Origin of the sequence: Streptomyces sp. NPDC020801 (assembly GCF_044334385.1) — a bacterium.
In the GTDB taxonomy this organism is placed as follows: Bacteria; Actinomycetota; Actinomycetes; order Streptomycetales; family Streptomycetaceae; genus Streptomyces.
The window spans coordinates 1-57,671 of sequence record NZ_JBIRST010000036.1; the positions used below are offsets into that span (position 1 = coordinate 1).

General features: G+C 71.8%; 40 protein-coding genes and 4 pseudogenes. 20 read left to right on the forward strand and 24 right to left on the reverse strand.

Translation table 11 applies throughout. The annotated features are described in order from the left end of the window. The 3 genes from ACH4UM_RS38975 to ACH4UM_RS38985 form a co-directional block, all read left to right on the forward strand. Positions 1 to 2,891, forward strand: a 2,891-nt coding sequence (locus ACH4UM_RS38975) for a discoidin domain-containing protein (protein ID WP_398190546.1), incomplete at its 5' end; no start/stop codon positions are given. A 748-nt stretch (positions 2,892 to 3,639) separates the two neighbouring features. Continuing rightward, positions 3,640 to 3,993 (forward strand): M64 family metallopeptidase, encoded by a 354-nt coding sequence (locus ACH4UM_RS38980; protein WP_398190549.1) that lies wholly within the window; start codon positions 3,640 to 3,642, stop codon positions 3,991 to 3,993. Continuing rightward, a complete protein-coding gene (locus tag ACH4UM_RS38985; protein WP_398190551.1) occupies positions 3,990 to 6,899 on the forward strand; it encodes an AfsR/SARP family transcriptional regulator in 2,910 nt (969 codons plus the stop codon). Before ACH4UM_RS38980 ends, ACH4UM_RS38985 begins: the two co-directional genes overlap by 4 nt. Before the next feature lie 1,542 nt (positions 6,900 to 8,441). Here ACH4UM_RS38985 and ACH4UM_RS38990 read toward each other — a convergent pair. Beyond that, positions 8,442 to 8,840, reverse strand: a complete 399-nt coding sequence (locus tag ACH4UM_RS38990) for a DUF4913 domain-containing protein (RefSeq protein WP_398190553.1) — start codon at positions 8,838 to 8,840, stop codon at positions 8,442 to 8,444. 121 nt (positions 8,841 to 8,961) lie between these two features. Here ACH4UM_RS38990 and ACH4UM_RS38995 point away from each other — a divergent pair, with 121 nt between their 5' ends. Beyond that, complete coding sequence (locus tag ACH4UM_RS38995) at positions 8,962 to 9,159, forward strand: hypothetical protein (RefSeq protein WP_398190556.1); 198 nt, start codon at positions 8,962 to 8,964, stop codon at positions 9,157 to 9,159. A gap of 23 nt (positions 9,160 to 9,182) precedes the next feature. Beyond that, the gene (locus tag ACH4UM_RS39000) at positions 9,183 to 9,575 is read left to right on the forward strand and encodes a hypothetical protein (protein ID WP_398190559.1); all 393 of its coding nucleotides are present in this window, start codon (positions 9,183 to 9,185) and stop codon (positions 9,573 to 9,575) included. Positions 9,576 to 10,062: 487 nt separating this feature from the next. Here ACH4UM_RS39000 and ACH4UM_RS39005 read toward each other — a convergent pair whose 3' ends face one another. The 8 genes from ACH4UM_RS39005 to ACH4UM_RS39040 form a co-directional block, all read right to left on the reverse strand. Next, complete coding sequence (locus tag ACH4UM_RS39005; protein ID WP_398190562.1) at positions 10,063 to 11,856, reverse strand: type IV secretory system conjugative DNA transfer family protein; 1,794 nt, start codon at positions 11,854 to 11,856, stop codon at positions 10,063 to 10,065. Next, entirely contained in the window at positions 11,853 to 13,328 is a 1,476-nt protein-coding gene (locus tag ACH4UM_RS39010; protein ID WP_398190660.1) for an ATP/GTP-binding protein, read from the reverse strand. Before ACH4UM_RS39010 ends, ACH4UM_RS39005 begins: the two co-directional genes overlap by 4 nt. Before the next feature lie 260 nt (positions 13,329 to 13,588). Further along, positions 13,589 to 15,082 (reverse strand): SCO6880 family protein, encoded by a 1,494-nt coding sequence (locus ACH4UM_RS39015; RefSeq protein ID WP_398190565.1) that lies wholly within the window; start codon positions 15,080 to 15,082, stop codon positions 13,589 to 13,591. A 163-nt stretch (positions 15,083 to 15,245) separates the two neighbouring features. Next, positions 15,246 to 16,544 (reverse strand): hypothetical protein, encoded by a 1,299-nt coding sequence (locus tag ACH4UM_RS39020; RefSeq protein WP_398190568.1) that lies wholly within the window; start codon positions 16,542 to 16,544, stop codon positions 15,246 to 15,248. Between the two features lie 2 nt (positions 16,545 to 16,546). Then, entirely contained in the window at positions 16,547 to 17,305 is a 759-nt protein-coding gene (locus ACH4UM_RS39025; RefSeq protein WP_398190571.1) for a hypothetical protein, read from the reverse strand. Positions 17,306 to 17,322: 17 nt separating this feature from the next. Then, on the reverse strand, positions 17,323 to 17,634 hold the full coding sequence (locus ACH4UM_RS39030) for a hypothetical protein (RefSeq protein WP_398190574.1): 312 nt from the start codon (positions 17,632 to 17,634) through the stop codon (positions 17,323 to 17,325). Between the two features lie 84 nt (positions 17,635 to 17,718). Further along, positions 17,719 to 17,988 (reverse strand): hypothetical protein, encoded by a 270-nt coding sequence (locus ACH4UM_RS39035; RefSeq protein ID WP_398190577.1) that lies wholly within the window; start codon positions 17,986 to 17,988, stop codon positions 17,719 to 17,721. Beyond that, positions 17,985 to 18,347, reverse strand: a complete 363-nt coding sequence (locus tag ACH4UM_RS39040; RefSeq protein WP_398190580.1) for a hypothetical protein — start codon at positions 18,345 to 18,347, stop codon at positions 17,985 to 17,987. The genes ACH4UM_RS39035 and ACH4UM_RS39040 overlap by 4 nt, the downstream gene beginning before the upstream one ends. Before the next feature lie 427 nt (positions 18,348 to 18,774). Here ACH4UM_RS39040 and ACH4UM_RS39045 point away from each other — a divergent pair, with 427 nt between their 5' ends. The 4 genes from ACH4UM_RS39045 to ACH4UM_RS39060 all read left to right on the forward strand — a co-directional run bounded on the left by ACH4UM_RS39045 (position 18,775) and on the right by ACH4UM_RS39060 (position 21,685). Then, positions 18,775 to 19,569 carry a lytic transglycosylase domain-containing protein gene (locus ACH4UM_RS39045; protein ID WP_398190583.1) on the forward strand — a complete coding sequence of 265 codons (795 nt, stop codon included), beginning with the start codon at positions 18,775 to 18,777 and terminating at the stop codon, positions 19,567 to 19,569. Between the two features lie 44 nt (positions 19,570 to 19,613). Further along, positions 19,614 to 20,387: a hypothetical protein gene (locus tag ACH4UM_RS39050; RefSeq protein WP_398190586.1), complete on the forward strand. Its 774-nt coding sequence runs from the start codon at positions 19,614 to 19,616 to the stop codon at positions 20,385 to 20,387. A gap of 183 nt (positions 20,388 to 20,570) precedes the next feature. Next, positions 20,571 to 21,116 (forward strand): sigma-70 family RNA polymerase sigma factor, encoded by a 546-nt coding sequence (locus ACH4UM_RS39055; protein ID WP_398190589.1) that lies wholly within the window; start codon positions 20,571 to 20,573, stop codon positions 21,114 to 21,116. A 107-nt stretch (positions 21,117 to 21,223) separates the two neighbouring features. Beyond that, complete coding sequence (locus tag ACH4UM_RS39060; protein ID WP_398190592.1) at positions 21,224 to 21,685, forward strand: hypothetical protein; 462 nt, start codon at positions 21,224 to 21,226, stop codon at positions 21,683 to 21,685. Here the strand turns inward: ACH4UM_RS39060 and ACH4UM_RS39065 are convergent. Continuing rightward, positions 21,673 to 24,990 carry a S8 family peptidase gene (locus ACH4UM_RS39065; RefSeq protein ID WP_398190594.1) on the reverse strand — a complete coding sequence of 1,106 codons (3,318 nt, stop codon included), beginning with the start codon at positions 24,988 to 24,990 and terminating at the stop codon, positions 21,673 to 21,675. The genes ACH4UM_RS39060 and ACH4UM_RS39065 overlap by 13 nt on opposite strands. 431 nt (positions 24,991 to 25,421) lie before the next feature. Then, positions 25,422 to 26,102, reverse strand: coding sequence for a DUF4232 domain-containing protein (locus tag ACH4UM_RS39070; protein WP_398190597.1), 681 nt, complete (start codon positions 26,100 to 26,102; stop codon positions 25,422 to 25,424). Positions 26,103 to 26,502: 400 nt separating this feature from the next. Between ACH4UM_RS39070 and ACH4UM_RS39075 the strand changes: the two genes are divergently transcribed. From ACH4UM_RS39075 to ACH4UM_RS39095, 5 genes are all read left to right on the forward strand, one after another. Continuing rightward, positions 26,503 to 28,812, forward strand: coding sequence for a helix-turn-helix domain-containing protein (locus ACH4UM_RS39075; protein WP_398190600.1), 2,310 nt, complete (start codon positions 26,503 to 26,505; stop codon positions 28,810 to 28,812). A 355-nt stretch (positions 28,813 to 29,167) separates the two neighbouring features. Continuing rightward, entirely contained in the window at positions 29,168 to 30,076 is a 909-nt protein-coding gene (locus ACH4UM_RS39080) for a D-alanyl-D-alanine carboxypeptidase family protein (protein WP_398190603.1), read from the forward strand. Further along, complete coding sequence (locus tag ACH4UM_RS39085) at positions 30,073 to 31,110, forward strand: endonuclease/exonuclease/phosphatase family protein (RefSeq protein ID WP_398190606.1); 1,038 nt, start codon at positions 30,073 to 30,075, stop codon at positions 31,108 to 31,110. Before ACH4UM_RS39080 ends, ACH4UM_RS39085 begins: the two co-directional genes overlap by 4 nt. A 359-nt stretch (positions 31,111 to 31,469) precedes the next feature. After that, on the forward strand, positions 31,470 to 32,216 hold the full coding sequence (cseB, locus tag ACH4UM_RS39090; RefSeq protein WP_398190609.1) for a two-component system response regulator CseB: 747 nt from the start codon (positions 31,470 to 31,472) through the stop codon (positions 32,214 to 32,216). A gap of 1 nt (position 32,217) precedes the next feature. Next, positions 32,218 to 33,621: a sensor histidine kinase gene (locus ACH4UM_RS39095; RefSeq protein ID WP_398190612.1), complete on the forward strand. Its 1,404-nt coding sequence runs from the start codon at positions 32,218 to 32,220 to the stop codon at positions 33,619 to 33,621. Positions 33,622 to 33,969: 348 nt separating this feature from the next. On the opposite strand, the gene ACH4UM_RS39100 is transcribed toward ACH4UM_RS39095, so the two are convergent. Beyond that, on the reverse strand, positions 33,970 to 35,040 hold the full coding sequence (locus ACH4UM_RS39100) for a hypothetical protein (RefSeq protein WP_398190615.1): 1,071 nt from the start codon (positions 35,038 to 35,040) through the stop codon (positions 33,970 to 33,972). Positions 35,041 to 35,171: 131 nt separating this feature from the next. Further along, positions 35,172 to 35,327 (reverse strand): annotated as a pseudogene (locus tag ACH4UM_RS39105) (D-alanyl-D-alanine carboxypeptidase); the annotation flags it as partial. 1,142 nt (positions 35,328 to 36,469) lie between these two features. Here ACH4UM_RS39105 and ACH4UM_RS39110 point away from each other — a divergent pair. The 6 genes and pseudogenes from ACH4UM_RS39110 to ACH4UM_RS39135 form a co-directional block, all read left to right on the forward strand. Continuing rightward, positions 36,470 to 39,049 (forward strand): SpoIIE family protein phosphatase, encoded by a 2,580-nt coding sequence (locus ACH4UM_RS39110; RefSeq protein WP_398190617.1) that lies wholly within the window; start codon positions 36,470 to 36,472, stop codon positions 39,047 to 39,049. A gap of 1,053 nt (positions 39,050 to 40,102) precedes the next feature. After that, positions 40,103 to 41,188, forward strand: a pseudogene (locus ACH4UM_RS39115) (alkaline phosphatase family protein); the annotation flags it as partial. Positions 41,189 to 41,257: 69 nt separating this feature from the next. Then, a pseudogene (locus ACH4UM_RS39120) lies at positions 41,258 to 41,962 on the forward strand (chitosanase); the annotation flags it as partial. A 12-nt stretch (positions 41,963 to 41,974) separates the two neighbouring features. Continuing rightward, a complete protein-coding gene (locus tag ACH4UM_RS39125; protein WP_398190620.1) occupies positions 41,975 to 43,378 on the forward strand; it encodes an MFS transporter in 1,404 nt (467 codons plus the stop codon). Beyond that, entirely contained in the window at positions 43,375 to 44,361 is a 987-nt protein-coding gene (locus tag ACH4UM_RS39130) for a hypothetical protein (protein ID WP_398190623.1), read from the forward strand. The genes ACH4UM_RS39125 and ACH4UM_RS39130 overlap by 4 nt, the downstream gene beginning before the upstream one ends. A gap of 330 nt (positions 44,362 to 44,691) precedes the next feature. Next, positions 44,692 to 45,024 (forward strand): annotated as a pseudogene (locus tag ACH4UM_RS39135) (serine hydrolase domain-containing protein); the annotation flags it as partial. Between the two features lie 177 nt (positions 45,025 to 45,201). Here the strand turns inward: ACH4UM_RS39135 and ACH4UM_RS39140 are convergent. From ACH4UM_RS39140 to ACH4UM_RS39190, 11 genes are all read right to left on the reverse strand, one after another. Then, complete coding sequence (locus ACH4UM_RS39140; protein WP_398190626.1) at positions 45,202 to 46,908, reverse strand: PucR family transcriptional regulator; 1,707 nt, start codon at positions 46,906 to 46,908, stop codon at positions 45,202 to 45,204. A gap of 174 nt (positions 46,909 to 47,082) precedes the next feature. Further along, the gene (menC, locus tag ACH4UM_RS39145; protein WP_398190629.1) at positions 47,083 to 48,195 is read right to left on the reverse strand and encodes an o-succinylbenzoate synthase; all 1,113 of its coding nucleotides are present in this window, start codon (positions 48,193 to 48,195) and stop codon (positions 47,083 to 47,085) included. Further along, positions 48,192 to 49,010, reverse strand: coding sequence for a GNAT family N-acetyltransferase (locus ACH4UM_RS39150; protein ID WP_398190632.1), 819 nt, complete (start codon positions 49,008 to 49,010; stop codon positions 48,192 to 48,194). Before ACH4UM_RS39150 ends, menC begins: the two co-directional genes overlap by 4 nt. Beyond that, a complete protein-coding gene (locus ACH4UM_RS39155; protein ID WP_398190635.1) occupies positions 48,983 to 49,192 on the reverse strand; it encodes a hypothetical protein in 210 nt (69 codons plus the stop codon). Before ACH4UM_RS39155 ends, ACH4UM_RS39150 begins: the two co-directional genes overlap by 28 nt. Positions 49,193 to 49,197: 5 nt before the next feature. Then, a complete protein-coding gene (locus tag ACH4UM_RS39160) occupies positions 49,198 to 50,466 on the reverse strand; it encodes a M20 family metallopeptidase (protein WP_398190638.1) in 1,269 nt (422 codons plus the stop codon). A gap of 333 nt (positions 50,467 to 50,799) precedes the next feature. Then, a complete protein-coding gene (mshA, locus tag ACH4UM_RS39165; RefSeq protein WP_398190641.1) occupies positions 50,800 to 52,173 on the reverse strand; it encodes a D-inositol-3-phosphate glycosyltransferase in 1,374 nt (457 codons plus the stop codon). Next, positions 52,170 to 53,030, reverse strand: a complete 861-nt coding sequence (fdhD, locus tag ACH4UM_RS39170) for a formate dehydrogenase accessory sulfurtransferase FdhD (protein WP_398190644.1) — start codon at positions 53,028 to 53,030, stop codon at positions 52,170 to 52,172. Before fdhD ends, mshA begins: the two co-directional genes overlap by 4 nt. Positions 53,031 to 53,153: 123 nt before the next feature. After that, positions 53,154 to 54,536: an L-serine ammonia-lyase gene (locus ACH4UM_RS39175; RefSeq protein WP_398190647.1), complete on the reverse strand. Its 1,383-nt coding sequence runs from the start codon at positions 54,534 to 54,536 to the stop codon at positions 53,154 to 53,156. Positions 54,537 to 54,610: 74 nt separating this feature from the next. Next, positions 54,611 to 55,885, reverse strand: a complete 1,275-nt coding sequence (gene glyA, locus ACH4UM_RS39180) for a serine hydroxymethyltransferase (RefSeq protein ID WP_398190650.1) — start codon at positions 55,883 to 55,885, stop codon at positions 54,611 to 54,613. Further along, positions 55,882 to 56,319, reverse strand: coding sequence for a glycine cleavage system protein H (locus tag ACH4UM_RS39185; protein WP_398190653.1), 438 nt, complete (start codon positions 56,317 to 56,319; stop codon positions 55,882 to 55,884). The genes glyA and ACH4UM_RS39185 overlap by 4 nt, the downstream gene beginning before the upstream one ends. After that, entirely contained in the window at positions 56,316 to 57,497 is a 1,182-nt protein-coding gene (locus tag ACH4UM_RS39190; protein ID WP_398190657.1) for an NAD(P)/FAD-dependent oxidoreductase, read from the reverse strand. Before ACH4UM_RS39190 ends, ACH4UM_RS39185 begins: the two co-directional genes overlap by 4 nt. Positions 57,498 to 57,671: the final 174 nt, after the last annotated feature.

Sequence of the window (57,671 nt, forward strand, 5' to 3'; positions counted from 1 at the left end):
TGTACCTGTACTACGAGGCGTCCGAGGAGCGCGGCACCCTCCCGGGCAGCCAGGCGGGTCAGGGTGACCTGTTCTCCAGCGTCGGCGATTTCGACCACTGGGACGCGTCGGCGAACTGGCACGAAAACCTGCGGGCGATGGCGGCGGCGAACATGACCTCCGGCGCGTATTCGCTGAACGCCCCGTACTTCAACCTGTACTCCAGCAACCTGACGAACATCCAGACCTGGACGGCGGCGCAGTTCCCCCAGGTTCCGGGCATCTGCGTTCCCGAAACCATGCGCTACACCGGGCAGGGTTACGAGACGGAGAACTGGCAAGGCGCCGAGGACGACTGCGTGAACACCACGACGTCGGGCGCGACCTGGAACGCCCGGACGATGAGCACCGGCGCGGAGATCGCGCTCAACGTCTGGAACCAGTACCAGATGACCAAGGACGCGAACTTCCTCGCCACGAACTACCCGCTCATCTCCAACGCGGCCGAGTTCCTGCTGAACTACTACTTCACCGTGGACACGGCCGGCAACACCGCCACGCTGAAGAGCACCGCGCCGCTGTCGAACGCGCACGAAACGCAGTGGGATGTCCACGACCCGACCATCGACCTGGCCGCGATGAAGGCGCTGTTCCCAGTCGCGATCTCAGCAGCGCAAAACCAGCAGACGGACTCGGCACTCGTGAGCCAACTGACCTCGGCGGAGTCGCAGATTCCGGACTACCCGCGTGTCAACCTCTCCAACACCTCCACGGTGCTGACCAGCGCCCAGGCAGCGACCGCGGACGCCGCCGGCACTGACATCATCGCCCTTTCCTACGACCCGACCGCACAGATCCACAACGCGGAGAACATCAACCTGGAGCCGGTGTGGCCTTTTGGCCAGATCGGCGATGACCCTGCCGGCAGCAACACCATCACGAACCTGGCCAAGCGCACGTTCGATCACCGGCCCTTCGTCGATGCCGAAATCTGGTCGTTCGACGCGATGGACGCCGCCCGCCTGGGAAGGGCCGGCGACTTCGAGTCCAACACCAAGGCGCTGATCACACACTTCCAGTCGTTGATCAACGGCCTGAGCCAGTACAACCCGACGTACGAAGGCGACCTCGAACAGAGCGCCACCGTCGCGGCCAGCACCAACGAAGCGCTCGTGCAGAGCTACGACGGCACCGTCCGCATCGCTCCCGCATGGCCGTCAGACTGGAACGTCGACGGATCGGTCTACATCCTCGGCGGAGCGAAGGTCGACGTCCAGGTCCGCAGCGGCGTCCCGTCCACGGTCGGCATCGAAGCCAAGACCAGCACCACCTACACGGTGCGCAGCCCCTGGCCAGGCCAGCAGGTGCAGGTGATCAACGCCGGCACCGGCGCCGTGGTCGTCGCCCCGACCTCGGCGGCGACACTCACCGTTCCGGTGACCGCCGGCACCAACTACCTCATCGAGCAGACCGCGGCTCCCACCTCGAGCCTGACCTACCAGGCCGTCACCGGCACCCCCGCCACGACCGCCCGCGTCATGAGCAGCGCAGGCGTGAGCATCGGACTGCCCGCCGTCCTTCCCGGTAACATCGCTCTGACCGGAACGGCGTCCCAGTCGTCGACCCTCAGCAATGGCAACAACCCCATCGCGGCGAAGGCGATCGACGACGACACCGACGGCTGGTTCAACGATGGGTCGGTCTCCAGCACCAACGATGACCAGTATGCGTGGTGGCAGGACGACCTCGGATCCGCGAACTACATCTCCTCGATCAACATCTGGAACCGAACCGACTGCTGCCAGGACCGGTTGTCCGACTACTGGGTGTTCGTGTCCAATACCCCGTTCAACACCGCACTCACGCCCACACAGCAGGCGGCCGTCTCCGGTGTCTGGTCCAGTCACCAGACCACCCAAGCGGGCAGTCCCACGTCCGTCACCGTCGGGGCGACCGGCCGATATGTGATGATCCAACTCAGTGGTACCAACTACCTCAGCCTCGCCGAGGTCCAGGTGATGAGTGGGCCCGACCTGGCGAAGGGCAAAACGGCGACCCAGTCGTCCACCTCCAGCGGCGCCACCGCGGCGAGGGCGGTCGACGGCAGCACCGACGGCTACATCAACGACGGGTCGGTCTCCAGCACCAACAGCGACCCAAATGCCTGGTGGCAGGTCGACCTCGGATCCACGGCCTCCGTCTCCTCGATCGACATCTACAACCGAACGGACCCCGGCACCCCGGGCCTGTTGACCGACTACTGGGTGTTCGTATCCAATTCCCCGTTCACCACCACGCTCAGCCCCACGCAGCAGGCCGCCCAGGCCGGTGTCTGGTCCAGTCACCAAGTCAGCCAAGTGGGCAGCCCCACGACCCTCAACGTCGGCGCAACCGGCCGATACGTGATGGTCCAACTCAGCGGCACCGCGTCCCTCAGCCTCGCCGAAGTCGAAGTGTTCGGTCAAACCAACCTGGCGCAAGGCCAGGCAGCGACCCAGTCCTCCACCCTCAACAACGTCGCCAACCCCACCGCGGCGAAGGCCGTCGACGGCAACACCGACGGCAGCTTCGCCGACGGCTCGGTCTCCACCACCAACAGCGGCCAAAATGCCTGGTGGCAGGCCGACCTCGGATCCACGCACAACATCACCTCGATCAACATCTACAACCGAACCGACTGCTGCCAGGACCGGTTGTCCGACTACTGGGTGTTCGTGTCCAATACCCCGTTCAACACCGCACTCACGCCCACACAGCAGGCGGCCGTCTCCGGTGTCTGGTCCAGTCACCAAACCAACCAAGCGGGCAGCCCCACGTCCATCCCCGCCGGCACGACCGGCCGATACGTGATGATCCAACTCAGCGGCACCAACTACCTCAGCCTCGCCGAGGTCCAGGTGATGGGCACCTGAACCCCGATCCACCGAGGAAGCGGAAGTCCGGTTGCCGGACGTGAAACCGCGGGTGCTTTCCGATCCGGAACGATGGGGGCTTGTCGAGACCTCCAAGCGCCAGATCCGGAAAGCACCCGCCGGTGCGTTCCTCTCACCCTTCGTCCATCCCCCGTCGGCATCGAGGCGGCGGAATTCCCGGTAGTTCGTTCATTCCGGCGGTGGCGTGGGTTGACGGCAGATCGGAACTGGCCGCCGAGGTCGGCGTACTCCGCGTCGTGGACGGGCATGTGCCACATCGTCGCGATGGGGACGCAGTGCTCGAGGGCGGCCAGGCGTCGGCAGCGGGCGGCGAGGTAAGTGTTCTTGATCCTGGCGGCAACCACAGCCTCATACCCGTGGCTGAAGGCCGTCCTGGGCCAGACCGTTGATCGTGGGCACCTGGAGACCGGGACGGCCCGTCCCGGAGGGCGCAGTGCCAGCGGGCAGCAAGTACCCCCGCCCAGGCGGTCCTCCGGCTCGCCAGCGCATCGGCGTCGGGTTCGCCGGGCTCCGCGGACGGCGCCTTCCACGAGTCACGGCCCCCGAAGCAGCCGGCGCATGACCGGCCCGGCCTGACGAAGGACATGGAGGCCCCATGACCTCATTGTGATTCACCTCACCCGCGGGCGAGGAAGCGAAGCGCTTCCCCACCCCGTCTCCCCGAGTGTCCCGTCGCCGGGACGGACGCGGCCACCGCTCCGTACCCCAGATGCAGAAGAGGCGTTGCTTGCGCACGTTAACCACAACCACGCGGCTCCGGGCGCTCACCACGGCCGGACTTGTCAACAACGGCGCCTCCGCCGGCCGTTTCGACATCGTCTTCGTCGCCGACGGCTGCACGGCCTCGCAGATGAACCGATTCCGGGCCGCGGTGAAGGCCAAGTGGGCCGACAGGACCGCGGTCGAGTCGTTCAAGGGCTACGCGCCGCTGTCCGACGTCTGGGGCGTCGAGGCCGTCTCCCGGCAGTCCGGAACATCCGGGGGCCCGGCCGCCCACGTACGCAAGGACACCGCGGTCGCGTCCTGCTCCGGGTGCGAGGACACGGAGCACCTGCCGTGCACCGGCACCTGCACCGTATGAACGTTCACGAAGGTTCCGTGCGCTTCGCCCTGCTGGGGCCGGTCCGTGCATGGCGCGGGGAACGGGAGTTGAACCTCGGCTCGCCGCAGCAGCGAGCGGTGCTGGTGGCACTGCTGCTGCGCAGGGGGCGCCCCGTCGCCCTCGGTGAACTCCTGGACGCCGTGTGGGGCGAGGACCTGCCGGCGGCCGCCGTGTCCATGCTGCGGACCTACGTGTCGCGCCTGCGAAAGGTGCTGGAGTCCGGGCTGGACACGACCGGGGCGGAGCGGGTCGTCGTCTCGGTCGGAGACGGGTACCTGGCCCGGATCGCCGAGGACGCCCTGGATCTGGCCGTGTTCGAACAGCGCGTCGCGGAGGCGAAGAGGCTGCGAGCCGCCGACCGGGTGTCCGACGCCGCGGAGCTGCTGCACACCGCGCTCGACGGGTGGCAGGGAACGGCACTGGCCGGCGTCCCCGGCCCCCTGGCCGAGTCCGAGCGTGCCCGGCTGAGCGAGGAGCGGCTGATCGCTCTGGAGGCCCGGCTGGAGGCCGACGTCGAACGCGGGCACCACGGCGAGGTGATCGCCGAACTGCTCTCGCTGACCGGCACACACCCGCTGCGGGAGGGGTTGTGCCGACTGCTCATGCTGGCGCTGTACCGGTCCGGCAGGCAGGCCGAGGCGCTGGAGGCGTACCACAGGACACGGAGCACCCTGGTGGAGGAGCTGGGCATCGACCCCAGCGCCCCGCTTCAGGAGCTGCATGACCGCATACTCGCGGCCGACGTCTCCCTGGACTCCGGCCCGCCTGTGCGGACGGACCCGCCCGGGGAGGTCTTACCCCCGCATCCCGCGCACCCGGCCCGTCCGGCGCAGCTGCCCGCCGACCTGCCGACCTTCGTCGGCCGCCACGCCGAACTCGACCGCGCCCGGGCCTTGCTGCCCGGGAACGGCAGCCCTCCGGACACAGTGGTGATCAGCGCGATCGGCGGCATGGGCGGCATCGGCAAGACCACCCTGGCCGTGCACTGGGCGCACGAGATCGCCGACCGCTTCCCCGACGGGCAGCTCTACATCAACCTGCACGGCTTCGATCCGACCGGTTCGGTCGTGACGCCGGAGGAGGCCATCCGTGTCTTCCTCGACGCGCTCGGCGTTCCGCCGATGCGGATTCCCGCTGGTCTCAACGCCCAGGCGGCGTTGTACCGCAGCATGCTCGCCGAGCGCCGGGTGCTGGTCCTCCTCGACAACGCCCGTGACACCGACCAGGTCCGTCCGCTGCTGCCCGGCTCCCCCGGCTGCCTGGTCATCGTCACCAGCCGCAACCAGCTCACCGGCCTGGTCGTCGGCGAGGGTGCCCATCCGGTGGCACTGGACCAGCTGACGTCCGCGGAGGCACACGACCTTCTCGCGCGCCGCCTCGGCATCGAGCGGCTGGTGGCAGAGCCGCAGGCGACGGAAGAGATCATCAGGCAGTGCGCGCGGCTGCCGCTGGCGCTGGCCGTCGTCGCCGCCCATGCCACCGCCCACGCCGGCTTCCCGCTCAGCGCCATCGCCCAGGAACTGGCCGACAGCCACGGCAGTCTCGACGCCTTCGCCGGGGGCGACGACATCAACACCGACCTCCGGGCCGTCTTCTCCTGGTCGTACAAGGCGCTCTCCGCCCCGGCCGCGCGCCTGTTCCGGCTGCTGGGCCTGCACTCGGGACCCGACATCTCCGCGCCCGCCGCCGCCGGCCTCGCGGGGCTCACCCTGCGGGAGGCGGGCGGCCTGCTCGTCGAGCTCACCCGCGCCCATCTGCTCACCCAGCGCTTCCCCGGCCGCTACGCCCTGCACGACCTGCTGCGCGTCTACGCCGCCGAACGCGTCCTCGCCGAGGAGACACCTCAGGAGCGGGACCGGGCCGTCGAGCGGCTCCTCGCCTGGTATCTGCACACCGCCGACGCCGCCTACCGGCAGCTCACCCCGCACCGCCGCCGGATACCCCTCGAACCACTGCCCGCCGCCTGCCGGCCCCTGGAGTTCACCACGCACGAGGAGGTCCTGAACTGGTGCGAGACCGAACGGGCCAACCTGGTCTCCGCGGTGCACCAAGCCGCCGCGTCCGGGCAGCCGGGCATCGCATGGCGACTGCCGGCCGTCCTTTGGGGGTTCTTCTACCTCCGCAGCCATCTGCACGACTGGCTCGACATCGCCCAGACGGGCCTGTCCGCCGCCCGCGCCGCCGGCGACCGCCGGGGCGAGGCCCATGGCCTCGCGGACACGGCCACCGCGCTGCGCGCCTCCGGCCGGTTCGACGAGGCCATCGACCACTTTCACCAGGCCTTGGCCGCTTTCGAGGAAATCGGGGACACCGCGGTCACGGCGGTGACCGTGGGCAATCTGGGCGACGCCTACCTTCACGCCGGCCGGCTCTGCAAGGCCGTCGAGTACCTCCACCGGGCGCTGGTCCTCAACCGGGTCATCGACAGTGCCTGGGGAGAGGGAATCACCCTGACCAACCTGGGCGACGCCTACCAGCGGCTCGGCCGCTACGACGAAGCCCTCCACTGCCTGGGACAGGCGTTGACCGTCCTGCGCGCGAGCGACAATCACTGGGTCGCAGGCGTCGCGCTCGACATCCTCGGCACGGTCCACCACCGGCTCCACCGCCACGACGACGCCGTCGACCACTACCACCAAGCGCTCAAGACGCATCGGAAGGTCGGCAACCGGTGGGCGGAGGGCCACACCCTGAGCAACCTCGGCGACATCCAGCTGGCCGCGGACGAGCCGGAGGCCGCTCGCGCCAGCTGGCAGTGGGCACTGGCGATCTTCTCGGAGTCCAACCATCCGGACGCCGAGGAGATCCGCGAGAGGCTCGGCCGTCTGGAGGACGGCACGCTCGGCTCCGGCACCCGTGGTGCCACGTACGGACGGCCCGGTTGACATGACTCTCCCTCGAACCTCGCCGTGCCTCAGGGGGATCGGCACGGCGAGGCTGCACCCGGACAACGGCTGACGGAGGAGAAGGGTTCAACTACCGGCTCGATCCGCGTCGCGGTGAGCCTGGTCGCTCGCGTTCGTCCCGTTGCAGAAGCCCGTCGGAGCGGTCGGCGTCGACAGCGTGAACCAGGCGTGGAGTTCCCACGAAGTCCAGGTGCGGTGACCGCGTCGACGTAGCCGGCGTGGCACCAGGGCTCCGGGGCATCGGCAGCGTTGCAGTCGAAGTCGGCGAGCCCGGTGTCCTGTTCGTCCGCCTCCGGCACAGTGATCGCTTGGGGCGCGCACTCGCCGACGGCGGCAGTGGAATCACCGCCCCGCATGGAGCGCAAGGTGCGCAGGACCCATCTCGCTCCCGGATGCGCGCGGGACGGCGGTTCTGTTGTCGCCTTCCCACGCACGGGGAGCGGAGGGCGGTGGATGGCCCCTCAGCGGCAGAACGTCATCGCATTCGAGTCTGCCGGCCGTCTGCGCCCGAACGACCGGCCGCCGGGCCGGGCGGGCCGGAGTCGCCGGCATTTCGGTTCCCGCCGCGGCGACTGCGCGGGCGGAGGTGCTTCTCGCAGCAGTTCCCGTACGCGCGTTGCCGGCGTACTCGGCGACAGTCGGTACCCTCTCGGTGAGAGTGTCGAAGACCGCCTTCAACTTGGCGTTGGTCGTGACCGGGCGCAGGATCTCGTCCTCGAAGGCCATGCGCGCGGCCGGCGAAAGCTGGCCGATCCTCTCTTCGAGGCGTGCACGCGCCGACGGCTGGGGGACGGACGGCTGCCAGGGTCCGGCCGTCGTCGGCGGGGTCGGCGCGGACCCGTCCCCTCCCGGTGCGTCCCGGCCCGGGCCGGACGTGTCGGTATCCGGACGGTCGGCGAAGGACGCGTCCACGCCGGCCGGCACCGACTGTGACGCGCCGGTGGCGCGATCCCAGGGAAGACGAAACTCATCTGCCGGCCTCGCCAAGAGGCTCTCTCCAGCTGCGCCTCTTCATGGAGCGAGACGCTCGAGGCCGGCTCGGCTTCGGCCAACTCCCGAGCCAGCTGCCGGGCCAGCCCACCTCGCCGTGCTCCTCGGTCAGCCGGTTGCTGGCCGCGGAAGGCGCGTCGTCATCCGGCACGGTGCCCCCCATTCGCGTCGGAAGTGCTGACACAAGCGACAACGGGGCAGCGCGGGGAACGGTTCAACGACTTGCGAGGGTGACGGGGCTCGCACGGCGCGGGTCGCAGACCGACCGTGGACACCGGTGTCTGCAGGTCGTGACCCACGACCTGGAGCCGGGGATCAATGGTGACCGGGTCCGGTTGCGCGGTCCGCGCCGACCTCCGTGCAGGCGGCGGTCCGCCAGGCGTCCGCCGGGGCCGCGCCGGACACCGGGCCAGGCGGTGTCGCCCGGCCCTGGCCTCCCGGACCCCGGCGCCCTGCTCCCCTGCGCCGCCTGGCCGGGCACCAGCCGCTTCGACGCAGCCGAGGAATACGGCCCAAGCACACACGCGCCGCTCAGCCCGGATAAGGGTCCATCCCCGGTGCCTCCTTGGCCCGGTGCGCCCCGGCCTTGCAGCCCGCGAAGGGGCCCGACGGGTCCCGCAGTGAAGCCATGACGTGGGCGAGGTAGTCGCGATGCCAGGTGGAGGGCCCGGTCGCTCCGGAACCGGGGCCGGTCAGCTCCTTCCATGCCATCCACAGGCCGTACAGCTGCGCCACCGCCTCCGGATGTCTCCACCAGCTGGGGCACCAAGGGGCGGTGGAGCCGACCTCCCTGCCGTACACCGGCAGCAGCAGGTGGCGTACCCACAAAGTCAGCCGGTGCAGACCGTCGTCGTACTCGGAACCCTGCAAGTACAGGATGAAGGCGGGCCCCTCCTGCTGCTGTTGCGGCGGCTGCGACGCGAGGGTCATGGCGTTACTCCGGGTTCTCCGTCGAGGTCGTCGTCGCCGGTACTACGGTCCTTCGTGGCCCGGGGGTTCAGCCGGCTGCTGAACTACCTGACGTCCTCCGGGGGAGACCGGACGGCAGAGGGTGGAGCAGCTCCTGGAGGGGTACCGCAGCGAGGCGGAGCAGCACGGCGTCAAGGTGCTCCACATCCGCGACACCGTCTACGGAAACACCGAGACACCGGCCGGACCGGCCGAGCAGGGCGGCATGCCGATGCCCATGGGAAGTGAACCGTGCCCGGTCCGGGACCCGTTGTGTCTGCCACGGGGCGCAGGAGGGTGACCAGGGCGGGTGAAGGGGGCTCCATGCACGCGGAGTTCGTGCTGCGGGCAGTGTGCACGGGATCCGGCCTCGGCTTCCTGCTGCTGGCCCTCCGGGCGTCGGCCGCGGCGGCGCGCCTGTGGTTGCACGGAGTGCATGTGACGGGGGTGGTCGTCGCCCGCGCGGGGGACGACCCGCGGCGCGGTGGGGTGGTGGTGTTCTGCGATCACCTCGGGCGGGACCTCATACTCGACTCGGGGCGGTACGGACCGCTGTGCGGACTGCCTCCGGTCGGCGGACAGGTCACCGTGGTCTATGCACGGGCGCGGCCGGCCGTGGCCCGGCTGTGGACACCGCGGCATCTGATGGCGCCGCCGTTCGGGTGGTTCCTGTGCTCGGCCCTGGCCTTCGGCGCCGGTGTGACGGCGTCGTCGTGAGGCCGGACGGGGAACGGCCCGAGCGTCCCCGCGCCCGAGTCGCCTCGATGCGCGGCTTCGCCCTGTCCTGCGTCCTGCCGGCAACAGCCCCGTGCTGCAGTCACCTCCGCCCGGCGGGCGGGTTCCGCGGCGGCACCGCCTCGTCTGCGGCGCACGGCAGGAGCGGCTCGCGCTGGGGCTTGCGCACGCCGTGCTGATGTGTCCCGGTGACACTCTGATGACGTCCACGCCGGGCCGGCACGCCCCTCAGGCCGCGGACACCGTCGCCGCCCACCGCGGCGGTGCCCTGCCGGCGCTGGATGCCCGTGTGCGCGACCTGCCGGCGGCGACCGCCGCCGGCCGGCTGTACGCGCCGACCTGCCGCCCGCGTCGCTCAGGGGGCTCGCGGCGGCCAAGGCCCGGCTATCGTACGGCGCCCGGCCCATCCTGGCAGGCCGGCCGATGAGGCGTGTGCCGTACGGGGCGGCCGAGTTGCCGCCGCGCACGGTCACCCCGGGCCGGCGCCCTGGGCGCCGACCGGCTTGGCCAGGGTCACGCCCGGCCGGCGACGTGCGGCCCGTTCGGTGATGGCGGCCGCCTCCGCCTTCGCCGCCGCCGAGATCGCGGCGGCGCCGGGCTCCTTGTACCAGGGGCGCAGCCGGATCAGTGCGGGCCGGACGCCGGTGGCCAGGAGGAGGGCGGTGCCTTTGGGCAGGGCGCGGATCCTGTCGGGCGGCAGGACGGCCTCCTGGCGGTAGGAGTACGAGCGTGACGTGCCGTCCTTGCTGCGGGAGACGCTCGGGGTGCGCACATCGTGCTGGCCGACGAGGGTGGAGACCTTCTGCACGAAGTCGGCGTCGTCCAGGCCCGCGCCGAGGAGCTTGACGGTCGCCGCGCTCCACAGGGCGTCCATGCCCACCTCCCCCCACACCCGGGCACCCTGCCGGTAACTCTGCAACAGCGTGACGACGTTGATGCCGCGGGAGCCGAAGTGCGAGTAGAGGTCCGGGAGATCGGAGATGCGGCACACGTTGGCGGCCTCGTCGAGGACCGCGGTCAGCGGTGGATCGAGCCTGCCGCCCATGCGTTCGGCGGCGACCACGCCCGCCCGCAGTGTCGCGTCGGCGATGCCCGCGACGACGCCCGCCGCCGAGCCGCCGCCGTCCTTGGACAGCAGGTAGAGGGTGTCCTTGTTGAGGACGTGCTGGTGGGGGTCGAACTCGGGCAGCTCGGGGTCGGGGGTGACCCAGGCGAGGATCTCCGGGTCGAGCAGGCAGGAGACGGTCTGGCGGGCGGTCTCGAAGATGCCGTCCCGCGTCTCCACGGCGCCGCGGACCGTGCCCTGCAGCTGCTCGGCCATCGCGATGAGCCCGGCGTTGCGGAGCAGGTCGATCGGGGTGCGGTCGGCGGGATCCGCGAGCCAGCCGAGCAGGTCTACGACCGAGGCCTTGCCGCGGGCCGCGGCGAGGAAGAGGGCGGTGAGGGTGTTCTGGGCGGCCGAGATCCAGAAGTCCTTGTTCGCGGTGTCGTCGTTGACGGACGCCACGAAGTGGCCGGCGAGACGGCGCGCGCCCTCGATCGTGTGGCACTCCCCGAGCAGGTTCCACCACATGGCGCGCGGACTGTGGGCGATGCCCTGCGGGTCGAACGTCCACACGGTGCCCGCCTTCTCGCGCTCGGCGAGGGTGACGGCGTACACGTCCGACTTGTTCGAGGTGAGCAGCACGGCGCCCTGGGCGCGCAGCACCCGGGGAACGGCGATGCCGGTGGACTTGCCGGCCCGGGGCGCCATCAGGTCGAGTTCCACGTCCTCGTAACTGCTGCGCAGCTCGGGTCCGTCGGGGTCCAGGTCGCCGAGGAGGTTGCCGGTCTCGTCCGGGTGCACCTGTTCGCGGCCCTTGAGGCTGGGACGCAGTTCGCGGGCGCGGGCCTCGATGCCCTTCGGGCACATGGCGGCGAGCTCACGGCGGCCGGCGAGGCCCTTGGGGCGGTCCGCGCGGTTCATCAGGAGGCGCACCGCGAAAGCGGTGGGGGCGGCGACGAGCGCCAGCAGGCCGAGCACGCCCGCGTAGACGGCGGCGGCGGGTGCCGTGGGCCACAGCGCGATCGGGCCGTCGGAGGTGAGGCGGACGATGCTGGACATGGCGAAGGGCGGGGCGTCGAAACCGTGGCCGGAGAGGCCGGAGCCGAGGGTGCCGCCGGACCAGACGACGGTGAACAGGGTGAGGCCGGTGCCGGCGAGCGCGACGACGGCCCACGGCAACTGCTCCTGGAAGTCGCCACCGACGCGCGGGCCGCTCACGCGGTCCACCTCGCGTCCGCCGCCATCGCACCGGGCCGGTCGTAGGCGCCCTCCCGGGCGGCCCGTGCGACCTGCGCGGCGGCCTCGGCCACGGCCTGTTCGACACCCCCCTCGTTGGGAGTCCAGCGGGTGTTCGTGTCGTGCAGACGGCGTTCGGCGTCGGTGATGACGACCTTGATGGGGATGCCGGGCCGGCCACCGACCTTGATCAGGAAGCGGCCACGGCCGGGCGGCTCCTCGTGCTCGCCGGAGACACCCCAGCCCGCGGGCGAGGACCAGGACGACACGAGGTCGATCTCGCGCCGGGACAGGCCCACCACCTTGCCGAGTTCCTCCATCTCGGCCCTCGGCAGTCCGGCGCACACGACCATCCCGGCCCGCTCCACGAAGCCGCGCGCCTTGGCCCGGTCGGAGTCGGTGCCCAGGGCCTCGGCGTCCTTGAGAGTGTGGGTGATCTTGGCGTCGCCCAGGCCGAGGGAGCGGTTGAGGCGAGTGAGCGCGTCGATGCGGTCGACGATGCCGGAGGCGGCGCGCATCGGGCGCCACAGCTCGTCGAGCACGGTGAAGAACCAGCGCCGGGGAGCGAGGCCGGCGTCCGCGAGGGCGTGCGAGGCGGCCACCGTGCCGAGCCCGTCGGACCAGGCGGCGAGCATCGCGGCGGCGGTCAGCTGGGTGTCGGCCTCGCCGATGCCGGAGATGTCGATGCACACGGCGGGCGCGTCGGGGTTGATGCGGGTGGACGTCTCGGCTGCGAAGGTGCCGCCGAGGGGACCGTCGAGGATGCCGAGCAAGGAGCGGTGCAGAGGGTCGACGGCGTCCCGGTAGCGCGCGTCGTCGCCGCGGTCCAGGGTGACCGCCCGGACCCGGTCGGGGCCCTCGGTGAGCACGTGGAGCAGGTCGGGCAGCAGGACCGTACCGCCTGCGGGGGTGCGTTCGCGCAGATGGTGCAGGCACGCGCTCAGCACCGACTGCTCGTGGTCGTCCATCGGGCGGCCCCGCACGATGGTGATGAGCGCGGCGACCATGTTCAGCACGCGCCCGTGCGTCTCGGCCTTCAGCACCTCGCCCGCCTCGCCGCCGATCTTCGCCGCCGCCTCGCCCATCGCGCCGGGGTCGAGGACGTTGATGCCGCCCCGGCCCCGGCCGATGGAGATCACCTGACCGCCCAGCGCCCGCACCGTGTCGGCGTAGTCGGGCTTGAGGTCGCCGAGCACCAGCGGGACGACGCCGGTCGCGGCCAGTCCGATCAGCATCCGGTTGACGAGGGTGGACTTGCCCAGGCCCGGCATCCCGAGCATGAACAGCGAGGGGTTGGAGATGTAGCGGGCCCGGGTGAACCAGTTCACTGGGTCGCCGCAGACCGTGGCGCCCGTGATCAGGTGCTGCCCGAGCGGTACACCGGTCATGGGTGAGCCGGAACCGGCGGCGAACGGCCACATGCCGCACGCCTGCACGGTGGTGGCCCGCCACATGGTGGGTGGGTCCATGTAGCCGACACGTCCACCGCCCGGCCCGTGCCATCCGCGGTGCGGGATGTACGGCTCCCTGGGGCGGGACGTGGTTTTCTCCCTGCCGTCCTTCTCCCTGCCCGCCTTCGTCTTCCTCCCCGGCTGCACGGGCTTGCTCCTCCAGGACGGGTCCTGCCCGGACGGGTCCGGGCCCAGCGCCCTGCGTGCCTGCCTCTCGGCCAGCCGATCGGCCTGCTCGGCCTTCTTCTCCTCGCCCCTGCGGCTCACAGTGCCTCCTGCAGTTCGTGCGGGATCAGGGTCTGTTCCCACGGGAGGATCCCGGTGGGGAGGGTGCAGGCGAACGCGGCCGCCTGCATCCGGTCGGCGGGCCGCATCAGCACCCGGGAGGCCGCGTTCAGATTGCGGATCGTGACGTCGGCGCCGGCCAGTTCCGCGGCGCTGTCGACGGTGACCGTCAGCATCAGTGAGAACTCCACGAGACCGGCGCCCGCCGCCTCCTCGGCCGCGGTCTGCTCCGCCGCCAGCATCTCGGAGGCCGCGCGGGCCCGCACCATGCCGCGGCCGGATGTCGCCATGAACTGGGCGCTGCGCCGGTCCGCCTCGACGATCCGCGCCGAGGTGCCCGGGTCGATGGGCCGGTAGACCAGCGCCACCCGCTTGCGGCGGGTGCCGGGAGCGGCCTCCAGCATGCCCCTGAGAACCGAGGACCGGACGGTGCCGCGCGGCGCCAGCGTGAGCAGCCAGGTCCGGGACACCCCCGAGTCGTGCTGGTAGCTGTTCACCGTCTCGACGGCGGCGGCCGGTCCTGCGTCGTCCCACTCCAGGCCGGTCCTGCCGTACCGGGCGCGGGCGTCGAGGACGTCGGCGGCGACGGCGGGGTCGTAGGCGACGCGGACGACCTCGGCGATCCGCTCGGCCGACAGGGGGTACGCCGTGCCACCTCCGGCCGCGACAAGTCCGCTGAGCAGGCCGGGGATACGGATGGCGAGGTCGGAGATCACGTCCTCCGGCTTGCGCTTCTGGCCAGGGGGGACGCCGTAGGTGAGGGTGACGTAGGTGTGCATCTCGGACGAGGCGGTCGGATAGCGTTCGACGACCTCCTCCATCACGGCGCGGGCGGCGGCCGGCGCGTCGGGATGGATGCGGGGCAGCACCTCGTGGGCGAGCCTGGTGCCCGGGTCGGGGGCGGTCTCCACGATCAGGGTGGCGCCGCGCAGCCCTGGCTCGTGGGCCAGCCGGGCGAGCCACTCGCCCCACAGCGCGACCCAGACGTCGATCTGACCCGGGTCGACCAGGGCACCGCCGTCCGGGTCGCAGCCCAGGACGATCGTGTACAGGTTGCGGGCCGGGTGATGCAGGACGCCGAAGGGCCGGTCATAGGCGTCCCGGCCCTCCGCCGCGGTGACCTTGTTGAGCAGGCCCGGCGGACGGAACCGGCCTCCCGGCCGGGCGGACAGGGGCCCGGAGGCGTAGAGGTGCGAGCCCTTGGCCCGGCGGCGCCACCAGCCGATGCGCAGGGCGATCAACTGGTAGACGTTGCGCCCGTCCTGGGTGCGGACGGCGAGCGGCACCAGGAGCACCACGACGGGGACGAGCACGGTCAGCGCGGCGTACAGCGAGATCAGTGAGGCGAGCAGGGTGACGACCAGTCCGCCGAAGACACCGAGGGTGCCGACGAGGCCCAGAGGGCCGAGTCCGGGCCGCCGTGGCCGGCGCCAGTTCCCGTAGGTCGGATGGGTAACGGCTTGCGTGGACATGAGGGTCCGGTTTCCCTTCGTGAAGTGACGTGTCAAGGCGCCGCAAGGGGCGGGGAAAGACCGCCGAACTCCCTTGAGAGGGGGGAATTCGGCGGTACTCGGGAAGCGGCCGACGGGACGTGCGGTGCGGGATCGCCCGGCGGCCCTTCGACGGGTTGACCTGCTAGGTGTTGTGACCCCGTTCCCCATCGGCGCCGTCCAGGGCGCCCGAGGCGGTCCGGCCGACGATCTTCGCGGCGGTCACCGCGGCGGCGGCGGCACCGGCCGGTCCCCCGGCCGCGGCTGCCGCCCGGCCCGCACCGCCGGCACCCGCACCCCCGGCACCCGCACCCCCGGCACCCGCACCGCCGGCACCCGCACCGCTGGGGCCCGCGCCCCCGGCGCCCGCACCCGCACCCGCACCCGCACCCGCACCCGTGGCACCGCCCCGGCCCGCGCCCTTCGAAACGGTCGCGCCCGCAGGTCCGCCCGGACCGGCGGAGCCCTGCGCGCCTGCCGAACTGCCGGCTCCGGAGGGCCCCTTCGAACCGGTGGTACCCGCCTGCCCACCGACACCGCCACTGCTGCCGCTGCCGCCGACCGAGCGGGCGCCGGTGGGCAGCGCGCCGCCCACCGCCGACAACGCGTCGGACACGGGGGCGCCTCCGCCGAGGGCGGCCGTGGCGGGCACCACGAGTTTCAGCAGCGCGGGCAGGGAGACCGCGGACAGCAGCATCAGGCCGATACCGGCGATGCGTTCGTTGACGTCGCCGCCCTGGCCGTTCGAGGTGGTCATCGCCGACCCCGCGTACAGCACGAGACCGGCCGCGGGTTTGTACAGCAGCCAGGCGATCATCCAGCCGATGTGCTTGCGCCACCAGCCGGCGCCCCAGTCGGTCATCGAGGCCGCGGCGGCCAGCGGGAGGGTGCCGAGGAGCAGGATCATGGCACCGAGCCGGATGTACATGAGGATCATGTGGATGACCCCGGCGATCAGCAGCAGGAAGGCGAGTATCAGCAGGAGGAAGGACTGGATTCCGGAGTCGCCCGAGCAGGGCCCGATCTGGCCCAGCTGCTTCTGCGCGCCCGCCTTGAAGAGGTGTGAGGCGTAACCGTCCGCGACGGTCGCCGCCGCCGCGAAGACGGTGGTGGCGGCGCCCGAGACCAGGATGACCCGCAGGACGCCCTTCAGCGCGGTCACACCCGCGGTGCCGCGCCGTTCCAGCGCCATACGGATCGCCGCGACGATCAGCGAGCCGACCGCGAGGTAGACCACCAGCCATTGCGTCTGGCCGTCGACGTCCTTGGCCGTGTCCGTCCCGGTCAGGGTCGGCACGCCGGTGATCAGCGCCCCGAACACCGCGACCGCACCCGCCAGGATGGCCCTCGCGATCACCTCGATGATGGTCCCGATGGGGTCGCCGAGAAAGTCGAAGAAGCCCTTCACCACGTCGAGGGTCGGATCACCGGTAGAGCAGTTCATTGTCAGACCCCCCACAGGGTGTAGCCATTGGTGTTGCCCTGGACGGCCGTCACCGGCGAGTGCAGGGAACCGTCGCTGTTGGGCAGGACCTTCCAGTCGCCGCCGCTCCAGCGCAGCACGATGGTGGTCGCCGCGTAGCCCTGGCCCGTCCTGAGGAGCAGCTTCACCGTGACGGCCGTGCTCTTGTACGAGGTCACCGAGAAACCGGCGTACGAGGCGACGGACGTACCGCCGGACCGCTCACCGCCGTCGATGTCCTGGACGGTGGAACGCTGGAAGACGAACAGGTCGCGCCCGTGCCCTGCCACGACCTGCTGCTGAGCGGCGGCCCGCCAACCCGGGCCGCTCATCTGCGACGGAATGACGTGGGCGGCGAGCACGGCGCCGAGGGGCGTGCGCGCGAAGCACCACCGCAGGGTCCCCGTCGTCCGGGTGGGCCCCGCCGAGACGGAGACGGGCACGCGGGTGATGCCGAGCGTGTGCCAGCTGACGTCCTTCGGCGGGGCCTTCGGCAGCGCGTCGCCGGTGCTGTCGTCGGTACTGCAGCCCTGGGGGCGGCCGTCTCGCGCAGCCGCGCCGCCGGACAGCGGGCCGGGCGCCGCCGTGCTGGTGCGGTCCGCGCCGGTGTCCTGACCGGACGTCAGCGCGACGATCCCGCCCAGCACCAGCACGACGGCGAGGAACCCCGCTGACAGCTGCCAGCTGCGCTGCTTCCAGTACGGCTCCGGCTCCTCGGCCGACCGCTGTTTGCGTGTGAACATCTTGACCGCCCGTCGGCTCACGCGAAGACGAAGCTGACCAGCGGGCCCGCGGTGGCCACCAGGACACAACCGCCGAGCACCATGCCGAGACGGCCCATGTGCTCCGAACTCTCGCCCCGCTTGAGGGAGATCGCCATCATCGCCCCGGTGATCAGCACTCCCGCGACGCCGGCGGCGGTGCCCGCCCAGGCCGCTATGCCGAGGACGGTGTCGACCTTCTTCGTGAGCGACTCGGGGGCGTTGCTCTTCGGCTGGGGAACAGCAGCCGCCAGCTCGTTGGACGGCAGATGGGCGATGACATTGGAGGATTCGTGCAGCAGTGAGAACATGCGGATCTCCGAGGAGAAGGCGCCCTGGCCGGGCGGCGGGCGAGTGGGAGACTGGTGGTGCGGAGGATGCGCTGAGGCCTGTGGCTAGGGACCGAGGAGCGACAGGTCACCGAGGAACGCGACGAGCGGACCCGCCGTCGAGGCGACCAGGCAGCCGAGGGTGACGAAGAAGACGCCGCGCAGGTGCGCGCCGCCCTCGCCGGGGTCGCCCCGGTTGAGCTGGATCGCCATGTTCAGGCCGACGATCAGCAGGCCGGCGACGCCGGCGGCCGTGGCGCACCAGGCGAGGATGCCGAGGATCGTGCCGGCGCCCGCGGGTGGGCTGTAGGTGGCGGCGGCCAGGAAACGGCTCACGACCCGGCTCCCTCATGCCGCGCCTGACCGCCCACCAGCTCCGCGAGCGTGGCCAGTTGCCGGGGCAGGGACTTCGGCCGGCGGTCCAGCCGCCAGGCCGGTATCCACGGCACCCGGTGCACGTGCGTGACGGAGCGCAGTACACGGATACGGTTCAGCAGACCGAGCGGCAGCCGCCCGGGGGTGTCGGCGACGAGGACCACGCCCAGCAGGTCGAGCCCCTGCGGGGCTCGGCCTTCCTTCAGCGCACCCAACGCCCGGGAGACGGAGCGCAGTCCGCGCGCGCTGGTCCGGCCGACCAGTACGATCCGCCGCGGCTCGCCCCGCGCCGGCTCGGGCCAGCGGGACCCCAGGTCCACTCCGCCGAGCACCTCGGCCAGGGACGTCGCACCGGCCCCACCGTGTGCCTGGACCCACCCGACCTCGTCCCGGGACTTCCCACGGCCCGCCCCGCCCCGCCCCGGCTCACCGCAGCCAGGTTCGGGGGCCGGGGCCGTACGGGGCGCGCCGCCGCCGGCGGCCGACTGCGGGTCCGAAGGCGCTCCCGGCCGGGGCGACTTCGGTCCCCGTACCCATCCTGACAGGCCCGCCGGCGTTGCCGAAGGTGTGCCCATGTGTGCTCCGTCCCCCTCTTCGCTCGTGCTCCTGCTGCGCTGCGTCAGCCGGATTTCACGGTTTTGAACCCAGGTGCTCCGAGGCCCGTTTGGATCTGCCGAGCCCGTCGGGCAGCACAACGGGCCATCCGGCCACAACGGTTCAAGGTGATGGGAAGCAGGCACGAGGCCCATGGGTTCCGCAACGGGAGAGAAGGCAGGGGACGGCTCGTCGGCAGCCGTCCGAAACGCCGTCGCCGCCGGCACGGGCTGCGGCTGCCTGCTGTCGCCGGTCGTCCTGACGGGCGCCGTGATCATCGTGGTCGTCATCGGCGGGCTCGGGGTTCTGCTGGCCCCGCTCGTCGCTTTGATCCTGTTCTTCGGCGGCGGGGGCGGCGACTCCGACGTCCCCGCCCTCACCGATCGGGTGATCACCACCCTGCAGGGCGACGGCTCGGGAAAGCTGGACACCTCGACCGTCCCCCACGACCTGGTGAAACCCATTCAGGACGCTGGTGGGCTGTGCGGCGCCATCGGCCCGATCGTCATCGCGTCCCAGATCGAGAAGGAGTCCGCCTTCAAGGCGTCCCTGGCCGGCCCGCACGGCGAGCGGGGACTCTCGCAGTTGCCGCCCGGGATCTTCACGCGGTACGGCAAGGACGACGACCACAACGGCAAGGTCTCCGCCCTGGACGCGGCGGACTCGATCATGGCGCAGGGCCGCTACATGTGCGATCTGGCGGACCGGGCCCAGCGGATGATCGACGACGGAGAGGTCGTTCCGACCGGCACCACCAACAGCGTTCTGGACCTCGCCCTGGCCGGCTACCACGTCGGGATGGACGCCGTCCGAACGGCCAAAGGGGTGCCGAACACCAATGAGGCGCAGGGCTACGTCCTCGCCGTCCGCGCCCAGTTCGCCAAGTACGCGGGCATCGCCGCCCCGCCCGGCGGCGCCACCCCCGGCAACACCCCCGACCCCGACTGATCGCCCCGCGTCACTTCCACTCCCACCGCATGAGGAGGACGGCCATGGGCCGCTTCGAGGTGCGCGTCACCGACGAAGAGCGCGCCGAGATCGGCGGACGACCGCTCGTTCCCGAGCCGGGCCAGTCCGTGCACGACGCCGTACTGGACCGGTTGCAGCAGTTCGCACGGGAACGCGCCGCCCCCGTGGAGGCGACGGTGAACGACGGCTCCGGCACCGCCGGCCTCCTCATCCAGGTGTCGCCGGACGGATCGAGCCGTGTTCTCGGCCCCGGGGAGGCGCGGGTTCCACCCAGCCCGAACCACCCTGATCCGTCCGAGCCCCCGAAGTCCCCGGACCCCGGCCCGGCCCCGGTGTCCGCCGTCGCCACCGGCCTGCCCGCCGAGCACGCCGAACGGATCGGCCGGATCAACGCGCTGGCGACCGGTGGGCGGCTCGACGAGGCGTATGCCGAGGCGAGCGCGCTGCGCGTGGACCTGACCGGCTCCCTGGGGCCCGAGCATCCGCACGCCCTGGAGGCCCGGGCGGTGGAGGCGTACCTGGCGCATCTGCGCGGCGACCACCGGGAGGCCACCGTGCTGGCTCTGGGCGTGGCCCGGATCCGGTGCGGGGCCCGGGACGGGCGGGCGGCGGCGGAGGTGGCGCGGGCGGCGGCAGCCTGGCAACGGATCGACGACGACCGGGCCGCCCTCGTCCATGGGCGCGAACTGCTGTGCATGTGGGATCAGTTGCACCTCCTGGGCCTGCTTCCGCCCGGCCACACCGCACTCGTCGGACAGGTCCGCAGGCAGGTCGACACACTGGCGGCGTGCGTCTGAGCCACCGCGGGCAGACCCCGCGCACACCGGCGCGCACCACCCCCTGACCTGCTCGTCCATCGACTCGTACAACCGGCGTCAAACGAACGTTGGAACGCTCCTCGCAACACTTCGTGCCCAGCAGACCCGGCTCTCCCCCTTTCCGGGGTCCGGGGTCGCTCATCCAGGGAGCAGGAGCACACCATGAACATGACCGTGATCGGGTCGGCGGGCGCGGCATCTCCGGAGGAACGGGCACTGCGCGATCTCTACCTGGTACACGGCCCGGCGCTCTATTCGTACGTGCTGCGCATGCTGAGCGGGGACACGCACCGTACGGAGGACGTCGTCCAGGAGACGCTGCTGCGGTGCTGGAACAAGCAGAATCTGGTCGACGACGAGAGGATGGCGGTGCGTCCCTGGATGTTCCGGGTCGCCCGCAACCTCGTCATCGACGCACACCGTGCGCGGGCGAAGCGGCCGCAGGAGGTCAGCGGCGCCACCTGGGTGAGCGAAATGGGCGTCGAGGTCGACCACGTCGACCGGATGCTGTCGTCCATGGTGGTGCAGGACGCCCTGCAAACGCTGACCCCCGCGCACCGCGAGGTGCTGCGGGCGACGTTCTTCGCGGGCCACAGCACCCAGCAGGCGGCCTCGGCCCTCGGCGTCCCGCAGGGCACCGTGAAGTCCCGCGTGTACTACGCCTTGCGCAGCCTCAGGACGGCCCTGGAGGGGCAAGGGGTGCGTTAGGCGCCGGGCGGAGCCGCCCGGTTACCGGCCGGCCGCTTCCCGTGGGTGACCACCGACGGCCCTTCCCCTTCCCGACCGAGCCCAATCATCAACCTGGGAGTCCCCTCGTGAACCCGCCCCCGCGGCGCACCGGCCACGCCGACAAGGACGCGGTCGCGCCCCTGTCGTTCGAGGACTGGCAAACGCAGCCTCGGTGCCGCTCGGAAATCCGGCTGCCGGCGGTCGGAGCCGTCGGCTCCAACGCCCGGCTGTGGGTGCGCCCCAGGCTGACGAAGGCCCGCTGGCCGGGCAGCACCGATATCGCCGCCCGGGTCGCCGACAAGCTCGTCGACAACGCCGTGCGGCACGGCCGGGCCTTCCCCGACGGCTGTGTCGTGCTGCGCCTGGCGGTGCTGCACAGCGAGCGCCGGCGGCCGGCTTCGGCGCGGATGCCGCCCGGGCGGGGGCGGACGGCTGGCGCACGGCATCAGGAGGAACCACGGGACGGCCGGACGGGGCGCCGCTCCCGTCCGGCCGTCCCAGTGGCGGTCAATGACCGCCAGTGGCCGTCAGCGGCTCACTTGCCGTAGTACGCGTTGTAGATCGAGATCGTCGACTTGTTGCCCTTCTTGTCGGCGATCTCGGCGTGGAAGGAGATGGCCTGCCCCTTCGCCGGGTTCTTCACCGTGATCCGGCCGTTCCTGACCTCGGCCTTCTGCCAGGTCCGGCCGTGGTCGTAGGACACCCAGACGGCGAGCGAACCGAGGTTGCCGCCCCTGGCGGCGCCCTCGACGGTGACCGGGATGGTGACCTGCCTGCCCGCGGGGACCCGGCTGTCCAGGCCGGTGGCCGCCTGGAAGCGGACCGTGGAGGCCGGCAACCGAACCGGGTCCGAGCCGGACGGCTTCTTGGAGCCGAAGGTCCAGCTCGCGTCGATGCGGGTGGAGACGTCCGCGACCCTGGGGCTGCGGCTGACCGAGGTGGTCAGCCTGTATGCGGCGTCGCCGGAAGGGACCCTGAACCACTCGCCGCCCAGCGGGTCGTCGTTCGAGCCGACCTTGGCGCCGTTGCGGTAGAGCGTCGTGGTGGCCTTGGTGAACTTCGAGTACCCGCTGTGCTGGTTGGCGTCGGCGAACAGCGCCAGGAGGCCGTAGATGTTGTTGCCGTCGCGGAAGAGGCCGTAGTCGGCGTTCAGGTGGGGGCCGAACACGGCCGTGTTGAAGGTCTTCTCATAGCTGCGGCCGGCCGCGAAGGTCTGCGGCGCGCCGAGCTCGTAGGAGGCCTCGACGATCGGGAGGCCGTCCTGGTCGACCCCTCCGTCCTGCTCGAAGTCGAGCCCCCACTTCACGCCGTCCTTCGCCGACAGGTGCAGGGTGCGGGTGCCGGGCAGGGACTGCGCGATGCCGATGGCGGTGCTCTGGCCCTCGGGCAGCCAGCCGCCCGCCCGGACCGAGCCCTTCTTGCCGCTCGCGGCGGCGCCCATGCCGACCTTCACCGTGGCCAGGTCGCCGCTTGCGTAGTGCCTGGTGTAGCCGGTGGCGAGCTGCTTGACGCGGGCCGCCAGGGTCGTGTCGTACTCCTCGTCGACGCCCTTGGACCAGTGGCCGTCCCACTGCTGGGACAGCGAGCCGTCGGTGATCTGGGGCCCGAGGTGAGCGGTGTGGAAGTTGGCGTAGCCGTCCAGCAAGCAGCCATAGGTCACCTCGTAGTCACGGTGCCTGACGGAGTAGGAGGCCGCGGCGGACCGGGACTTGGCGGCCTTGTCCGGGACGGTGATGTCCACCGGCCTGGCCCTGCGCGCGTCCAGGGTGATCGTGGTGTTCCCGGTGACGTCCAGCTTCGGCTGGGCGAGCCAGTCGGTGCCCTTGGCGGAGTCGTCCGGATCGACGACGAGCGTGGTGTTCAGGACGTAGGTGCCCTTGAGGACCCGTACCGTGACGGTGCCGGAGGGGTCATAGGGCGAGAGGTAGGTGTTCTTGCCGAGCCCGGCGATGCCGTCCAGGCTGGCGTCGTAGTTCTTCGTCGGCTTGCCGTCGCGGCCGATGACCTTCAGCGTGACGTCGTAGGACTCCGCCTCGCGCGTCACCGCGGCCGCCGTGCGGACGCTCTGCCCGGCGCCGGTGGCGGTGACGTACGCCGAGTAGGCGCCGTCCAGGGTGCCGCCCAGCCGGGTGTCGGCGGTGAGGTTCACCGAGGCCGTTCTGCCGGCCGGGACGGTGACCCTGCTCGCGCCCAGCTTGAAGAAGCCGGCCGGGGCCGCCTTGCCCTTGGGGTCGGTGGCCGTGGCGGTCAGGGCGAGGGTGACGGGCCTGGTCCCGAGGTTGCGGTAGGTGAGCTTTCTGGTGAGCGGCTTGTCGTCGGTGTGCGGCCAGGCCTGGGTGCCGTAGTTCACCGACACCGGATCGGCGATCACGGACTGCTTGATGGCCCTGTCGACGGCGATACGGCCCGTGCCCTGCTGGAAGACGGTGTACTTGCCGCCCTTGGCCGAGCCGGTGAGGGCGCCCTTCAGTTCCGTGTAACCCCACTTGGGGTGCTCCTGCTTGAGGAGGGCCGCGGCACCGGCGACGTGCGGCGACGCCATCGACGTACCGGAGATGGTCAGGTAGCCGGGCGGCTTCTCGCCGACCTCCTGGTCGATGACGCTGCCCTTGGCCGCGGCGGCGGTGATGTCCACGCCGGGCGCGGTGACGTCGGGCTTGATGGCGCCGTCGCCGACGCGCGGGCCGGTGGAGGAGAAGTCGGCCAGCCGGTCCTTCTTGTCGACGGCGCCGACGGTGATGGCGGCGTCCGCGCTGCCGGGCGAACCGATCGACTCGGGGCCGCTGTTGCCGGCGGATATCGCGAAGAGGATGCCCTTCTCGGCGGAGAGCTTGTTCACCTCGGCCTCGAGCGGGTCGACGCCGGGTGCGTCGCGGCCGCCCAGGCTGAGGTTGACGATGTCGGCGCCCTGCTGGGCCGCCCAGTCCATGCCGGCCAGGATGCCGGAGTCGTCGCCGGAGCCGTCGTCGTCGAGGACCTTGCCGCTGAGGATCTTCGCGCCTGGGGCCACGCCTGTGTACTTGCCCTTGGACTTGGCGCCGGTGCCGGCCGCGATGGAGGCGACGTGGGTGCCGTGCCCGTAATGGTCCTTGGCGTCGGCGGCGGCGGAGAAGTTCCTGGCCGCGACGACCTGGGTCTTGAGGTCCGGGTGGGTGGCGTCGACACCGGTGTCCAGGACGGCGATCTTCACGCCCTTGCCGGTGTAGCCGGCCTTCCACGCGGCCGGGGCGCCGATCTGCGGCACGGACTTGTCGAGACTGGCCCGGCGGACGCCGTCGAGCCAGACGTGCGCGATGCCCGCGGCGGCCTTGTCGCCGTTGGTGAGGGCGCTCCACAGCCCGGAGGTGCCCTTGACCGGGGCCTGGACCGCGTCCGCGTTCAGGGTCTTCAGGTTCCGGCGCAGCGTGCCGGCGTCGCGGACGCCGGCCTTGGCGGCGGGGGCACCTCCCTGGTAGCCGACGATGACCTTCAGGCCGTTCTTGAAGGACTTGCGGGTGGCGGGTTCGTTCAGTTCCGTGATGTCGAACAGCCGCTGGTCCAGCTTCCCGGAGGCGACCAGGCGGGCCGCGTCGGCCGGGACGACGAGCGTGTGCCCGTCCACCCTGCGGACCTGGACGGGTATGTGCTGACGTCCCTCGGCCCGCTCCAGGCCGGTCACTCGTCCCTTGGCGTCCACGGTGACCCGGTCACCGGTGATGAGGGCGATGCTGTGGTGGGACGCGAACTGGGCGGCGCCGGTCGCGCGCTGCCTGGATTGTGCCGGGGCCGCGTCCGCCGAGGCCGGGCTGGTCATGCCCGCCGCGAGGGCCACGGCCGCGGCTGTGGCGACCGTGGCCGCGCACGCTCTTTTCACTTGTCTGGGCAAAACTCCTCCTGGAGTTCGAGTACCGGGCAAATTCCCCGTTCCCCCCGACCAGGAGGCATCTCGTACATATGTACGTACGCCCCCCGGAAAAACGCAGTATGCCGGGGGGCGATCAGCCGCTCAATAGAGTAAGAGAGAGGTAGGAGCAACATCGGGGAACTGTTACGCGACCGCCCGAAGTCCGTTACGTAGCAACGGACTTGAGCTCCCGAGCGACTCGCTCCGGCGGCGTGGCCCGGCTACGCGTCCGCGTTCTCCCTGACGCTGATGCGACACCCCTGCCGCATGCGGCCGATCCGCCCCTGCGCGCGCGGCGAGGCCGTCGCGTTGCACCGGCGTGGGCCTGAGCCGTGGCTCCGGCGCCGGTGTGAGGGCGTTCCCTGAAGGCCGTTCGGGAACGCCGTCCCGTGGGGGCGGCCTCAGAAGTCGTCCGCTCCGTTGCGGAGTTCGGGCGTCCAGTAACCGGTGAGGGCCTTCGCCGGGTCGACGGCAACGCCCCCGCTGCCGGGCGCGGTGACGGCGATCACCGTGGAGTCGCCCTCCAGCATGACGGAGAACGCGGACACGGGTTCGTTGTCCTCGTCGACCCCGCCGTTCGACAGCTTCACCAGGGCATAGGCGGGGGCACCCGGGGCCAGCACGACCGGTGAGGCCGGCTTGCTCTTGGCGACGGCCGCGACGTCCTGCTTGTGGCTCTCCAGGAACTGGATGTGCGGGAAGCCCGTCAGCCGGCAGGAGTGCCGGGCGGTGTTCTTGGCGGTCAGGACGATGTGGGTGTAGGGCGGACCGTCCTGCCGGGCGGCGGTGACGCGGACGTTCCCCGCGGTGCACACCGGCGTGGAGGCGGTCCCCCGCCCGCCGGTCGAACCAGCGGAGGCTTCGGTGGAGCCCGCCGATGCCTTCGATCCCCCCGAGCGCGCCGAGCCGGTCGATCCCGTCACGTCGGACGTGCCGGTGGACTGCGGGGACACCTCTGTGGCCGAAGAGGCGGGCGCGGAGGAGGACTTGCTGCCGGAGCCGCTCTGGCAGGCGGTGAGCGACAGGGCGAGAGCCGTGCCCGCGACGGCGAGCAGCATGGAGCGGTGACGCGGAGTGTGCATGGAGGGTTCCCCCGTGAGTGGTGCGGGGCCGCGGTTCGGTGCCGTCGGCCGGTGTCGTTCTGTCTGCTTGCTTTTCCCGGTGGTCGGTTCCCTCGCCCGGCCGGTAGTCGGAGCCGGGGTGTGGGCCGGACTCGTGCGGAGGGGTGTGCGCGGCCGGCAGTGGTGCATGGACGCTGCAATGGCCGAGCCCGCTCCCGCACCGCACCGGCTCCTTCCCCGGTGGCCGTCCGCCGCGGGTGTGTCGGCCGGGTACGAATGCCTGGAGGGATGTCCCGCATCCGTCTTCAGTCGATCACTTTCGGTACCCCTTGCCCAGGCGGTTCTCCCGGCAGAAGTACCCTCGGCCATACTTCTGCCGGGGCTCGCAGCCGGACGAGCCGAATGATCGGGGACATGGACGGTGCGCGGCGGCACGCCTTTCGCGGGAGACTTCGGGCAGCAGTTGCGGAACCTGCGGGTCCGCTCCGGTTTGAGCCAGGAGGCGCTGTCGCATGCGTCCGGGGTGAGCGTCAGGGCGCTGGCCGACATGGAACGCGGGCGCACCCGGGGGCCGCAGCGCCGTACGGTGCAGGCGCTGGCCGAAGCGCTGGGACTGGACGACGCCGGGGCGGCGAGACTGGAGAAGTCCGCCGCCGCCGGCCGCCCGCGCCTCGGGGCGGCCACCACCCCGGCGGGCTCCGGCCCCCTGGCCCTGCCGCGCGACGTCCAGGACTTCACCGCGCGCGGCCCGGCCCTGGCCCGGCTGCTGGAGCTGGCGCAGGACCCCGATCCGGGCCGGCCGGCGATCACCGTGGTCGCCGGGCAGCCCGGCCTCGGCAAGACCGCGTTCGCGGTGCACGCCGCGCACCACCTCGCCCCGCACTTCCCGGACGGGCAGTTCGCCCTGGACCTGCACGGCATGGATCCGGAGCCGACCACCCCGCGGGACGCGCTGGCCCGGCTGCTGGGCGCGATGGGTGTCGCCGACGCGGCGATCCCGTCCGGCACCGACGACCGTGCCGGCCTGTGGCGGTCCCTGGCCGGCGAGCGGCGCATGCTCCTGCTGCTGGACAACACGGCCGGCGAGTCCCAGGTCGGCCCGCTGCTGCCGAGCACCGGGCCGTCCCTGACGATCGTCACCAGCCGCCACGCCCTGGCGGGTCTGGAGTCCGTCCACCGCACCGATCTGGCGCTGCTGCGGCGCGAGGAGGCGGTGGAACTCCTGAGCCGCATCATCGGCCCGGACCGGGTGCAGGCGGAGGCGCAGGCCGCACGCGACCTCGCCGACCTGTGCGGGCACCTGCCGCTGGCCGTGCGGATCGCCGGCCAACGGCTCCTGAGCCGGCCGCACGAACGCCTCGGCAAGCTCGTCACCCGTCTCACCGCCGAGGCCCGCAGACTGGACGGCCTCCAGGCCGGAAGCCTGCAGGTGCGGGCCGCCTTCGCGCTCTCCTACCGGCAACTGCCGCCCGACTCGCGGACCTTGCTGCGCCGTGCGGCGCTGGCCGCCGGAGCGGACTTCAGCCCCGAGACCGGCGCCCTCCTGTCCGGCCTGACCTACGGCGAGGCGGTCTCCTGCGCGGAGGAACTGACCGACGCCGGACTGCTCCGGAGCGATCCCGCCGCCGAGCGGTACAGCTTCCACGACCTGCTCAGGCTCTACGCCGCCGAGCAGGTCGATGCCGAGGACGGTCCCGAGGTCCGCGACGCCGCCCTCGACCGGACCGCGCACTGGATGCTGCGCCGGGCCACCGCCGCCGCGCTGCACTTCGACGTCGACCACGAGCGGGCCACGTCGCGCAGCGACCCGGACCCGGACGGAGCGCCCACCGGCCGGGAAGAGGCACGGGCCTGGCTGGAGGCCGAGCGGGCCCAGTGGCTCGCCGCCCTGCGTCGCGCCCACGACGCCGGCTGGCACCGGCAGGTCCTGGACACGGCGCAGGCGATGCACTGGTTCTCCGACCTCAACCAGCACTGGGAGCAGTGGGTGGAGGTCTTCCGGCGGTCCGCCGACTCCGCGCACCGTCTGGGCAGCAGGCAGGAGGAGGCCGTTCACCTCAACTACCTCGCCTGGGCCCACAACCTCTGTCTGCACGACCCGCGCGCCGCCCTGACGGCCGCCGAGGGCGCGCTGGCGGCGGCCCGCGAGTGCGGGGACGGACTCCAGCAGGGCTGGGCACTCGGCTACGCCGCGGGCGCCCTGCACCGGCTGGGCCGTACGCAGCAGGCCCAGGAGCGCCTGCGCGAGGGGGCCCGCTGCCTCAGCTCGCAGGAGTCCCCGCAGGGCCGGCTGGCCGAGCTGACGATTCTCAACGCCCTCGGCACCCTGCTGCGCCAGACCGGCCGGGCGGCAGAGGCGCTGGACATCCACCGCCGCAGCGAGCGGATCTGCCGCGCGGGCGTCCCGGGCCGGACGGAGGAGGTGATCGCGCTGTACCACGCGGTCGCCCGGCAGCAGATCGGCAACGACCTGGCGGCCCTGGAACGCTGGCACGAGGCCGAAGCGCCGCTGCGGCAGGCCCTCGCCGCCTTCGACGCCGCGCAGATGCCGGTCTGGTCGGAGCAGGCCCGGCTCGACCTGGGGCAGGTGCTCGGCGCAACAGGGCATCCCGAGGCCCGCAAGACGCTTCTCGCCGCCCGCGACGCCCTCGCCGCGCTGCGAAGCCCGCGGCAGGCCGAGGCCGCCGAGGCGCTCGCCGCACTCGACGAAGCCGGGGCCCGCACCACGTAACGCAGGAGCAGGTGCGGACCGCCCACCACGGCGGCCGCGACGACCGGTTGCCCGAAGGACAGCGTCGGGGCGGGGCACTGTCCCGTCCAAGGCGGCGGCAACGGTCAGCTCAGCGGTGGGGTCCTCGGGGACGGACTCGATGGCCGACAGCTGCCGATACCCGGCCGACACACATCCGCGCGCTGCCGGATACGGGATCATGCTCGGCCGGATGCAGTGCTTTCCGAGGCTTGGTGGCGTGCGCGGTTCCCGCGTGCACCACGGGCTTGGGAGAGGCGGTTGTTCAGTGAGGGCTGATGAAGCGTGCGCTGCCGCGACGGGCCGGCCGCCGCGAAGCGGCTGGATCCGGGGCAGGGTGCTGTGCCGTTCGGCCGCGATGCTGGCCGTGGTCGCGGTGGGCGGCTGGCTGGTGCTGTCCGCCGGAGCCGACGGCGGTGACGGCTCGTCGGACGCCGTGCCGTGGCCGAAGGACGGGCAGACGAGCATCGAGGTGGACGGCGTCGGCAGTGTGGGCAGGACCGGCGGACACCACCCGGTGCCGATCGCCAGCGTCACCAAGGTGATGACCGCGTACGTGGTCCTGGAGGACCACCCGCTCAAGGACGGGGAGGGTGGGCCTTGGATCACCGTCGATGAGACTGCGGCGAACGAGTCCTCCTCGGGCAGCGAGTCGACCGCCCGGCTCACGGCTGGGCAGCGGCTGTCCCAGCGTGAGCTCCTGGAGCTGATGCTGCTTCCGTCTGCCAACAACGTCGCCCGGCTGCTGGCCCGTTGGGATGCGGGCAGCGAGCAGGCGTTCGTCGAGAAGATGAACCGCGCGGCCGCGGAACTCGGCATGGCCGACACCACGTACGCCGGGGCCAGCGGCATCGAGTCCTCCACCAGGAGCACGGCGGACGACCAGCTCAAACTGGCCCGCAAGGCCGTGGAGCTGCCCACGCTGCGCGCGGTGGTCCGCATGCGCACCGCGACGATCTCCGGTGTGCCCGGCCCGGTCACCAACACCAACCGGCTGCTGGACCGGCCCGGGGTCATCGGGCTCAAGACCGGGTCGAGCACCCCCGCGGGCGGCAACCTGATGTGGGCCGCCGAAGCGTGGGCCGGTACGAAGCGGTACCTCCTGCTCGGAGTCGTACTGGGCCAGCGTGCCCACACCACACCCGCGCAGGGCCTGACGGCCGCCCTGGAAAGGAGCGGTGACCTGATCGGTGTCCTGCAGAAGAACCTTCCCGCGGTCCTCGACTCCATTGGGGGACGGGTATGACCGTGCTGCTCGGCCATGCGGGGGACGATGCCGCGAGCCGGTCCGCGCCGGCTGTACGGGAAGGCACGCACCGCAACGGGATCCGGTCGGGCACCAGGCCCCCGACCGGCGGCACGGGCCGGTGGCGGCGTGGACGACTGATCGCCGTGGCCGCCGTACTGACAGCATGGCTCATGCTCGCTCACGCGTGGGTACCGAACACGTTCGGGCACCTCGGCAGCCTGCTGGAGACCTTCCTGCCGTGGCTGGGGGCAAGCGTGCCCGTCCTGCTGGCACTGGCGCTGGTGCGGCGGTCTGCGACCGCTGCCGTCGCCGTCCTGCTTCCGGCCATCGTGTGGTGCTCGATGTTCGGTGGCACGGTCGTCGACAAACGCTCTGACGGCGGGGACGTGACCGTGCTGACTCACAATGTCAGCGCCGAGAACCCCGACCCGGAAGGGAGCGCCCGCGAACTCGCAGCCTCGGGCGCCGGCCTGATCGCCCTGGAGGAGCTGACCGCGAAGGCGGCACCGGTGTACGAGCGTGTCCTGGCTGGGAGCCATCCGTACCACACGGTGCAGGACACCGTCGGGCTGTGGAGCAGGTACCCGCTTCATGACGCGGCACCGGTCGCGGTCATGCGGTGGAACCGCGCCCTGCGGGCCACCGTCGCCGCGCCGAAGGGACCGATCGCCGTGTACGCCGCCCATCTCGCGTCGGTACGGGCGCACCTGGGCACGGGATTCACCACGAGTGAGCGCGACAAGTCGGTCGGCAGGCTCGCCGACGCCGTACGGGCCGAGCCGCTGCCCCGCGTCCTGGTGGTGGGCGACTTCAACGGCGCCACCGACGACAGGGCGCTGCGGCCCCTGACCGCGCAGCTGCGATCCGCGCAGGAGGCGGCGGGCGACGGCTTCGGGTTCAGCTGGCCCGCCGCGTTTCCGGTGGCCCGGATCGACCAGATCCTGACCAAGGGCATCGCTGCCCTCTCGTCCTGGACCCTGCCGCGCACCGGCAGCGATCACCTGCCCGTCGCGGCCTCCTTGCGCCTGTGAGGGCTCGACGTGATCGGCAAGGCGGACGTCCGGCGCCCTGCGCGGGCACGCATGCCAGGCGACCTGCCCAGCGGCTCACGAGCCGGTACCTGACCAAGTGGTGCGATCACAACCAGCGGCCCGCACATGTATCCGCCGCGCCACCGGAACCCGCGCACGATGTCCAGCTCGCGACCGGTGCACCCGCTTCACCGCGACGGTCGGCCCTCACCCTCGCCCCGCGGACCGGCACGCCGTCCTCGAACGCGCCCCGGCGACCGGACCACCGCAGGACCGCCGGTGTGCGCCGAAGCGGAACAAGCCCGGGGCGGCAGCGGATACCGTCGTGCAGAACCGGACGACAGGCTTCAGGTGACGCCATGCCACAACACGACAGCAAGCCGGTGGGACGGGCCGACGGCGCCGCCCCCGCTCCCGTGCACGTTCTGCTGGTGGAGGACGACGAAGCGATCCGCAGGTCCCTCGCAATGGCCCTGGAACGCTACGGGTACCGGACTTCGGCGGCGCCCGACGGGCTGACCGGCCTGGAGATGTTCCGCGACGGGCACCCCGACCTGCTGCTGCTCGACGTCATGCTGCCGCACCTGGACGGCATCGGACTGTGCCACCGGGTCCGTGAAATGAGCCAGGCGCCCATCCTGATGATGTCCGCGCGCGGCGACTCGCTGGACGTGGTGGGCGGTCTGGAGGCGGGCGCCGACGACTACGTGGTCAAACCCGTCGACACTTCCGTCCTGCTGGCGCGCATCCGCACCCTGATGCGCCGGGCCACCTTCACCACACCCTCCGCCACGGCCGATCAGCCACTGGACGACAACGGCAGCGTGCTCACCTTCCGCAACCTCAGCGTCGACACCCGGTGTCTGGAAGTGCGGGCGGGCGGACGGATCCTCGCACTCACTCCCACGGAACTGCGCCTGCTCCTGGAGTTCGTGTCCGCACCCGGCATCGTCCTGGAGCGGCAGACGCTGCTGCGCAGGGTGTGGGACTACGGCTGGGACAGCGACAGCCGAGTCGTCGACCTGGCGGTGCAGCGCCTGCGCAGGAAGATCGGTACCGATCACATCGAGACCGTCCGTGGTTTCGGCTACAAGTTCCGGCGCTGAGATGAGGCACCCCACCGCCCCCGGAACCGGCACAGCCCCGTCCGCCCGCACCGCGGTCCACCGCGCTCCACCCGGCAGCGCGCTGCGGCGCCTGGTCGATCCGCGATCCCTGCGCTGGAAGATCACCGCCGCGGTCGCCGCCGCGGCCTGTGCGATGGCGTTCGGCATCGGAGTCCTGGTGCACCGCAGCACCGAGGGCCGTTCCATGAACATCGGCCGCGCCGGCGCCCTACGCGAACTGCAGGCAGCCGAGAAGGAGTTGCGCAGTCACCAGTCCGCGGGCCGCAACCCGCCGGAGTCCGGCTACGTGACCGGCGACCACATACCGGATCAGCTGCGCGACCTGCTCGGCTCCCAGTCCGGCCCTGTGACCTGGTACGACACCAGGAAGCCGGCGCAGGGAGCCTCCATGTGGGCGGCCGGCCGCATCGGCGGCACCGTCATGGCCGTCCAAACAGACATGACCACCGACCTGTTCAGCCGGCAGGCACTGGACCGTCACATGAAGTACGCGGCCATCGCCACGCTCGCCGTCGTCGTTCCCCTCACCCTCCTGGCCGCCGAACCGGTGCTGCGCCGTCTGCGCCGTGTCGCGGCCACCGCCCGCCGTATCCGGCACGGCGAACTCGACGCGCGCACCGGGAGCCGGCACCACGACGAGATCGGTGAGATCTCCTCGGCCGTCGACCACATGGCCGACGCCCTCAGGGAACGCCTGCGGGCCGAACAGCGCTTCACCGCGGATGTCGCCCACGAACTGCGCACCCCCCTCACCGCCCTCGTCACCTCCGCCTCCCTCCTGACCGAGGGCGAAGCCACCCACCTCGTACGCGACCGCGTACAGGCGCTGCGCACCCTGGTCGACGATCTCCTGGAGATCTCCCGCCTCGACGTGGGGGCCGAGCAGGCCGAAGCCCAACGGGTGCCTCTCGGTGAACTGGTGACGGAATCGATACGACGCACCGATCTCGAGACACGCATCCTCGTGACCGGACAACCGGTCGCCCGGACCGACCCCCGCCGACTCGCCCGCATCGTCACCAATCTGGTCCTCAACGCCCACCGCCACGGCAGGCCGCCGGTGGAGGTCACCGTTGACGCCACGAGCATCGTCGTACGCGACCACGGCTCCGGCTTCCCTGCGGACCTCCTCGCCTACGGCCCCCAGCGCTTCCGCACCGGCGCGGCCGAACGTGGCCGCGGCCACGGCCTCGGCCTCACCATCGCCCTCGGCCAGGCCCGGGTCATCGGCGCCCGCCTCACCCTGACCAACACCACCCCCAACGGAGCCATCGCCACCCTCAGCCTCCCCCCGGGAAAGGGGCCGGAGTTCAGCGTCCTTGAGTCGCTGCACGGTGCAGGCGGCGGATCCGGCCGCGTCCTGGGCGAGTCACCTCGCCGGTGACCGTGTTCAGTGCGGCCAGGAGCGCGGTGAGCGCGCGGCCGGGAGGAACGAGACCCGACTACACTCGGGCAGCGTGACCGCCCGATCTTCCTGGGAGGCGACGGGTGACGACCGACAACGAGGATGGTCCACCTCGCCGTCGGCCGCAGGCGCCGCCCGCCGGCCTTCGTGCCGGCTCGGCCGGGCCGCGGACGGCTCGCAGTTCACCCCGTGCTGAGGAGGATGCGCGTTCGCGCCCTGTCAGCCGCCCCGCACCCGGCCGGACGCGACCGCCGGCGCCAGGGCCTGCGCCTGCCACGGCGTCCGGCGGAGCGGCGCTCCCCGGTGCCGCTCCGGCGGGACGAGGTGTCAGGAGCAGGTGACGGTGCCCTTGCGGATGGCGTGGTCGTCATCGTTGGAGTCGTCGGCCCAGTAGACGGGCTTGGAGCCGTTGACGCATTCGTCGGCTCCGGCCAGGGTGAAGCCCTCGTTGTTGAAGTTGGGCATGCCCTTGGGCCGTTTGAAGACGGCGGTGACGGCGAAGTTCCCGGACGTGTTGACCTGCATGGTGCGGTGCTGGCCGTTGCAGTTGTCGTCGCACACGACCCACAGACGTGAGGCCTGCGGTTCCCACTGCAGTTCCATCACGCCGTCCATGCCGCTGCGGATGGAGGCGATGCGGGTGAAGGCCCCGGAGTCCTGGAGGACGTAGCCGTAGACCATGGCGGTGCCTTCGACGCCGAGGAAGAACACCCCGCCGGTGTGGGAGCCGTAGGCGCCGGGGTTGTAGGCGGCGCCGGTGGAGGAGTCCTTGAAGCCGGCCGCGGTCAGGGAGCTGTCGGGCACCCAGGTGATGCCTTCGAAGCCGAGGTTGGGTTCGACCGAGGGCAGGTCGGAGGTGAGGTTCCACTCCGTGGTGGCGGTCAGCGATTTGGCGGTTTTGGAGACGTCGTAGCGGAGCACGGAAAGTCGGCTGGTGTCGGAGTCGTCGCCGTTGCGTTCACTGGCCAGGTAGACGCCGGCTTTGGAGCCGGCGCCGGTGACGGTGACGCCCTCGTCATCGGGGGTGCCGGAGCCGTCCGGGTAGTGGACCTCTTTGCCCGAGGTCCAGCCGCCCTTGGTGTCGGGCTTCCAGCCACCGGAGCCGTCGCGGACCAGGCGCCACAGTTTTCCGCTGTTCTGCGCGCCCCACATCACACCGCCTTCCTGATACAGGCCGCTGAGGTCTTCGCCGAACACGTTGGAGGCGTCGGCCGTGGACACCTTGGCGCTGCCCGGCCAGGCAACAGACTTGGTCGGGTTGCCGGACGGTGTGGTGGTGCTGGCGTTGGCCACCAGGGGAGCGACGACGGCCACGACGCCGGCGAGCGTGGCACCTATCGCGACCTTGAGGCGGACGCGCGCGGACGCGCGCCGGTGGGACGAAGTTGTTCCACTCATGGGGCTGGGCTTCCTTTCGGCGCGGGGACGCGCGCGGCGTGCGTGCGGCCCGCACGGTGAGAGTTGCCAGGGATGGACACAAACGGCGCAACTGTGTCGAGGTCCGCGGGCTCGGGCGTGGGCCGCGCGCCCGCCAAGCAGCCGTTGACGGTCGCCGCGAGGTCGTCCATGGCGTCTTTGATGGCGTTCGGGTCGGCCGTGGAGCCGTTCTCGACGAAGGAGAACACCTTCCACTTGCCGTCATTGCCCCGTGTCAGACCGCTCAGCGCGTACTCCGAGCCGAGCGTGCGTGGTCGCCGCGGGCACGGCCTTGGCGACGGCGGAGCCCCGGCCCAGACCGGTTCCCATGCCATTCCGCCGGCGCTTGCAGTGCCGGTGCCGGCTGCCCGAAAAAGTGTCCTCGGACGTATCGGCAGTTATTTCGGTCATGGGAATCGGAGGCTTTCAGGAGTGGGGGCCCTGGGAGCAAAGAAAGCAAACGCAACCCTAGAAGGCGCGCCAGTGGAGCACCATCCGCAGAACTACCTACCTGTGAGCTGCCGCCGCATCGCTCATGCGGCAATCGGAACATTTCGCCGCTGGTGTCTTTCGTCCTGGGGCAAGCGGGTGGATGAGGCTCAACCTCGGGTGTGGACACGGGGTTTGAGGCGATGAAGGACAGCGCACGTGATGGGATCAGCTGTTGTTCGAACTCGACTGGCGTGCGGGAGCCGAGGGCGGAGTGGCAGCGGCGCCGGGTTGCAGCAGTCCGGCCAGGGGAACGGCTTCAGCCGTGTCTGCGCCTTTGAGTGAGGCGTCGCGGCCGTGGTACAGCACCAATACTCCGGCACCGCCGGCCGCACCGAGAACTGCCGGACAGGTGTCTTCGCCGCCTACGCCACGAGCACCGGCCGCGCGTTGGTGGACCGGGACAGGCCGGCCGCTTCGCGCGCACATGCTGAACTGGTCGTGCTCGAGCCGGTTGAAGCAGCGCTCGACGACATCACGGGGCCGGTGGGCCGCCCGGTCGAGCCGTACGGGCCGGGTGCTCGGCGATCTCGGCGGGGCCGAGCCGCCCGGGCAGCCGCTGCCCGGCCCGGGGCCCGCCCGACGATCCGGACGGGTGGCGGCACGTCGGGCAGGTACCCGCCGAACACATGCGGCCACGCAGCGTCAGTCACACCGGGGTGTATTCTGCGTTTAGCGCCGTAGCCGAATATTTCCCGGTCGGGAAGTGGTGCAGTTGCCAACCAACCATCGCAGCGAAGAATTCACCGCCCGTAGCCGCGAGCGGTTTTTCTCCGGTGAGCAGGTCGGTGTCGGCCTACGGAACGAAATCCTCTCCTCTTGGCGCCGCTGCCGGGCACTCGGACTCACCCCGGGAAATGTCCAGGCCGCCTACCAAGGAGAACCCGATCTCGACACCGAATTCGTTCACGCGGCACTGCCGGTGTACGACAGGCTGGTCGCCGAGATCTCCGGGGCGTGGGCAACCGTCACCCTCGTCGACAGCGAGGGAGTGGTGCTCAAATGCACCCCGGGCAGAGAGCAGGTGACCCGGTACCTGGAGGAGGTCGGCGGCAGCACGCCCGGCTTCAGCTTCCGCGAATCGCTTGCCGGGACCAACTCCATCGGGCTCGCCCTCATGGACAGGGGCATCGCCCGCGTCGTGGGCCACGAGCACTTCGCCGACTCCTGGATCGTGGAAGACTGCGTCGCCGCTCCGGTGCACGATCCGTTCAGCGGACGAATCGTCGGAGTCCTGGATCTTGCCCTCCGCAGGACCGAGGCCGCCGCGCTGCAAGAGGAAGTCATGGTCCGCAGGGCCGCCCTCGACATCGAACGCAGACTGCTGGAGGGGAAAACGGAGCGGGAACGTGCCCTGCTGCGGGCGTACACGGACGCGGCACACCGCGCCCGGGCCGGGGAGGGTAACCGCATCGACCTCGCATCACCGGCCATGGACAGTCTGAGCAGGGCCGACCGGCTCCTGCTCGACGAGAAGGCGCTGGAGCTGATCGCCTCAGGTCAAAGGGCGGCCGCCGAGGTCCCCTTGTCCAGCGGCCGCGTGGTCACACTCCTGGCCGAACCGGTGGCCGAAGGACTCGACGGCCTGGCGGTCGAAGCGATCCTCCCGGCCGAGTCGGCCTCCGCCCCGGTGCACTCGGCAGGACGTCAACCCCTGCAGCGGCCGACATCCCGGCCCTCCGGCCCCGAAAACCACGCTCTCGAGGCACGCGAATCCGGCCCCTCACCCTCCGCTCCCGCGCCCGACCGTGCCGCCTCGGCGCCGGCCGCCCGTACGGCCGACGAGGGCACCTCCCGATGGCTGCAGGCCGTCGGTGAGCCCAGCGCCGGCCGTTCCGCCGTCATCGCACGCAATCGCCTGCAGCTTCTGCACGAAGCCAGCCGCCGCGTCGGCACCACCCTGGACGTGATCCGCACCGCCGAAGAACTCACTCAGGTGGTGACCGACCATTTCGCCGACGCCGCCACCGTCGATCTCCACCCCGCCGTACTCAGCGGCGACGACCCCTCGCCGAGCGACCCGCGGGTGCACCGCGCCGCGGTGAGCGGACAACACGACATCCCCTTCTACGCCGCAGGCGACCAGGTCGTCTTCGAGCCCAACACTCCGCAGGCCAGATGCCTTGCATGCGTCTGCCCGGTCATCGAGCAGGACCTGACAGCCGCCGACAGCTGGGCGGCCCAGGACCCCGAACGCGCCGCAAGAATCCTCGACCAGGGAATCCACTCCCTCATCGTCGTCCCCCTCACCGCCCGCGACACCGTGCTCGGCGCCGCCAGCTTCTACCGCGCTCAGGGCTCCGCCCCGTTCGAGGACGACGACCTCTCCCTGGCATCGGAACTCGCCACCTCCGCCGCGGTCTGCATCGACAACGCACGCCGCTACACACGCGAGCGCACCGCGGTCCTCGCCCTTCAACGCCGCCTGCTGCCCGAGGTCCTCCCGGAGCACACCACCCTCGAAACCGCCCACCGCTACCTGCCCGCCCACGCCGCAGTCGGCGGGGACTGGTTCGACGTCATCCCCCTCTCCGGCACCCGCATCGCCATGGTCGTGGGCGACGTCGTCGGCCACGGCGTGCACGCCGCCGCTGCCATGGGCCGCCTTCGAACAGCCGTCCACAACTTCTCCGCCTTCGACCTCGCCCCCGACGAACTCCTCACCCACCTCGACAACCTCGTGGACCAGATGGTCACCACAGACCAGCGCGACGCCGACGTCCTCATAGGAACCACCTGCCTGTACGCCGTCTACGACCCCACCACGCGCCGGTGCAGCCTCGCCCGCGCGGGGCACTTTCCCGCCGCCCTCGTCCAACCCGACGGCACGGCCACCTTCCCCGAACTCCCCGCAAACCCCCCACTCGGCCTCGGCGGACTTCCCTTCGAAGCCGTCGACATCGACCTGCCCGACGACAGCCAACTCGTCCTCTACACCGACGGACTCTTCCAAGACCAGCAGCACGACGTCGACGTATCCATGGAAGACCTCCGCCGAACTCTCGCCCACCCCGGCCGCTCGCCGGAGCAGACCTGCCAGGCCGCCATCGAAAAACTGCCCGCCCCCCAGTCGCGTACCGACGACATCACCCTCCTCGTCGCACGCGCCCACGGCCTGCCTTCCCACCACATTGCCAGCTGGAACCACCTGCCCGCCGACCCCGCCATCGTGCCCCTCATCCGAGCCGCCGCCACCAAACGCCTCACCGACTGGCACCTGCAGGACGCCATCTTCACCACGGAACTCATCGTCACCGAACTCCTCAGTAACGCCATCCGCCACGCCACCGGCCCCATCCATCTGCGCCTCCTGCGTGACAAGGCCCTGGTCTGCGAAGTCTCCGACGCCAGCAACACCTCCCCCCACCTCCGCCAAGCCGCCACCACCGACGAAGGCGGCCGCGGCCTGTTCCTCGTCGCGCAACTCGCCCAACGCTGGGGCACCCGCTACATCCCCCGGGGGAAGGTCATCTGGGCCGAACAAGCAGTCCCACCACCCTGAACGAACACCAGCACCACCGTGGCCTGAACAGGGAGGACGGCGACCTCACCGCGGCCGACAAGCCCGCGCGTACTGCGTCACCCACCAAGAGCGACCGGAGGGGAGCGGTGGCACGGGGACGTCCGGCCCCTGACCACGCCCGCCCCTACGAGGGGTGACCTGCACAGATTCCGCGACGCCACTACCAGGACCGGCCGGGGAGCCACCAGAGGCGGATAGCGCTTGGTGCGGCGGTCGCGTGGAGTGCCTGTGGCTGACCGCGATGACGGGGTCCGCGGCCTGTGGATCCTTCTCGCTCGCCGGGTACGGCGATCGGGCCGGGACTCGCGTCGACGCGCCGGCCGTTCCGCTGTTCGTGCCAGGCCTGACGGGCGCATCACAACCGTGAGCGAGTCGGCCGACGCGCTGCACGCTCCGGGGCGCCTGAGCGGACCGGGGCTGCGGTCGCCACGCGGCTCAGGCCCGCCCAGGCTGGTAAGGAAACTTTCCTAACAGATAAATACCGTCGCTGTTGTGGTCCCGTCAAGACTGCGCGCGGAACCCGGCGGGACCGTTGACAGACCCGTGCGGGCGGGCGTACCAATTCGGTCGGCGGCCTGGCGCGGAAGTTCCGAACCGACGCGCTCACCGCATCCCATGGCCATACCTGCGGCCGGATGCCGGTGCCCCGGCCGTCGGCGGCCGTATGCCGCTTCCAGCCTGATTGCCGCACAGGCCGTTCCGCAGCGCCCGCCTCGGGGCGCCCGCCGGACCGCCGCCTGCCGCAAGTCGCCCAGGCGCTGCTCACCCCTGTTGCACGCGGGCGCCCCCACGCCCCTCATCAAGGAGTTCAGCATGACGCCCACCAGACGCCGGCTGCGACGGACCACTGTCGCGGCCGGCGCCAGCACCGCGCTGACCCTGCTCGGTCTCGCCACCGCCCCGGCGAGCCCGGCGGCGCCGACCTCGCAGGCCGCGAGCGCCGAGACCACGGCCACCGCCGACGCGAGCGGTGTACCGAAGCTCGACCACGTGGTGGTCGTGACGGAGGAGAACAAGTACTACGAGAACGTGATGGGCAGTTCCAATGCCCCGTACATCAACTCCCTTGCCAAGCAAGGGGTCTCGTTCACCGACTTCCACGGCATCACCCACCCGAGCCAGGGCAACTACGTGGCGCTGTTCTCGGGTTCCACGCACGGCATCGACGACGACGAGTGCCCGTACGACTTCAACGACGACAACCTCGGCAACCAGCTCCTCACGCACGGCGGTTCGTTCATCGGCTACTCCGAGGGGCTGCCGTCCGACGGCTCGAAGGACTGCGGGGACAACGACGACGGAGGCTACGCCCGCAAGCACAACGGCTGGGTGGACTTCAAGAACGTCCCCGCCTCCTCCAACCTGCGCTTCGACCGCTTCCCGACGGACTACAGCAAGCTGCCCGACGTCGCGTTCGTGACCCCCACCCTCAACAACGACATGCACGACGGCACCGTCCGGCAGGGCGACGACTGGCTGCGCAAGCACCTCGACGGCTATGTGCAGTGGGCGAAGACCCACAACAGCGCGCTGATCGTCACCTGGGACGAGGACGACGGCGACGACAACGTCAACCACATCCCCACGTTGATCGTCGGCGCCCACGTCAAGCAGGGGTACACCTCCACCGCCCGCGGCGACCTCTACTCGCTGCTGCGCACGCTGGAGGACATGCACGGGCTGCCCGCACTCGGTTCGGCCGCCTCGCGCAAGCCCCTCACCGACATCTGGGACACCGGCGGCACCACCCCGCCCGGCGGCTCGGCGAACATCGCGCTGAACCGGCCGGTGCGCACCTCGTCGACGGAGAGCAGCGCGTTCGCCGGGGCCAAGGCGGTGGACGGCGACCCGGCCACCCGCTGGGGCAGCAAGGAAGGCTCCGACCCGCAGTGGATCTCGGTGGACCTCGGCGCCGACACCGACATCAGCCGCGTGAGGCTGACCTGGGAGGCGGCCTACGGCAAGGCCTACAGCGTCCAGACCTCGCAGGACGGCTCCACCTGGCAGACGGTGTACTCCACCACCACAGGCAACGGCGGCACCGACGACCTGGCGGTGACCGGCCACGGACGGTACGTACGCGTGTACGGCACCAAGCGCGGCACGTCGTACGGCTATTCGCTCTACGAGTTCGAGGTGTACGGCAAGGGTTCGACCACCCCGCCGTCCGCCCGCACGGGCAAGAACCTCGACGACCCGGCCAAGAAGGAGATCGCGATGGAGCTGGTCTCCAGCGCGGAGAACTCCTCACTGGACTGGAAGGCCCAGTACACCTACATCGAGGACATCGACGACGGCCGCGGCTACACGGCGGGCATCATCGGCTTCTGCTCCGGAACGGGTGACATGCTCGACCTCGTCGAGCACTACACGGACCTCAAGCCCGGCAACGTGCTCGCCAAGTACCTGCCGGCGCTGCGCAAGGTCAACGGCACCGATTCGCACGCCGGGCTGGGCGACGCCTTCGTCCGCGACTGGCACAAGGCCGCCAAGGACGCCGTCTTCCGCCGGGCCCAGGACGACGAGCGGGACCGGGTGTACTTCAACCCGGCGCTCAAGCAGGCCAAGGCGGACGGGCTGCGCGCGCTCGGCCAGTTCGCGTACTACGACGCGATCGTGATGCACGGCCCCGGCAACGAGGCGACCAGCTTCGGCGGCATCCGCAAGCGGGCCCTGCGCAGCGCCAAGCCGCCGTCCCAGGGCGGCGACGAGGTGAAGTACCTCAACGCGTTCCTGGACGCGCGGGTGTGGGCCATGAAGCAGGAGGAGGCCCACAGCGACACCAGCAGGGTCGACACCGAGCAGCGGGTCTTCCTGCGCAACCACAACCTCGACCTGAATCCGCCGCTGCGCTGGAAGGTCTACGGCGACTCCTACGAGATCGACGGCTGAGGAAAGGCAGCGATGTACATCTCGTCGAGCCGGGCCACCACCCCGGCCGCCGATCAGCCGGGGCCCCTCGGGGCCCCGGCGCCCGGGCCGGGGCCGGGAGGACGGCGCCGGGCCCGCACGCCCGCGGGCGTGGCCCCCAACGTGCTGGCGCTCGGAACAGTCAGCCTGGTCACCGACGTGTCGTCGGAGATGATCACCGCGGTGCTGCCGATGTACGTCATCTTCACGCTGGGCCTGAGCCCGCTGCAGTTCGGGGCGCTCAACGGCATGTACGCCGGTGTGACCGCGCTGGTGCGGCTGGCCGGCGGGCACGCGGCGGACCGGTGGGAGCGGCGCAAGCTGGTCGCGGGCGGCGGCTACGCGCTGTCCGCGGCGTGCAAACTGGGTCTGCTCGCCGCGGGTTCGTCGGTCCCCCTGCTCGGCGCGGTGATCGCCGCCGACCGCACCGGCAAGGGGCTGCGCACCGGCCCCCGGGACGCGCTGATCTCGCTGAGCAGTGCACCGGCGGAGCTGGGCCGTGCCTTCGGGGTGCACCGGGCCATGGACACCGCCGGGGCGTTCCTCGGGCCGCTCCTGGCGTTCGCCCTGCTGCTGGCCACGCCCGGCCGCTACGACACGGTGTTCGTGGTGAGCTTCTGCGTCGCCGCCCTCGGGGTCGTGGCGCTCGGGGTGCTGGTGCGGGAGCCGCGCCGGGCCCGCCCGGGCGAAGGGACGGCCGGGGCCGGGGGGCGGGCCGGGCTGCGTGACGTGCTCGCCCTGCTCCGGCGGCGGGACTTCCTGCGGGTGGGCGGCGCGGCGGTGCTGCTCGGCGCGGTCGTGCTCGGCGACCCGTTCGTGTACCTGCTGCTCCAGCAACGCCTCGGCGTGTCCGAGGAGTTCTTCCCGCTGCTGCCGCTGGGCACGGCCGGCGCCTACCTGCTGCTGGCCGTGCCGCTCGGGCGTCTCGCCGACCGGTACGGGCGGCTGCGGACATTCGTCGCCGGGCACCTGAGCCTGCTCGCGGCCTGTGTGCTGCTGTTCGTCCCGCGGGCCGGCCTGCCGCTGGTGGTCGTCGTCCTCACGCTGCACGGTGTGTTCTACGCCGCCACGGACGGGGTGCTCATGGCGGCCGTGGGCCCGCTCGTCCCCGCGCGCCTGCGGGCGGGCGGCCTGTCGCTCATCCAGACCGCGCAGTCGGTGGCCGCGCTGGCCTCCTCGGTGCTCTTCGGGGCGTGCTGGTCCCGGTGGGGCCTGCACACCGCGCTGATCCTGGCCCTGTCCGCCCTGGGCACGGGAATCGCCCTGGCGGTGTGCGTCCTGCCCCGCCGGACCTGGAAGGAAGCCGCCGAGAGCAATCCCGCCGGGAGGGACAGCGCCGGGGCGGACCCCGCCGACGCACCCGAGCCCGGTCGCAACCCGGAGGAACGCCCCGTATGACCACCAGAAGACGCTTGTGGACCCTGTTGGCGGCCGCGCTGCTCGCGGCCACCGCCGCCACCGGGTACGTGTGGCACGCACGCGACACCGCCGACGCGGCCGCGACGGGCACGTTGCGGCTGGACACCACCGGCCGGATCCTCTTCCGGAACACCGCGCCCGGCGCCGGATTCGGCCGCATCGCCTCGGTGGCCACCGGCCGGCCCGGCCAGGCACGCACCGTCGGCGCCCTGGCCTGCGACCGGGTCTACGCCGCCCACGGCACCGGGGTGTGCCTGCAGCGCACCGGACCCGTTCCCGGCACGTCCGTCACGGTGCTCGACCGCGCGCTGCACGGGGTGCGCCGGCTGCGCACCGCGGGCTTTCCCAACCGGGCCCGGGTCTCGGGTGACGGCGCCATGCTGTCGTGGACGATGTTCGTGCGCGGCGACTCCTATCTGCGCGAGGACTTCTCCACGCGCACCGGCATCCTGGACACCCGCACCGGCCGGCTGACCGGTGACATCGAGCGCATCCCGCTCACGCTGGACGGCCGGCCGTACCGGGCGGCCGACGTGAACTACTGGGGCGTCACCTTCGCCGCCGACGACACCACCTTCTACGCGACCGTGCGCACCTCGGGCCGCACCTACCTGGTCAGGGGCGACTACCGGAAGTGGGCCGCGCGCACCCTGCGGAGCAACGCGGAGTGCCCCTCCCTGTCGCCGGACGGGACCCGGCTGGTGTTCAAGAAGCGGGTCAGCGCGAGCGCCAACCGGCCGTGGCGGCTGTACGTGCTGGACCTGGCGACGATGCGGGAGAGGCCGCTCGCGGAGGCGCGCAGCGTCGACGACCAGGCGGCCTGGCTGGACGGCCGCACGGTGATGTACGGGCTGCCGCGGCACGGCGGCGGCTGGGACGTGTGGGCGGTGCCCGCGGACGGCGGAGGAACTCCCCGCCTGCTCATCCACGACGCGAGCTCCCCGGCCGCACTGACCGGCTGACGACGACTCTCCGGCAGCACCGCCTGGCTGAACGGAACTCCCCCGCAGCGCCGGCCGGCGCACGCCAACTCCCCTGCGCGGCACCGGCCGATACGGCACAGGCTCTCCCCCGGCACCGGCCGGCTGACGCGAACTCCCCCGCGCGGCCGGCCGGCTGAGTGCTGCCGGCCCGCGCCCTGTGACGGGCCGGCGCGCCGCACGCCGCACTTCTCGCGCAGATCGGCCTTGCGCACATTGCCGGACACCGTCACCGCAAACGAGTCGAGGATCCGCAGCGGCTCCGGACCCGTTCGGCGCGGCGGACGAACCGGTGGGCCGCTCCTGGTGGCAATGGACGAAGAGGGCGGTTTCGGCGGGTTCTATGCTCAACCGGAGTCGAGCAGGAGGAACGCCGTGCCGAAGCCGGAGGAACTGGAGGAGATCGGTGCGTGGTTGCGGCACCGGTTGCCGGGGCTGCTCGCCGAGAGCCGGGTCCCCGGGGCGGCGGTGGCGGTCTGCGCCGGCGACGAGGTGGTCGAGGCGGCGGCCGGGGTGCTGAGCACGGCCACCGGTGTCGAGGCCACGGTCGACTCGCTCTTCCAGGTCGGCTCGGTCACCAAGGTGCTGACCGCGACGCTGGTCATGCAGCTCGTCGACGAGGGGAGGCTGGACCTCGACGCACCGGTGCGGGCCCACCTCCCCGGGTTCCGGATCGCCGACGAACGGGCGGCGGAGCGGATCACGGGGCGCGTGGCACGCGGAGCTCGTAGGACCAACAGGGCGTGCAGCGCGGGGGGCGCGACCTGCTGCCGGGACTGCGAGGCGGGACTGCGAGGCGGGGACGGGAACGGCGTGGGCGGCTCAGTCGTCCCGGGCCGACCTGAGGGACATCAGCCGGAGCTGAATCATGGCGGACAGGCGCGCCCCCGGGTCATTGAGGTCGATGCCGCCGACCTCGGCCGCGCGCCGCAGCCGGTAGCGGAACGTGTTGGGGTGCACGAACATCGCGGCCGACGCCACGGCCACATCACCGAAGGCGTCCAGCCAGCTGCGCAGTGTCTCGACCAGGCTGGTCTGGCACTTCCGGTCATAGGCGACGATCCGGGCGACGGCACCGCTCGGCAGGTCCCCGCGCGGGACCAGGTCGGCGAGTTCGAGGAGCAGTGCCTCGGCATGGACGTCGTCCAGCCGGGCCACCTGCTGCCCGGCGGCGGCTTTGGACCGCAGGACGCGCAGTGCCCGGTCGGCTCCGGCACGGGACCGGGCCAGGTCCGAGTTGTCGGCGGCGAGCGGGCCCACTCCGATCAGCGGGCGCAGGCGGGAGCCGACCCGGGCCAGGAACTCGGAGGCGATGCCGGCCGCGCGTTCCTCGGCGTCCTGTCCGTCCCGCCCAAGCCGTGCGTCCTGTCTTCCCTGCCGGCCCGGCGGGAGGGGCAGGATGCCGTAGGCGACGTCGCCGATCAGCGCGGTGACGGCACGCGGGTGCACGGCGGACAGGTGCATGGAAAACGCGTCGGTGAGCCGCTTGCGTTCGGCGGCGAGCCGGGCGGGCAGGGATGAGCCGGTGTCCGGGTCGACGACGGTGAGCGCGAGGACCGTTGCGGGTTCGTCCTCCAGGCCCAGGCGACGGATCGCCTCCAGTGCCGCCGGCCCGCTCTCCAGCGCGGTGGCCAGCAGTTCCGCGCGCAGCCGCCGCTCCATGTCCGCGTCGGCCCGCTGCGACACCATGTGCATCGCGACGAGCTTGGACGCTTCGTAGAGGGCCTGGCTGCGCACCTCGTCCAGGGGCTCGGGGGCGACCACCCAGATCGTGCCGAGGATCTCGTCCCCGGCGCGTACGGCTATGGCCGCGCGGGGCAGTTCAGACGGCTCGTGGGAGTCGTCGACCACGGGCAGGGAGTCCACGAAGACGGGCCGGTCACTGCGGTAGATCGCCTGGAAGACCCCGCGTTCCTCCAGGATGCGGGTGTAGTGCTCGGGGACCTGACGGCCCAGGATCGTCTGGATGCGCGAGGGGTCCACGTCCTCCTGGCGGCTTGAGAAGGCCAGCAGGCGGGAGTTGCGGTCCTCGATGGTGACGGGCGCATCGAGAAGCGCGGCGATGGCGTTGGCGACGGCGAAGAGGTCGCCGGACCCGGCGCGGCCGGATGCGGGGGCGCCCGCGTCGTGGAGGCCCCCGTTCTCGGCCGTGAGGGTGCGGAGCATCCCGGCCAGGTGCGTCCACGAGGCGCCGCGGGCGAAGGCGAGGACCACCACGCCCGAGGCGCGCGCCGCCGCGACCAGCCGTTCGTCGGCCACGACGGGCGCGCGGACCACCAGGGCGGCGGCACCGTGGCGCCCGAGCCGGGTCACGACCCGCGCGATGTCGGCGGGGTCGTGCAGGCCGACCCCCATCACCAGGGCGTTGCCGGGGAGTTCCGGTTCGTCGAGCGGGTCGTGGATGACGATGCCGCCGATGGCTTCGACGCGTTCGACGTCGCCGCAGACCACTTCGAGCAGGGTGCTGCCGAGTTCCTCCAGGACGCGTCCGAGGTTGGCCGGCGGGATGCTGGTCACGGGGATGAACACGGGGCCGAAAGTAGCGCGGCCCCGGTGTGTCGTTGTTCGTCGCACATGACGAAATAGCTCCACTTCTTTCGTCGAACGGGACATCCGCCTTGGTGATTGCCGTACTCGCGGTGGTCACACGCGCGGTCGGAGGGTCGGGGAGGTGGGGGCAGGGGCGGGGAATCAGGGCGGGTGTCACGCGGCGGGAACGGGCACCCAGGTCGTCGCGGTCGTGACGGCCTCCAGCACGTCCGGGATCGGGGTCACGCCGATCCCCGGCCCGGTCGGCACCGCGAGTCGCCCGTCCACCAGGCGGAACGGAGGAGTGATGTCGGTCCGGTAGTAGCGGTCGGATGCCGAGGTGTCGCCGGGCAACACGAACCCGGGCAGGGCGGCGAGCGCGAGGTTGGCGGCCCGGCCGACCCCCGTTTCGAGCATGCCTCCGCACCAGACGGGCACCCTGTGGGCCGCGCAGACGTCGTGGATCCGACGGGCCTCCAGGTAACCGCCCACCCGGCCGGGCTTGATGTTCACCACCCGGCAGGCGCCGAGCGCGATGGCGTCGGCGGCGGCTCGGGCGGAGACGATCGACTCGTCGAGGCAGATCGGTGTGGTCAGGCGCGCGGCGAGTTCCGCGTGCCCGATCAGGTCGTCCTCCGCCAGGGGCTGTTCCAGCAGGAGCAGGTCGAAGGGGTCCAGGCGGGCCAGGTGGCGGGCGTCGTCGCGCCGGTAGGCGGTGTTGGCGTCGACCTGGAGCAGGATGTCGCCGAACCGCTCGCGCACGGCGCGGACCGGCTCGACGTCCCAACCCGGCTCGATCTTCAGCTTGATGCGCAGGTAACCGGCGTCCAGATGGACGGCGACCGCGTCGAGCAGGGCGGCGATCGAATCGGTGATTCCCACGGACACCCCGCACGGGACGGTCTCGCGGACCGCGCCGAGGGCGTGCCCGAAGGAGACGCCGCGGGCCCGGAGGTCCGCGTCCAGGACCGCCGTCTCCAGTGCGGCCTTGGCCATGCGGTGGCCCTTGAAGGGGGCCAGGGCCGGGGCGACCCGGTGGGCGTCCAGGTCGGGCACCCCGGCCAGCGCGGGGACCAGGAAGCGGGTCAGGACGTCGGCCGCGGCGTGGGTGTACTCCGAGGAGTACAGCGGTGCGGCGCCCGCGCCGCACTCGCCCCAGCCCTCGGCCTCGTCGGTGACCACGCGCACGAGCAGCGCCTCGCGCACGGTCTCGGTGCCGAAGGAGGTCCGGAAGGGTGACACGAGCGGCACCTCGACGGTGCGCATCTCGACTCCGGTGAGCTTCACGACGCCGTCCCCGTCGCTCGTCCGGCCGCTGCTCGTCCTCTTCTGGCTTGCCCGGCTGTGGCCGTTCCCGCCGGGGCTCGCCCGGCCGCCGTTCCTCCGGTCGCCACCGGTCCGCTCGCCCGGCGGTCCACGACGTACCAGCCCGCACGGTCGAAGCCGCGGACCCGGGCCCCCTCCGTGAACAACCCGCCGAGGACCTCCCGGACCGCCGTACGCCACTCGGCGGCGCGCGCCGGGTCACTGACGCGCAAAGCCTCGACATCCTCGGGGACGGCGACGAGCACGGTCGACGCGTCGGTACGCCCGGCGACCGGCCCACCCACCGCCGAGGCGCCCAGCCCCACGACCGCGCCCGCCGCCCGGGCGACCCCCGCGTCGGTCAGCCGGGGACGGCCGGCACCGGCCAGTTCGGCGTCGGGCGACTTCAGCCGCCAGCTCACCAGGATCCGGTCGCTGTCGTCGCCGCGGTTGATGTCATCGGCGATCGGGCCGTAGAAGTCCGGCAGGTACTCGGACGGGTCGGCGGCCAGCTTGGCTATGTTGAAGTACGCGTTGCGGCGCACCAGCGGGTCGTACGTCCAGCAGATCTCGTCGGCGCCGCGCTTCATCGCCCAGGCGCGCTGGTGAAGCTTGAGCGCGAACCCGACGCTGCGCCCCCGCAGGTGCGGCAGCACCCCGGCGATGTGGCTGTGCAGGGACCCGCGCGCCGGTGGGGTGAAGAAGCCGAAGCAGGCACCCACCAGTCGGTCTCCCTCGAAGGCGCCGCTCACGTAACTGCCCGCCTTGGTCATCGCGCGCAGCAGGTCGGCCGCCACTGGGGGGGGTTGTTCCCGCCGGTGCGCCAGACACGCTCGTACAGGCGTTGGACGGCTCCGAGTTCGGCCATGCCGTCCAGGGTGCGGATGTCGACGCCCGCGGTGCGCGCGGCGGCCTCGGCCGCGGCGCAGGCCGCGTCGACGGGCGGGGACCCGTTGCGGTCGCGGAGGAGATCGGTCACGTCGGTCATGGTTCCATCCGGTGTCGTCCCGTAGCTGGTCCGGAAGCACAGGAGGAGGGGACCGGTTTCGTCGGGGCGGACCACCCGGCGCCGCCGGGTGCCAGCAGTTCGGCGACCAGCGCGGCCAGCAGGCGGGTCCGCTTCGGCAGCTCCGCCACCAGCAGGTGTTCATCGTCGGCGTGCGCGCCGCCGCCGACCGCGCCCAGGCCGTCGAGGGTGGGCGTGCCGACGCCGGCGGTGAAGTTTCCGTCGGAGGCGCCGCCGACGGCGACCGAGGTGAGCGGCCCGATACCGAGTCCGTCCACGAGCCGGTTCGCCCGTTCGAACAGATTCCGTGAGGCCGCGGCGGGCAGGGGCGGGCGGTTCGGGCCGCCCCGGATCTCCAGGGCGGCGCCCGGGAGGTGGGGTCGCAGAGCCCGCATGGCGGTGTCGACACGGTGCTGTTCGGCGGTGTCCCCGACTCGAACGTCGACCTCGAAACGGGCCGCCGCGGGAACGGTGTTGGCCGTGGTGCCCGCCTCCAGGCGGGTCGGGGTGACGGCGGTGCCCCGGACGGGATCGCCCAGTGCGGTCACAGCCAGGATCTGGTGGGCCGCCTCGAGGGTGGCGTTCACCCCACGCTCCGGATCCAGGCCGGAGTGTGCGGCCCGTCCGCGTACCAGCACCTCGTAGCGCGACACGCCCTTGCGCTCGGTCTTCAGGGCGCCGCCGGGCCCGGCGGCCTCCAGGACGAGGGCGGCGGCGCACGGGCGTGCCTCGTCCTCGATGAGCTCGCGCGAAGTGGGGGATCCCGGCTCCTCGTCACCGGTGATCAGAAGGGTGACGCCGGACAGGCCGTCCAGGTCGTTCGGGCCGTCCGCGCTGCGCAGGGCCGCCAGGGCGTGGAACGCCATCGCCAGGCCCGCCTTCATGTCGAAGCACCCCGGGCCGCGGAGCACCCCGTCGCGCGCCTCGAAGGGGTGGCCGGCCAGCGAGCCGATCGGCCACACCGTGTCGTGGTGGCCGAGCAGCAGTACGCGCGGGGTGTCGCCGAAGCGCCAACGCAGGTGGGTACGCCCGTCGATGACAAGGCGTTCCGGTTGGGTGCCCAAGTGGCGGGCGCCGATCTCGGCGACCAGTTCGGCACTGCGGGCGACCGCGGCCAGGTCCTCGGACGGGGACTCACAGCGGACGAGCCGCCCGATGTCGGCGACCAGTTGGGCGGTCAGCTCGGTCTCGTACGTATGCTGGTCGTCCGCCGTGCCGGTCACGGCGTGCACCTCTGGTTGACGCATCGCCCCAGCATCGCGAGTCGCGCGGCGGACGACGCCGTCCGATCCGCCAAGATCGCTGCACGAGGTTGGGACACGGTGACGAAAGCGGGGCCGCCGCGCCCAACCGAGCCGGCCCCCTCCGACCTGCCGGCCCGGCCCGCCCGCGCTCCACTCGGCCGCCCCGCTCGAAGCCGACGGCATCGCCCAGGACATCCTCACCAGCGAGCACGCCCCCCGGGCGGCGCTCGCCGGCACAGTGCCGGGTGCTCTCACGACGCTGGCCGGCACATCATGGTCCCAGGACGCGCCCCGGACCTGATCCTGACGGGGTGCGGGCGATGCCCTGGACCGGGGTCATGATTCGGTGAGCCGACGCTCGTGCAGGACCGCCGTGTACACCTCCGCCGTCGCTGCTGCGGACGCGGCCCAGCCGAAGGACCGGGCGTGTCGGACCGCGGCCCGGCTCATCCGGACGGAGCGGGCCGGGTCGTCGGCGAATCCGCACAGCGCCCGTGCGTAGTCGACCGGATCGTGCCCCGGTATGAGGACGCCGCTCACCCCGTCTCGTACGGCGACGGGCAGGCCGCCGACCTCGGCGGCGATCACCGGGGTGCCGCAGGCCTGTGCCTCGACGGCCACCAGGCCAAAGGATTCGCTGTGGGACGGCATGACCAGGACGGACGCCGCCCGGTACCAGTCGGCGAGTTGGTCCTGGCAGACCGGCGGCCGGAACAGCACGACGTCGGAGATGCCGAGCCGGGCCGCCAGCTTCTGCAGTCCCTCCGGCTGGGTCAGGCCGCTTCCGCTGGGCCCGCCCACAACCGGCACCACGATCCGCTCACGCAGCCGCGGCCACTCGTCCAGAAGTCGGGCCACCGCGCGCAGCAGGACGTCCGGCGCCTTCAGCGGCTGTATGCGGCCCACGAACAAGGGGATGAGGGCGTCCTGCGGGAGGCCGAGACGGGACCGGGCCGCGGCCCGGCCGGCCTCGACACCGCGGGCGTCGGGTCGGAAGCGCTCCAGGTCGACACCGGGGTGGACGACGGCGACCCTGCCGGTGTCGGCGTCGTAGTGGCGGAGCAGTTCTTCCGCTTCCTTCTCGGTGTTGGCTATCAACCGGTCGGCGGCCCGGACGACTTGTCCCTCGCCGATCACGCGAGCCGTGGGCTCGGGGGCGTCGCCCTCGGCGAGGGAGGCGTTCTTGACCTTGGCCATGGTGTGCATGGCGTGGACGAGCGGAACATCCCAGCGCGCGGCGGCGAGGCGGCCGACGTGGCCGGAGAGCCAGTAGTGGGAATGGACCAGGTCGTAGTGGCCGGGGCGGTGGCCGGCCCAGGCCTGCGTCACACCGTGTGCGAAGGCGCACAGGTGTGCGGGCAGGTTCTCCTTGCCCAGGCCCTCGTAGGGTCCGGCGTCGACGTGCCGTACCAGGACGCCGGGCGCGAGTTCGACGCTGGGCGGGAGCGCGGCGGAGGTGGTGCGGGTGAAGATCTCCACCTCGATGTCGATGCCGGCGAGTCGCTTGGCGAGCTCGACGATGTAGACGTTCATACCGCCTGCGTCGCCGGTGCCGGGCTGGTGCAGCGGTGAGGTGTGCACGCTGAGCATCGCGACACGGCTCGGGCGGCGGTGGGCACCGGGTGGCCGCAACAGGGGCGGGCCGAGAAGGGCGCTGCCGCGGGCGGGGCCGTACCGGGGCCCTTCTGTCCGGGTCGTGTACCGGCTCACCTCGCCGCTCCTCCGGCCAGGGCCGAGGCGTGCAGGTCGAGGCGCTGCTCGCCCGCGTACACGTTCATGGAGCCGCCCCGCAGGAAGCCGACGAGCGTGAGTCCGGTCTCCGCCGCAAGGTCCACGGCGAGAGAGGACGGTGCCGAGACCGCCGCCAGCACCGGGATGCCCGCCATCACCGCCTTCTGCGCCAGCTCGAAGGAGGCCCGCCCCGACACCAGCAGAATGCTCCGGGACAGCGGCAGCCGGCCGGACTGCAGCGCGCGGCCGATCAGCTTGTCGACGGCGTTGTGCCGGCCGACGTCCTCCCGCAGGTCCAGCAGTTCGCCCTCGGGCGAGAACAGCCCGGCGGCGTGCAGGCCCCCGGTCCGGTCGAAGACCTGCTGCGCGGCCCGCAGTCGGTCGGGCAGCACCGCCAGCAGTTCGGGAGTGACCCGGACCGGGGGCGTGTCGGCGATCGGCCAGTGCGCCGTGGTCCGTACGGCGTCCAGGCCGGCCTTCCCGCACAGGCCGCACGACGACGTGGTGTACACGTTCCGCTCGAGCGTGATGTCGGGCAGCGGTACGCCGGGGGCGAGTTGCACGTCGACGACGTTGTACGTGTTCGAGCCGTCCTGTGTGGCCCCGGCGCAGTACACGATGTTCGCCACGTCCGTGGCCCGGCCCACGACGCCCTCGCTCACCAGGAACCCGGCGGCGAGCGCGAAGTCGTCGCCCGGCGTGCGCATGGTGATGGCCAGGGGCTTGCCGTTCAGGCGGATCTCCAACGGCTCTTCCGCGACCAGCGTGTCCGGGCGTGTGCTCGGCGCACCGTCCCGGATCCGCAACACGCGCCGTCGCTCGGTGACCCGTCCCATGGCCTCACTCCCAGTTCTGTCCGTGGCCGTCGCTCCGCTTTGCGCCCGGGATGTCAGCCCCGGTGGCCGGCATCGGCCGGCCGGGCTGCCGGAAGGACGGCTCGTCGAGGCCGGAGCCGCTGCTCAGCACTCGATGACGTTGACGGCGAGGCCGCCGCGGGCCGTCTCCTTGTACTTGATCTTCATGTCGGCGCCGGTCTCCTTCATGGTCTTGATGACCTTGTCCAGGGAGACGTGGTGGCGGCCGTCGCCGCGCAGGGCCATCCGGGCGGCGGTGACGGCCTTGACCGCGGCCATGCCGTTGCGCTCGATGCACGGGATCTGGACCAGGCCGCCGACCGGGTCGCAGGTGAGGCCGAGGTTGTGCTCCATGCCGATCTCGGCGGCGTTCTCCACCTGTTCGGGGCTGCCGCCCAGAACCTCGGCGAGGCCGCCGGCGGCCATCGAGCAGGCGGAGCCGACCTCGCCCTGGCAGCCGACCTCGGCGCCGGAGATGGAGGCGTTCTCCTTGAAGAGCATGCCGATGGCGCCCGCGGCGAGGAGGAAGCGGACGATGCCGTCCTCGTCGGCGCCGGGGATGAAGTTGATGTAGTAGTGCAGGACCGCCGGGATGATGCCGGCCGCGCCGTTCGTCGGGGCGGTCACGACCCGGCCGCCGGCGGCGTTCTCCTCGTTCACCGCCATCGCGTAGAGCGTGATCCACTCCATCGCGCGGCCCGCCGGGTCGCCCTCGCTGCGCAGCGCCCGGGCCGCCGCCGCGGCCCGGCGACGGACCTTCAGTCCGCCGGGGAGGATGCCCTCGCGGCCGAGACCCCGGGAGACACAGGCCTGCATGACCCGCCAGATCTCCAGCAGACCCGCGCGGATCTCCTCCTCGGTGCGCCAGGCCTTCTCGTTCTCCAGCATCAACGCGGAGATCGACAGACCGGTCTCCCGGGAAAGGCGCAGCAGTTCGTCGCCCGTGCGGAACGGGTGGGCCGGCACGGTGTCGTCGAGCTTGATCCGGTCCGCTCCGACGGCGTCCTCGTCCACGACGAAGCCGCCGCCCACCGAGTAGTACGTCTTCTCCAGCAGCGGCAGACCTTCGGCGTCGTACGCGAAGAGGATCATGCCGTTGGCGTGGTACGGCAACGAGCGCCGGCGGTGCAGGACCAGCTGGGTCGAGACGTCGAAATCGATCTCGTGGACCGGTCCGATCTCGGCACCGAGCAGGCGGATGCGCCCGGTGCTGCGGATGCGCTCCACGTCCACGTCGGCCTGGGTGACGTCGACGGTGTGCGGCTCGTTGCCCTCCAGGCCGAGCAGCACCGCCTTGGGGGTGCCGTGGCCGTGGCCGGTCGCGCCGAGGGAGCCGAACAGCTCCGCCCGTACCGCGGCGGTCTGCGCGAGTACGCCGTCCTGCTTCAGCCGGGCGACGAACATCCCGGCGGCGCGCATCGGCCCGACGGTGTGCGAGCTGGAAGGGCCGATGCCGATGGAGAAGAGGTCGAAGACACTGATTGCCACGCCATGCTCCGTGGGATGGGCGGGGTGTGCCGAGCGTGCCCCGGCACACCCCTGCGGGAGGTTGTCAACAGGCCCTAGAGACCGGGGTACAGCGGGTGCTTGTCCGCCAGGGCCTTCACCCGGGCCTTGAGCGCCTGCGCGTCGGCCGCCCCGAAGGGAGAGGGCGCCTTCAGCGCCTCCGCGATGACGTCCGCGACCTCGGCGAAGTCCTCGGCCGTGAAGCCGCGGGTGGCCAGGGCCGGCGTCCCGATCCGCAGGCCCGACGTCACCATCGGCGGGCGCGGGTCGTTGGGGACGGCGTTGCGGTTGACCGTGATGCCGACCTCGTGGAGACGGTCCTCGGCCTGCTGCCCGTCCAGCTCGGAGGCGCGCAGGTCGACCAGGATCAGGTGCACATCGGTACCGCCGGACAGGACGTTCACCCCTGCCTCGCGGGCGTCGGCGGCCGTCAGCCGCTCCGCCAGGATTCGGGCGCCCTCGACCGTGCGGCGCTGGCGCTCCTTGAACTCCTCGCTCGCCGCGACCTTGAAGGAGACCGCCTTCGCCGCGATCACATGCTCCAGGGGACCGCCCTGGAAGCCCGGGAAGACGGACGAGTTGAGCTTCTTGGCGAAGTCCTTCCTGGCGAGGATGATGCCCCCGCGCGGGCCGCCGAGGGTCTTGTGGGTGGTGGAGGTGACCACGTCCGCGTACTCCACCGGGTTGGGGTGCAGCCCGGCCGCCACCAGACCCGCGAAGTGCGCCATGTCGACCCACAGGTACGCGCCGGCCTCGTCCGCGATCCGGCGGAACTCGGCGAAGTCCAGCTGCCGCGGGTACGCCGACCAGCCCGCGATGATCACCTTCGGCCGGTGCTCCTTGGCCAGCTTCTCCAGCTCGGCCATGTCGACCAGTCCGGTCTCGGCGTCCACGTGGTAGGCGACCACGTTGAACTGCTTGCCCGAGAAGTTGATCTTCATGCCGTGGGTGAGGTGGCCGCCGTGCGCCAGGTCCAGGCCCAGGATGGTGTCGCCGGGCTGGGCCAGCGCGAACAGGGCGGCCTGGTTGGCGGAGGCGCCCGAGTGCGGCTGGACGTTGGCGTACTCGGCGCCGAACAGCTCCTTGATCCGGTCGATCGCGATCTGTTCGGCCACGTCGACGTGCTCGCAGCCGCCGTAGTAGCGGCGGCCCGGGTAGCCCTCGGCGTACTTGTTGGTCAGCACCGATCCCTGCGCCTGCAGGACCGCCAGCGGAGCGAAGTTCTCCGAGGCGATCATCTCTAGCGTGGACTGCTGACGGTTCAGCTCGGCGTCGACCGCGGCGGCGACCTCCGGGTCGACCTCGTGCAGGGGCTGGTTGAACAGGGTCATCGACGGTCTCCTTGTGTGTGGGCGCAGTGGGCGGCGTACGCATCGGCGGACAGGGCGCCGGCGATGTTCTCGACGCGGAGCCTGAACAGCCAGCCGGCGGTGTAGGGAGCGGCGCCCACGACGCCGGGGTCTCGGGCCACCGCGGCGTTGACTTCCAGGACCTCACCCGAGGCGGGGGCGTACAGGCCGCTGACGACTGTCAGCGAGGTGATCTCCCCACAGCTCTCCCCCGCCTCGACCCAGGTGCCGACTTCGGGCAGCCGGAGGTCGACGACATCACCGAGGGCCTTCGCCGCGAATGCGGTGATCCCGACGGTGGCGTTGCCCTCGTCCACGACCAGCCACTCGTGGTCCCACGTATAACGCAGGTGCTGTGGAAGGCTCCTGGCGAGGTCCCGCTCGGACGGCGGGGCGAGCCGAGACGGGGTGCTCATGAGGCGACGACCGCTGCGGCAGGGGTGAGAGTGCGGCGGAGCCGGTTGAAGAACTTCGGCTGGTTCAGGGAGAGCACGGCGACGGGAGCGCCCTCGCGCCGGTAGACGGCCGTGAAGGAGCGGCTGTCGACGTCTCCATCGACGATCTCGGGCCGGTCGCCGGGGGCGACGTGTCCGGCGAGCTGGATGCGCACCTTGTACTGGTCGGACCAGAAGTACGGCGCGGTGAGCGGGGCGGGGGCCGACGCACCGGAGAGCAGCGTACGGGCGGCGGTCTTCGCCTGCTCGGTGGCGTTGCTCCAGTGCTCGATGCGGGCGTGCCGTCCGGTGAACGGGTTGGGGCAGCGGGCGACGTCGCCGACGGCGACCACGCCCGGGACTCCGGTCCAGCAGCCGGCGTCGCACACCACGCCGTCGTCCACCTGCACGCCGGAACCGGCGAGCCAGTCGGTGGCGGGCCTGACGCCCACCCCGACCACGACGATGTCGGCGGGCAGCTCTCGCCCGTCCGCCAGCCGTACTCCGGTGACCCGGCCGTTGCCGGTGAGTCCCGCCACGCCGGTTCCGCACAGCACGCGAACCCCGTGATCGGAGTGGAGTGAGGAGCACACCAGCCCCATCTCGCGCCCCAGTTGGCGTTCCAGCGGTACGTCGAGCGCCTCGACGACCGTGACGTGGAGCCCCATCCGGTGGGCGGTGGACGCCACCTCGGCGCCGATGAAGCCGGCGCCGATGACGACGACCCGGGGCAGGCCGTCCGACAGCTCGGCACGCAGGGCCAGAGCGTCGTCCAGGGTACGCAGGGTGTGGACGCCGGCCGGCCCGTCGGTACCGGGGAGCGTGCGGGGAGTGGCGCCGGTCGCGATGACCACCCCTTCGGTGCGCACATGCCTTCCTCCGGTCAGGGTGACGGTCCGGGCGGCGGGGTCGAGCCGCACCGCGCGCTCGCCGAGCAGCCACTGCACGTCCAGGTCCTCGTACTCGTCCGCGTCGCCGAGAGCCAGCGTGTCGGCGTCCAGCTCCCCTGTGAGGAAGTCCTTGGACAGCGGCGGGCGGTCGTAGGGAGTGTGGCTCTCCTCCCCCACGACGACGATCTCGCCGTCGTAGCCCTCTGTGCGCAGCGCGCGGACCGTGCTCAGGCCTGCCAGCGACGCTCCGACGACCGTGATGCTCCTCATGCCGGCTCCTGAGGGGGACTTGTCTCGTATAACACAACGCAATTCGTTATGCGCAACATATTTTCCGCCACCCCGGGGGGTTGTCAAGGGAGGTGCAGCATCAGTTCGCAATAGCGCTCCATGTTGCACGTTGCGCAACCCGCTCAGGGCGGTGGTCTGGGCGGCAAGCCAAGT

Coding starts and splice junctions, on each gene's coding strand:
- ACH4UM_RS38985 (WP_398190551.1), top strand. CDS start 3,990: ATGAACGTTCACGAAGGTTCCGTGCGCTTCGCCCTGCTGGGGCCGGTC.
- ACH4UM_RS38990 (WP_398190553.1), bottom strand. CDS start 8,840: ATGACCCTCGCGTCGCAGCCGCCGCAACAGCAGCAGGAGGGGCCCGCC.
- ACH4UM_RS39000 (WP_398190559.1), top strand. CDS start 9,183: ATGCACGCGGAGTTCGTGCTGCGGGCAGTGTGCACGGGATCCGGCCTC.
- ACH4UM_RS39010 (WP_398190660.1), bottom strand. CDS start 13,328: ATGTGGCGGGCCACCACCGTGCAGGCGTGCGGCATGTGGCCGTTCGCC.
- ACH4UM_RS39015 (WP_398190565.1), bottom strand. CDS start 15,082: ATGTCCACGCAAGCCGTTACCCATCCGACCTACGGGAACTGGCGCCGG.
- ACH4UM_RS39020 (WP_398190568.1), bottom strand. CDS start 16,544: ATGAACTGCTCTACCGGTGATCCGACCCTCGACGTGGTGAAGGGCTTC.
- ACH4UM_RS39025 (WP_398190571.1), bottom strand. CDS start 17,305: ATGTTCACACGCAAACAGCGGTCGGCCGAGGAGCCGGAGCCGTACTGG.
- ACH4UM_RS39030 (WP_398190574.1), bottom strand. CDS start 17,634: ATGTTCTCACTGCTGCACGAATCCTCCAATGTCATCGCCCATCTGCCG.
- ACH4UM_RS39045 (WP_398190583.1), top strand. CDS start 18,775: ATGGGTTCCGCAACGGGAGAGAAGGCAGGGGACGGCTCGTCGGCAGCC.
- ACH4UM_RS39050 (WP_398190586.1), top strand. CDS start 19,614: ATGGGCCGCTTCGAGGTGCGCGTCACCGACGAAGAGCGCGCCGAGATC.
- ACH4UM_RS39055 (WP_398190589.1), top strand. CDS start 20,571: ATGAACATGACCGTGATCGGGTCGGCGGGCGCGGCATCTCCGGAGGAA.
- ACH4UM_RS39070 (WP_398190597.1), bottom strand. CDS start 26,102: ATGCACACTCCGCGTCACCGCTCCATGCTGCTCGCCGTCGCGGGCACG.
- ACH4UM_RS39085 (WP_398190606.1), top strand. CDS start 30,073: ATGACCGTGCTGCTCGGCCATGCGGGGGACGATGCCGCGAGCCGGTCC.
- cseB (WP_398190609.1), top strand. CDS start 31,470: ATGCCACAACACGACAGCAAGCCGGTGGGACGGGCCGACGGCGCCGCC.
- ACH4UM_RS39095 (WP_398190612.1), top strand. CDS start 32,218: ATGAGGCACCCCACCGCCCCCGGAACCGGCACAGCCCCGTCCGCCCGC.
- ACH4UM_RS39100 (WP_398190615.1), bottom strand. CDS start 35,040: ATGAGTGGAACAACTTCGTCCCACCGGCGCGCGTCCGCGCGCGTCCGC.
- ACH4UM_RS39125 (WP_398190620.1), top strand. CDS start 41,975: ATGTACATCTCGTCGAGCCGGGCCACCACCCCGGCCGCCGATCAGCCG.
- ACH4UM_RS39130 (WP_398190623.1), top strand. CDS start 43,375: ATGACCACCAGAAGACGCTTGTGGACCCTGTTGGCGGCCGCGCTGCTC.
- ACH4UM_RS39160 (WP_398190638.1), bottom strand. CDS start 50,466: ATGCGTCAACCAGAGGTGCACGCCGTGACCGGCACGGCGGACGACCAG.
- fdhD (WP_398190644.1), bottom strand. CDS start 53,030: ATGGGACGGGTCACCGAGCGACGGCGCGTGTTGCGGATCCGGGACGGT.
- glyA (WP_398190650.1), bottom strand. CDS start 55,885: ATGACCCTGTTCAACCAGCCCCTGCACGAGGTCGACCCGGAGGTCGCC.
- ACH4UM_RS39185 (WP_398190653.1), bottom strand. CDS start 56,319: ATGAGCACCCCGTCTCGGCTCGCCCCGCCGTCCGAGCGGGACCTCGCC.
- ACH4UM_RS39190 (WP_398190657.1), bottom strand. CDS start 57,497: ATGAGGAGCATCACGGTCGTCGGAGCGTCGCTGGCAGGCCTGAGCACG.